Below are 56064 nucleotides of genomic sequence, written 5' to 3' on the forward strand. Positions count from 1 at the left end.
CGACGTGGACGACACCACGCTGATGGAGCTGGACCCGGTGCACGCCACCCCGGTCGCCTGAGCGCCGCCACCCGGGCCTCACCTCTCAGGTGGGGCCCGCGGTGGCGAGCTGGGCGGTGAGCAGCGCCGGCGCCTCGGCCAGCGAGGGGCCGTACCAGGTGAGGTGCCGGCCGGAGACCAGCGCCGCGGGTACGCCGGGGAACGCCTCCGGCCCGTCGTCGGCGGTGAACCGGTACGGCTCGTCGGGCAGCACCACCAGCTCCGGCGCGCGGGCGCGCAGCTCGTCCAGGCCGGGCCGGGGATAGCGTTCCGGGTCGCCGGCCCAGCCGTTGCGTACGCCGAGCCGGGCCAGCACGTCCCCGGCGAACGTGTCCCGGCCCAGCACCACCCACGGGCGCCGCCACACCGGCACCACGGCGGTGCGCACGCGTTCGGGCGCCGGCAGCGCGGCCCAGGCGTGGCGGGCGTCCCGCAGCCACCGCGGCTCGGCCGGCACGCCGAGCGCGACGACCAGCTCGCCGAGCTGGTCGAGGGCCTCCGGGACGGTACGCGGGAAGGTGACCCGGACCGGCACCCCGGCCGCGCGCAGCGCCTCGGCGTCGGCGAGCCGGTTCTCCTCCTCGTTGAGCAGCACCAGATCCGGCTCCAGCGCGAGCACCCGGTCCAGGTCCGGGTACTTCGTCCCACCGACCCGGGCGACGTCCAGCCCGGCCGGATGGGTGCACCAGTCGGTCGCACCGACCAGCACCTCCGGGCGGGTGGCCGCGACCGCCTCGGTCAGCGACGGCACCAGCGACACCACCCGCACCGCGTCTCCTTCCCCCGGGACCGGACCGGCCGTCAGCGGGCCGGGGCGGCCACGGCGCCGGCGTTCTCCGGCGGCAGGCCCGCGACCGGCAGGCCCTTGCGTACCGCCCAGTCGACAGCGGCACGCAGGTCCGCGGTGGGCAGCGGCCGCCGGGTCGTCACCCCGACCGCCGCGTGCACGATGTACGCCATGAACGGGTACGACCGGGCCAGCGCGCCGATCGCGTCGTGCAGCCGGCGTACCACCTCCAGCGCGGCCGGTTCGTCGAGTCCCGGCAGGACGAGCTGGAACTCGTTCTCGGTGACGCGCACCGCGCGGTCGACCGGCCGCAGCGCCGCCGTGATCGCGGTGAGCACGGCGTGCCCCTCCCGGGCGACGCCGCGGCGGCCGAAGCGTTCCGGCGAGCCGGGCGGTGCGTCCACCCGGATTCCGACCAGCGCCACGGGCAGCGTGCCGGAGGCGGTGACGCCGTCCGCGCCGGACCACCGGGCCAGGCCGGGCTCGTCCAGCATCGTCTCGGCCGGCTGCGCCGGCAGGTGGGTCCGGTCGCCGCGGCGGGCCAGCATCCGCAGCGCCGCCTCGGCGCGCGGTTCACCCGGCCCGGCCGGGATGTCCCGCACCCGGGCGATCGCCTCGTCCAGCGCGGTGCGTGCCGCGGCGGGCAGCCGCTCGGCGAGCTGCTCGCGCAGCCGGATCGTCTCGTGCAGCGCCTCGTCGCGCCGGAAACCCCAGCGTCCCTCGAACAGCCGGCCGGCTTCGAGCGTCGGGGCGGGCGCCACCTCGGCCCGGTCGTGTGCGACGAGAGTGGCGCCGAACCGCGGGCTCAGCGCCACCACCGTCCACTCCCGGGCCAGCGCCTCCGTCTCGTCCAGCGTCACCCCGTAGATCCCCTCGGGCAGGTCCGGCGGCGGCCCGCCGACCATCGCCACCACCGTCACGGCGGCGCGGCCGGCGATGCGCCGGTAGACCTCGCGCTCGCGGGCGAAGTACGGCAGGCGCTGGAACAGCGCGAGCACGACGAGTGGGCCGTCCTCGGCCTCGGCGAGCGCGGCGCGTTCGATGGCGTGGGAGACGGCGACGAGACTGCGTTTGGTGAACTGTTCCGGGGTCCGTCCGCTGGGCACGGGCAGAGCCTAGAGGGACAGGCGCGGTTGCGCACCGGCCGGCCGGGGGGTGCGTGCCGCACCGCCTACACTCGGGCGTCGACCGGACGAGGGGGGATCGGGGCGAGATGACGAGCACAGGCAGCGCGACCGCGTCCTGGCTGCGGCCGATCCCGCCCGGCGCCGCGCCGTGTCTGACCCGCGCGGGCCACCTCGGTCACGCCGGCCGGCGGCTCGGCGACCTGGTGCAGGGCCGCCCGCCGGGTGTCACGGGCAGTCAGTGGAGCACCGCCGGACGGGCGTCGCTCGACCTGGTGGTCTGCGCCGCCGACACCGGGCTGCCGCGCTTCGCGGTGCGGTTCACCGCGCCCGCCGGCGACGGATCGCCCGCCCGGCGGGCCGAACGGCTGACCGACGCCGTCTGCGCCGCCGTGGGCCTGCCGCTGCTGCGTGTCGAGTCGCCGACGCTGGGCGGCGCGGAACAGGTCCGCCGGTTCGTCGAGTACGTGCTGGACGCGCGGGCCTACGCCGACGGCACCGACCCGGACGCCGGTGACGCGGTCGGCTTCCGGGACATCATCGGCCGGCTGCCGGACGGCCGTCGCGGGCCGGTGAACGACCTCGGCGCGCTGGCCCGGGTCGAGGCGGTCGAGGCGTACGTGGCGGGCCGGATCGTCGACCCGATCGTGCGCGGGCTGCACGTGCGCTGGACCGGCGGCCCGGCGGAGGGCTGGGCCTGGGCCGAGGTGCGGCCCGGCCGCTGCCTGCTGGAGCGGGTACGGCTGACCTCGCGCGGCTTCTCCTGCGGCGTCGACCCGGGGCGGCTCGCCGAGGATCTGGCCGTGGCGGCGCTGGGGGAGCGGCTGCGTGACCTCGACGCCGCCGCACCGTCCGAGGTGGACCGGGACGAGATTCTCCGGCGGGTACGCGCGCTCGCCGCGCAGCGGGATTCCTTCAACGGCGGGTTCGCCTTCGAGCACCTCTGCGCCGACTGAGCCGTCCTCGTCCGAGGACGGCGACTTTTCGATTTTTTTCCGATCTCCGGTTGAACCTTCGCCGACGGCGCTCCGTACCTCATCGGGAATGGACGCAGATCTTCCCCGCCGCGCCCGGACGGCGCGGAGACGGTGCGGAAAGGGCACCGTCGGCCATTGACGCGCGACTGAGCGTCGCAGTGATCTCACACCCCGAATTCGTCGGTCCGCCGGGATCACCAGTCAACTACCGGATCGAGAAGGAGAGCAATTCGATGCGCAGGTCCACACGGGCGCGCCGGTCATCCGGTAACGCGCGGAGCAAGCGGTTGCTGGCAGTGGTCGGCACGCTCGCGGTCTTCGGCGGCATCGTCGCCGTCACCCAGATCTCGTCCGCCCAGGACCGGCGGACGACCACCCGCGCCGCGTCGGCGTCCTGCGTGCCCGCGAGCTCGGGGGCGACCGCCCCGGACGGTCAGGGCAGCACCACCCGTACCTGGCAGAACGGCCGGTGGGTCCGCAACCACTGGGGCGACGGCCAGATGTCGCCGGCCGAGTGCCAGCAGACCAACGCGGGCGGCGCCGGCGCCGGCACCCCGACCGTGGCCTGCCCGGACGTCCGCAGCCGGCTGCCGCAGGTGCCCGACCGGGCCCGCGCCGAGGTGGACCGCACCCTGGCGTTGCTGCAGTCCCAGATCGCGGATGCGAACCGGCGGCTCGCGGCGGAGGGCCGCAACGGCGGTGACTTCATCAACAACGCGATCCTGCGTCCGCTCGCGGACAAGCGGACCGCGGCGCTCAACCGGATCGCCACCGCCATCGGCCGGGTCGCCCAGCGCCCGCAGGGCCTGAACCAGCTCGCCCAGTGCGCGCTGACCGACGCCCCCGGCACCGGTGGCGGCCAGAACGGCGGCAACAACAACGGCGGTCAGAACGGCGGCAACAACAACGGCGGCCAGAACGGCGGAAACACCGGCGGCAACAACGGTGGCGGGAACAACAACGGCGGTGGCCAGAACAACGGCGGCGGCAACGGCCTGAACGTGCTCGCCAAGGACTGCTCCGGCAGCCAGCTCCAGGCGCACGACGGTTTCCAGAACGGCAACCGGTGCGTGAGCACCGCGTTCGGTGAGGTCGGCGCCGCGGCGAACAACCCGTCGCTGCTGATCACGCAGTTCCCGAACCAGGTGCGGCGCAACCAGCCGTTCACGCTGCGGGTCACCACCAAGAACCTGGTGCGGGACCGCTTCCTCGCCGCCGGCCAGGGTGGCTACTACCTGGAGAGTTCGCTGCTCAACGGCGAGGGCCTGGTGCGCGGTCACTTCCACACCGCCTGCCGGATGCTCGGCAGCACCCGGCAGCCTCCGAACCCGCAGGACGTGCCGGCCTTCTTCGTCGCCACCGAGGACGGCCGGGGCGGCAACCAGCCGGACGACGTGCTGATCCAGATCCCGGGCCTGGCCCAGTCGGGCGTGGCGCAGTGCGCGGTCTGGGCCGGTGACGGCTCGCACCGCATCCCGATGATGGAGCGGGCGAACCAGACCCCCGCCATCGACGTGGTGCGCATCCGGGTCAACTGACACTGACGAACGGCCGCGGCCGTCCGGGGGACTCCTCCGGGCGGCCGCGGCCGTTTGCGCGGACCGAAACGGCGGGACGTGGTCCCGGAGGAAATTTCATGCCGGCGGTATCCGGTCGGATGAAAGTACCGACCGTAGAAAGCCGATCGGGGCCGCGCCGATTTCTCAGCGTGACCCCGGGACGCCCGACGGTGAACCGGCGGTGATCAGCGGTTCTTGTACGCCTCGACCACCGACACCGGGATGCGCCCGCGCTCGGAAATCTCGAACCCGTTCTTGGCGGCCCATTCCCGGATGGCGCGGTTCTGCTCGCGGTCCATTCCCGAGGTGCTCGGCCGGGTGGTGCGGCGGGCGCCGCGAGGAGCTTCGGTCGTTCCCCGACCGATTCGCCTGCCAGCGCTGATGTACGGATCCAGGGCCTTGCGCAGGACGCCCGCGTTCTCGTCGGAGACGTCGATCGTGTACGCCGCGCCGTCCAGGCTGAACTCGACGGTCCGATCGGCCTTTCCGCCGTCGAGGTCGTCGGTCAGAACGGTGATTACTTTCCTTGCCATCGCCATTACTCCCTGTGTCGGGCGGGGTGTGGCTAAGAGTTTGACCTACCGCACGGTAATTCCGCAACAATAGCCGACTCTTCCCATTCGGCGGGTCGCGGTAAAGGATGCCGCCATTGGGCACGGAGCGTGGGAGCGCGACGTTGAGGAGTGGCGTGGGTCACAACCCGGAACAAGGGACACGTTTTGTTACTTGAGCCAGACACGCTCAACCAACGTGATGGCAGGTGTTCGATGGCAACTCTTCCGGTACTTCCTCTGACCGACGCCGTCCTGCTGCCCGGGATGGTCATCCCGGTGACCCTCGACCCGACCACCCAGGCCGCCGTCGACGCGGCCCGCGCCACCGGCGACAAGGAACTCCTGGCCGTACCCCGCATCGACGGCGAGTACGGCTCCGTCGGCGTCGTCGCGACGATCGAGAAGGTGGGCCGGCTGCCCAGCGGCGAACCGGCGGCGGTCGTCCGCGGTCTCGCCCGTGCCCGCATCGGCTCCGGCGTGCCCGGTCCCGGCGCCGCGCTCTGGGTCGAGGCGACCACACTCGACGAACCCGCCCCGGCCGGGCGCGCCCGGGAACTCGCCCGCGAGTACCGCGCGCTCATGACCTCGGTCCTGCAGCAGCGCGGCGCCTGGCAGGTGATCGACGCGATGGAGCGGATGACCGACCTGTCCGAGCTGGCCGACTCGGCCGGTTACGCGCCCTGGCTCAGCCTGACGCAGAAGACCGAACTGCTCGCCGCGCCGGACGTCACCGCCCGGCTGGACCTGCTCGTCGGCTGGGTCAAGGAACACCTGGCCGAGCAGGAGGTCACCGAGCAGATCAACAGCGACGTCCGCGAGGGGCTGGAGAAGTCCCAGCGCGAGTTCCTGCTGCGCCAGCAGCTCGCCGCGATCCGCAAGGAACTCGGCGAGGACGAGCCGGACGGCTCCGCCGACTACCGCTCCCGGGTGGAGTCCGCCGACCTGCCGGAGAAGGTACGCGAGGCGGCGCTGCGCGAGGTCGGCAAGCTCGAGCGGGCCAGTGACGCCTCACCCGAGGCGGGCTGGATCCGTACCTGGCTGGACACCGTCCTGGAAATGCCGTGGAACACGCGTACCCAGGACAACACCGACCTGGCCGCGGCCCGTGCCGTGCTCGACGCCGACCACGCCGGCCTGGCCGACGTGAAGGACCGCATCCTGGAGTACCTCGCGGTGCGCAACCGGCGCGCGGAGCGCAACCTCGGCGTGGTCGGCGGACGCGGCTCCGGCGCCGTGCTGGGCCTCGCCGGCCCGCCCGGTGTCGGCAAGACCAGCCTCGGCGAGTCGGTCGCCCGGGCGCTGGGCCGCACCTTCGTCCGCGTCTCCCTCGGCGGTGTCCGGGACGAGGCGGAGATCCGCGGCCACCGGCGCACCTACGTCGGCGCGCTGCCCGGCCGGATCGTGCGGGCGCTGCGCGAGGCCGGCTCGATGAACCCGGTCGTGCTGCTCGACGAGGTCGACAAGCTGGCCGCCGGTTACGCCGGCGACCCGGCCGCCGCCCTGCTGGAGGTGCTCGACCCGGCGCAGAACCACACGTTCCGCGACCACTACCTGGAGGTCGACCTCGACCTGTCCGACGTGCTGTTCCTCGCCACCGCGAACGTCGTGGAGGCGATCCCCGGCCCGCTGCTGGACCGGATGGAGCTGGTCGCGCTGGACGGCTACACCGAGGACGAGAAGGTCGCCATCGCCCGCGACCACCTGCTGCCCCGGCAGCGGGAACGGGCCGGGCTGACCGCCGAGGAGGTCACCGTCGCCGACGAGGCGCTGGCCCTGATCGCGGGCGAGTACACCCGCGAGGCGGGCGTCCGGCAGCTCGAACGGTCCCTCGCCAAGATCCTGCGCAAGGTGACAGTCGCGCTGGCCGGCGACCCCGTGCCGGTGCACGTGGACGCCGGCAACCTGGCCCGCTACCTGGGCCGGCCGAAGTTCACCCCGGAGTCGGCCGAACGCACCGCCGTGCCCGGCGTGGCGACCGGCCTGGCCGTCACCGGCGCCGGTGGGGACGTGCTGTTCATCGAGGCCACCACGATGGAGGGTGAGCCGGGGTTGACGCTCACCGGCCAGCTCGGCGACGTGATGAAGGAGTCCGCGCACATCGCGTGGTCGTACCTGCGGTCGAACGGACGGCGCTACGGGCTGGACCCGAACGCCCTGGCCGGGCGGCGGATCCACCTGCACGTTCCGGCGGGAGCGGTACCGAAGGACGGCCCGAGCGCCGGCATCACCATGGTGACCGCGCTGGCGTCCCTGGTGACCGGACGACCGGTACGACCCGAGTTCGGGATGACCGGCGAGGTGACGCTCTCCGGCCGGGTGCTGCCGATCGGCGGGGTGAAGCAGAAGCTGCTCGCCGCGCACCGGGCCGGTCTCACCGAGGTGATCATCCCGAAGCGCAACGAGCCGGACCTGGACGACCTGCCGGCGCAGGTGCGGGAGGCGTTGACCGTGCACACGCTGTCCGACGTGGCGGACGTGCTCGCGCTGGCGCTTCGCCCGGCCGAGATCGGCACCCAGGCGCTGGACGGCCCGGCGCTCGCCGCGGCCTGACGACAGTCGCCCCGGCCACCGTACCCACGGTGGCCGGGGCGCCGTCGTACCCGGCTGCCGGTCGCGCCGGGCTCAGCGGCGGTCGCGCCGCTCGTAGCCGCGGTCGCGGCGCTCGCCCGGGCCGTCGCCGTCCCGGTCCCGGCGCACCGTCGCCTTGCGCCCCTTGATGGTGGTGCCGCGCAGCGCGGCGATCACCTCGTCGGCCACCCCCTGCGGCACCTCGACCAGCGAGAACCGGTCGGCGATCTCGATCGAGCCGATGTCCCGGCCGCTGACCCGGGTCTCCCCGGTGATCGCGCCGACCAGGTCCTGCGGACGCACCCCGGCCCGGCGGCCCAGCCCGATGAAGACCTGCGTCGCCCCGCCGGTACGCGGACGGCCCGGGCCCCGGCGGTCGCCCCGCCCGCCGGTCTCCGGCCGGCCCTCGCGCGGGCCCCGGACCGGGACCTGCGGGATCTCCTCCTCGTCGTCCGAGCCCGGCGACGTCGCCTCGTGCGCCAGCTTCACCGCCGCCAGCGCCACCTCGACCAGGTCGAACTCGTCGGTGAGCGACTCCACGATCGCCCGGTACGGGTCGAGGTCGTCCTCCAGCAGGCTCTCCCGCAGCGCGCCCTGGGTCAGCTCCAGCCGCCGGGTCCGCATGTCCGCAACCGTGGGGATCTTGTCGATGGCGATCCGCTGGCCGGTGACCCGCTCGATGGTCTTGAGCATCCGGTGCTCACGCGGCTCGGCGAGCGTGATCGCCACGCCCTCCCGCCCGGCCCGGCCGACCCGCCCGATTCGGTGCACGTACGACTCGGGGGCCGACGGCACGTCGTAGTTGACCACGTGGGTGAGCTGCTCGACGTCCAGCCCTCGGGCGGCCACGTCGGTGGCGACCAGCAGGTCCGCCGTGCCGGCGCGCAGCCGGCCCATCACCCGGTCCCGCTGCTCCTGGCTCATCCCGCCGTGCAGCGCCTCGGCCCGGTAGCCCCGGCCGTTCATCGTCTCGGTGAGCCGGTCCACCTCCTCGCGGCTGCGGCAGAACACGATCGCCGCGGTGGGCGACTCCACGTCCAGCACCCGGCCCAGCGCGGCCGGCTTGTGCCCCCGGGCCACGATGTACGCGCTCTGCCGCACCCGGGGCGCCTCGCCGGCGACCGGCCGCTCCCGCTCGATCCGGATGCGCACCGGGTCGGTCAGGTGCTGCCGGGCCAGCCCGTCGATGCGGGCCGGCATGGTGGCCGAGAACAGCACCGTCTGCCGGCCGGCCGGGGCGTGCTCCAGGATCGCCTCGATGTCCTCGGCGAAGCCCATGTCGAGCATCTCGTCCGCCTCGTCCAGCACGACGGTGGTCAGCGCGCCGAGCCGCAGCGTGCCCCGGGCGATGTGGTCCAGCGCCCGGCCCGGCGTCGCCACCACCACGTCCACCCCGTGGTCGAGCGCGCGCAGCTGCCGGCCGATCGGCTGCCCGCCGTAGATCGGCAGCACCCGGGCGCCCAGGTCCTTGCCGTAGCGGTGGAACGCCTCGGAGACCTGCACGGCCAGCTCCCGGGTGGGCACCAGGACCAGCGACACCGGGTCGCCCTCGGCCCGGCCGACCGGCATCCGCTGCAGCAGCGGCAGCGCGAACGCGGCGGTCTTGCCCGTACCGGTGGCCGCCTGGCCCAGCAGATCCTGCCCGGCCAGCAACGGGGGGATGGCCTCCCGCTGGATCGGCGTCGGTTCCTCGTACCCGAGCGCGGACAGCGCGCCCAGCAGCTCGGTGCGGAGCCCGAGATCGGCGAAGGCGAAGGCGTCCTCGGCGTCGTCGGGCACGGCGGGGTCGGTCGGGGTCGGTGCGGCGGTCATGCGACAAGTTTTTCATCACCGCCGAGCGGCGGTCGCGGCGACCGGGGCAAACGTTCGCCGCGCCACCCGTGTGCCGTCCCCTCCGGGTGATCCGGCGCGGCCCCGTGCCCCCGCCGGATCACCGGGACAGGACGGCGGATCACCGGGACAGGACGGCGGATCACCGGGACAGGACGGCCAGGAGCGTGGTGAGGCCCACACCGACGTCGAACACCGCGCACCACAGCGCGTACCCGCGCGGCACCACCGTGCCGGTGCGGTGGTACCAGGCGTCCCAGGCGGCGTGGACGAGCCAGCCCACCCCGACGATCACCCCGGCGAGGTCGGCGGACGCGATCATCGCCACGACCGCCAGGCCGCCCCACACGGCCGCCCCGGCGAGCTGCGCCGCCAGCGCGCGCCGGTCACCCCACTGCCGCCGCCAGGTGCCGATCAGCAGGTAACCGGCCGGCAGGACCAGCAGCGTCCACGGCGCGAAGACCGTGGGCGCGAACCACATGTCCACGGTCAGCAGCAGCGCCAGCCCGGCGGGCCACCCGCGCGCCACTGCGGCCGCGACCGGGTGCCGGCGCGGCCGGGCGACGGCGGTGTGCCGGTGCCGCAGGGCCACCAGCAGCATCGCCGGCACCATCAGCAGGTGGCCGCCGAGCAGCAGCGTCCCGTCTCCGACCCACCCGGCCCACCAGGGCGGGAGCAGCAGCAGGAACGGCACGTACATGGCCGCCGACATCTCCGCGGTGGCGGCCCGGCCGTCCCCCCGGTACCACATCCAGGCGGCCATGCCCGCCGCCATGTTCGTCGCCATCACCAGCGCGGCCACGTCCGGCCGCGCCAGCACCGCCGCGCCGCCCAGCAGGTTCCCGCCCACCCGCCACAGCGGCCCGAGCAGCACCATCCCGGCCACCATCGCCACCACCATCCCGGCCAGGTGCCGGGTCCGCGCCCACCCGGCCCACCGCCGGGGTACGACCACAGTCATCTCCGTCATGCCCCGACCCTGCCGCCGCCCGGCGCACCGGAGAAGGCGCATCTGTCATCGGGAAACCGTGCGGATCGCACGGTCCGGCCGTGACGTTTCCCAGGGGTGGGCGAGCCGGTCCACGCCCTAGGATCAGCGGGCATGAGCGTCGATCCGGCGGACCACCGGCTGCGCCGGGCCCGGCGGGTCACGCTGCTGTCGCTGGCCACGAACGTGTGGACCACGGTGCTGCTGCCCGCCGTCGGCCTGGCCCGCGAACCCGACCCGGTACGCGTCGCGTTCGGCGCCGCCGGGCTGCTCGCGTTCACCGTCGCCCAGATCGGGGTGCTGCACGCCGCCGTCACGCCGTGGCTGCCCGTACCGGCCCGTCGCCGCCGGCACGCCGCGCTCACCGTGGCGGCGCTGCTCAGCCTGCCGCTGCTCGGCCCGGTCGCGGCCGGCTCCTGGCCGACCTGGGCGTGGCTGGGCGCGTCCCTGGTGGGCATGACGCCGCTGCTGTTCCGGCCCGTCGTCGCGGCGGTGGCGGCGGCCGGCGTCCTCGCGGTGTCCGCCGTCGTCACCGGGGCGACGGGTGGGCCGGTGCCCACGGCACTGCTGGTCACCGGCACGGTGGGCGCCGGCATCGCCGCGCTCACCTGGGTGCAGGTCTGGTTCTGGGACCTGCTCGTCGAGGCCCGGCAGGGCCAGGCCGCCCAGGCGCGGTTAGCCGCCGCCGAGGAACGGCTGCGCTTCGCCCGGGACGTCCACGATCTGCTCGGCCACGACCTGACGGTGATCGCGCTCAAGGCCGAGCTGGCGGAGCGGCTGGCGCCGCGCGACGCCGCGAGGGCCGCCCGGGAGGCGGCGGAGGCCCGGCGGCTGGCCGGGTCGGCGCTGACCCGGGTACGGGCGGCGGTGCACGGCTACCGCGCCGTCGACCTGGCCGAGCAGGCCGCCGCGGTGGGGGAGGTGCTGCGCTCCAGCGGCGTCCGCACGACGGTGCTCCCGCCCGCCGGTGAGGTGCCCGAGGCGGTCGCCGCCGACCTGGCCGCCGTGCTGCGCGAGGCCGGGACGAACGTGCTGCGGCACAGCCGGGCCGACTGGTGCCGGATCGAGATCACCCGGGAGGACGGCGTGGTGACAGTGACCGTCAGCAACGACGGCGTCGGTGCCGGCACCGGACCGGACCAGCTCAGCGGCGGCCTGCGCGGCCTCGCCGACCGGCTCGCCCCGGCCGGCGGACGGGTCCGGGCCGAGGCCGCCGACGGCGTGTTCAGCCTGGTGGCGACGGTACCGGTGACGCCGTGATCCGGGTGCTGCTGGCCGACGACGAGGAGCTGATCCGGCTCGCGCTGGCCGCGCTGCTCGACCTGGAACCGGACATCGAGGTGGTCGCGCACGCCCGCGACGGACGCGCCGCCCTGGACGCGGCGCTGGCCCACCGCCCCGATGTCGCCGTGCTCGACCTGGAGATGCCGCCGCCCGGTGGCGTCGAGGTCGCCGCCGAGCTGACCCGGGCGCTGCCCGGCTGCGCGCCGGTGATCCTCACCGGACACGGCCGGCCCGCCCAGCTCCGGCCGGCGCTCACCGCCGGCGTACGCGGGTTCCTCGCCAAGGGCGCTCCGGGCGGTGCGCTGGCCGACGTGATCCGCCGGGTGCACTCCGGCGCGCGTTACGTCGATCCGGCGCTCGCGGCCGACGCGCTCACCCTGCCGGAGTGCCCGCTCACGCCGCGTGAGCTGGAGACGCTGCGGCTGGCCGAGCTGGGCACCCCGGTAGCGGTGATCGCCCGGCGTACCCACCTCGCCGCCGGCACGGTCCGCAACCACCTGAGCGCCTGCGTGCAGAAGCTCGGCGCCGCCGACCGGGCCGAGGCGGTACGGCGGGCGCGGGAGGCCGGCTGGCTCTGACGTACGGGGCGTCGCGGGCGGTCGCCGGCGACTAGCCTGATCACGTGCGGACGGTCGAACTGCTCTGCTCTCCCGAACTGGAAGCGGCGGTTCGCGCTGCCTGGGACCGGCTCGCCGCCGCCGGGCTGCCCAGCCTGGCCCGCAACACGCACCCGACGAACCGGCCGCACCTCACGCTCGCCTCGGTGGAGGAGTTCCCGCCCGGCGCCGAGCAGCGCCTTGCCGACCTCTGCGACGCGGCGCTGCCGCTGCCGGTGCGGCTGGGCCGCGTGACGGTGCTCGACGGCAGCGCGCCGCTGGTGTGGCTGGTCCGGCCGACACCGCAGCTCGTCGCGCTGCACGGCGCGGTGTGGGACGTGCTCGCCGAGGCGCCCGGCGGGCACTCGTGGCACCAGCCCGGCCGGTGGGTGCCGCACCTCAGCCTCGCGCTGCGGTTCGGCGCGGCGGACCGGCGCCGCGCCCGGGCGGTCGCCGGGGCGCACCCGCCGTCCGGGGCGTTCGTGGCGGCGCGCAGCTACGACGGCGACACCCGCACGGTCAGCGAGCTGACCACCGCCTGCCCGCGTTCCGGCCGCTGAGCCGCCAGGCCCTTGCCCTTCGCCGGAAACAGCCCTACTTGCATCGATGACCATCAGCGAGGGGGTTCGCCCGGACCCGCAGATCGCCAGCCTCGGCGATCTGCGGCCCGAGGATCTCGGTGGCATCGCCTACCTGCGGGGACTGTCGAGGCGAGGCTTCCTCACCGGGGCCGCGTTGGCGGCGTCCGGGGTGTCTGCCGCCTTCGCGCTGCTGCCCGGCTCCGCCCGGGCCGCCGGCACCTATCAGCGGCCGTGCGGAAACGTGCGCATCTCGAGTTCGTGGCAGGACCACCGGAGCCGGACGCCGCCCTCGGCCGAGCCGGGCACCGACTACGCGGTCGGCACCGGAACCCCGGTCGTGGCCGCCGCGAACGGCACGATCCGTCTCGTGAAGACCGACACCTCCACCGCGACCGGGCGCGTCGTGGGGATGGCCCACGACGACGGCAACTACACCCGGCACCTGCACCTGTCGAGGATCATCGTCACCGTCGGTCAGCGTGTGTCGCGCGGCCAGACGATCGCGTACTCCGGCGCCTCGGCGAACGGCAGCGACGCCGGTGTCGGGCCGCACGTGCACACGAGCCTCTGGCTGAACACCGGCAGCCCGACGGACTTCCGCGCGACGGCGGATTTCGAGAACCATGTCGGGGACGTCGCCAACCCGAACCCGCCCGACCAGGAGGCAGACGACGTGTTCATCGCGAACGTGAAGGGCAACTGGTATCTCGTGGTGCCGCAGGGGACCGGTAGGCCGCGGGCGGTGGTCCTCGGCGGCGACAGCAATGCCGCCGCGTCCGGCATCCCCGTCCTGAACTTCAGCTGGGACCCGTCGATCAATGCGCTGAGGGCCGCTGTCGACGGCATCGGCTGAGGCGGCCAGGCGCGCCACGACCGCCCCTGCCTGCGACGAGGCAGGGGCAGTCGTGGCCGGCACCGGCGGGCGTCAGCGGTGGAAGCGCAGGTAGTCGAATTCGGCGGTCACCGCGGGCGTCGCGCCGCCGTGCGCCACCAGCCCGATCCGGGGCGTCGTGCCCGCCGGGAACGTCCACACCGCGCCCCACGTCCAGTGCTTCCCGTCGCGGCTGGACCCGGCCCGGAACTCGTGCTCGCCGTTCACCGGGTCGACCCGGTGGGCCAGTCGCAGCCAGGTGGTGGTGCCCGGGGTGCCGACGATGCTGCCGCCGTACACGGGTTGCCCGGCGAATGGGAGCTCGTAGCCGTACTCGACCTGACGGGTGTTCCAGATCGCCACCTGGGTCAGCCGGGCGAAGCGGTCGTCGTCGACGTACGCGACCAGGCCCGCCTGCTGGTAGTTGCGCACGCTGTCCTCGCCCAGGTCGAGCGTCACCTTCGTCTCGGCGACGTAGTTTCCGGCCGGCGCGTCGCGCAGCAGCACCCCGGCGGTGTTGCCGGTGCCGGACAGGTCGGCGTCCTGCACCGGCCAGCGCAGCGCCCCGCCGCTCACGGTGGCAGCCGGGTCCTGGCGTACCCACTGCCAGGCCGGGCCGAGCCCGCCGGTGAACTCGTCGGAGTAGCCGCGCAGCACCGGGCCGACGCGCGGGTCGCCGACGGTGTGCCGGGCGGGATGGTACAGCCGGGCGACGCTGACGTTGTCGAACTCGGCCGGGCCGCCGTCCGCGCGCACGGACAGCTCACCGGGTGCCGGGCGGGGAAGCCGGACCGTCACCCGGGCCACCGGGTCGCCGAGGCGGGACGGGCTGAGCGTGGCGACGAGTTGCCGCCCGCGTACCTCGATCGCGAGATTGTGCCGGTCGCGCAGGTCGAGGCCGGCGGGCAGCGCGGTGGACGCGGCGCCCGCCGTGAGCCGGCCGCGCCCGACGCGGACGTCCACGCCGTGCAGCCGCAGCCCGGCGGTGGTCGCGCCGGTCAGCCGCAGGTCGGCCTCCGCGCGCAGGTCACCGCCGATGCGGGTACGCGAGGTGAGCGTGCCGCTGCCGGTCAGCACCCCGCCGGTAGCCTGCCACCGGCCGCGCTCGGTCCGCCAGCCGCGCAGGTCGGCGGTGGCAAAGCGGGCGTCGACCGGGCCGGTGGTGACCGGCGCGGGCCGGATGCTGTCGGAGGGACCGGCGCCCGCGTTCGCTGTGGGCCACCCGTCGATCCAGTCGAGGCGGTCCAGGAGCATCGGCCGCTCGTTGACGCCGAACGGCTCGTCCAGGTACGGGTCGGCGCGGTCGATCGCGTGGTAGGCGATCCAGTCCTGCCCGGACAGGTCGGTGAGGACCGCGTTGTGCCCGGTGCCGATCCAGCGGTTGCCGTTCTGGGTGAGCACCGGTGTGCCGCCGGCCCGGGACACGTCGAGGCGCTGCCCGTCGCGGTCGGTGAACGGGCCGCGCGGGTCTCGGGACCGGCCGACCTGGACGGAATAGCCGGTGGCCGGGCCGGCGCAGCAGTTCGCGGTGGACGCGAACAGGTAGTACCAGCCGTCGCGGCGCAGCACGTACGCGCCCTCGAACTTGTTGTCGATCGCGACCGGCGTCGGCGTGCCGACCGCGCGCAGCCCGTCCGGGGACAGTTCGGTGACCGAGATGCCGCCGTAGTAGCTGCCGTAGTAGAGCCAGTGGCGACCGTCCGCGCCGGTGAGCTGGCTCGGGTCGATCGTCCACAGGTAACCGCCGCCCGCCCCCGGACGCGGCGCGACCACCGGTGTGTCGGCGAACGTCCACGGGCCGGCCGGGCTCGGCGCGGTGGCCACGCCGACGGCGGTGTCGAACGTGTCGTCGGAGACGGTGGTGTCGGTGACCGTCATGTACATGACCCAGCGCCCGTCGACACGCCGCACGTCCGGCGCCCAGAACGCCGAGCCGGGCGCGGCGTAGGCGGGCCGCTGGTCCGGGGCGAACGCGTCGGCGACGTAGGTCCAGTCGACCAGGTCGGCGGAGCGGGCGATCGGCACCCGGTGGACCTGGCCTTCGCCCTCGCGTAGCGGGTCGGAGGTGCCGAAGGCGTACCAGAGTCCGTCGTCGCCGCGCACCACGACCGGGTCGGCGAAGGTGTCGGCGAACCCGGCGGAGACCGGGTTGCGGTAGCGGTCGGGCCCGGCGGCGGACGCGGGGGCCGCGCCGGCGAGCAGAAGCGTGAGTACGGCGGCGAGCGCGCCACCGCGGCGGAGGTGTCCCATCGGGCCTGCCCTCGGGATAGACGGAGGTGCGGTGCCACCGTTCTACAACGTTGGAGAGACCGCTGTAAAGAACCCCGGCACCGTTCGGCGCGGCCCGAACCGTGCCCGTGTCAGCATGGGCCGATGACCACTGGCGCCGACGGGCGCGGACTCGCCGGGTTCGCCGCGCTGCTCGCCGACCCCACCCGGGCCGGTTTCTGCCTCGCCCTGCTCGACGGCCGCGCCTGGACCGCCGGGGAACTGGCCCGCGCCGCCGGGGTGGCCGCGTCCACCGCCAGCGACCACCTCACCCGGCTGGTCGCCGGCGGCCTGCTCGTCGAGGAGCGGCAGGGCCGCCACCGGTACGTCCGCCTCGCCGACCCGGGCGTCGCCCAGCTCGTCGAGGACCTGGCCGCGCGGGCGCCCGCCCCGGACACCCCGCCCCGCACGTTGCGCGCCGCGTCGGCCGGGGCCGCCCTCGCGTACGCCCGCACCTGCTACGACCACCTGGCCGGGCGGCTCGGCGTGCTGCTGCACGACGCCCTGCTCGACCGTGGCGTGCTCGACCGCACCGGCGGCCTGGCGCTGACCGGGGACGGCATGAGCTGGCTGGACCGCCTCGGCGTACCCGTCGAACCGCTGCGCGCCACCCGGCGACCGCTCGTCCGCGACTGCCTGGACTGGACCGAACGGCGTCCACACCTGGCCGGCGCGGTCGGGGCGGCGCTGTGCGGGCGCTTCCTCGACCTCGGCTGGACCGTGCGCGGGACCGGCCGGGCGGTACGCCTCACCCCGGCCGGGCGGGACGCGCTGGCCGACGCGCTCGCGCTCGACCCGGCGCTGCTGGCCCCGCCCGCCGGCCGAGACAGCGGCCCGGCCCGCGCCTGACCCGGTTCGCGCCCGCGCGGATCGTTCGGCCGGCACCGAACCGTTCCCGCCCTACGGTCGGGCGATGCGACTACCGACGATCACCGCTGCTCCGGGCACACCGCCCTGCGGGCCGCCGACCCTCGGCGACGACGGCTGGGTGGTCACCCGGCACGCCGACGTCCTCGCCGCCCTGACCGACAGCCGCTGCGTGGTGCCGTCCGTCCCGGACGGGCCGGTGGGCACGCTCGCCTGGCTGCGGGCCTCGGTGAGCCGGTTCAGCCCGCCGGACCGGCATGCCGCGCGGCGAGCCGTCGGCGTGGCAGCACTCGACGCACTCGACCCGGAGGAACTGCGCCGTCACGCCGTACGACTGACCGAGCGGATCCTCGACCTGCCGGGCGAGGAGGACGTGACGCCGGCTCGGCGCGTACCCCTGCTCGTGCTGGCCGAGCGGCTCGGCCTGGCCAACCCGGCGGCCGCCACGGAGGTGGTGGCGGTGGCCGCCGCCTACCACCCGGGCGCCGACGCGGCGGCCGAGCGGCGGGCGGACCGGGCGGTCGCCGCGCTGCTGGTGATGTCGCCACCGGCCGCGGCCGAGGTGACCGCGAACCGGCTCGGTCTGCTCGTGCAGGCCGCCGACGCCACCGCCGGGCTGATCGACGCCGCCGTCCGGCACGGACGCGCCGCGCCGGACGGGCTCGCCACCGCCACGCTGCTCGCCGAGGTGCTGCGGCTGGACCCACCGGTACGGGCCACCCGCCGGGTCGCCGCCGACGCGCTGAGCCTGGGCGGCCAGAGCGTGCGGGCGGGGGACCGGCTGCTGCTGCGGTTCGACGCGGCAAACCGTGATCCGGCCGTCTTCGACGAGCCCGACCGGTTCCGGGCCCAGCCGGCCGGCGGGGTGCTGACCTTCGGCGCCGGCCATCGGGGTTGTCCGGGGGAGCGGCACGCGCTCGCCCTGGCGACAGGCGTCGTCGACGTCCTGCGCCACGCCTCCGGCCGGCTGACCGAGGGGAGCCGGCGATGACCGACAGGTACCGCGCGTTCCGGGAGCTGCACCGGCCCGGCGACCCGCTGCTGCTGCCGAACGCCTGGGACCACGCCTCCGCCGCGGCGCTCGCCGAGCGGGGATTTCCGGCGATCGGCACGACCAGCCTGGGCGTGGCGGCGGCCGCGGGCCGGCCGGACGCGGTCCGCGCGACCCGCGCCGAGACGCTGGAGCTGGCGTACCGGCTCCGAGGGCTGCCGGTGCTGCTCACCGTCGACATCGAAGACGGCTTCCACGACGACCCGGCGGAGGTGGCGCGCTTCGTCGGCGAGCTGGCCGCGCTCGGCGTGGTCGGCGTCAACCTGGAGGACGGCCGCCCGGACGGGCGCCTGGCCCCGGCCGAGCACGTCGCCGCCACGATCGCGGCCGTCCGCGCCACCGTGCCGCGGATGGTCGTCAACGCCCGCACCGACGCCTGGTGGCTGGGCGTGCCGGCGCCGCTGGCCGAGGCGCGGCGGCGGGCGGCGGCGTTCCGGGCCGCCGGTGCCGACTGCCTGTTCGTGCCGGGCGCGCCCGACGACCTGGTCGGCGTGCTCGCCGCCGAGGCGGGGTTGCCGCTGAACGTGCTGTACCGGCCGGGCGGCCCCGACCCGGCCGCCCTCGGCCGGCTCGGGGTGGCCCGGGTCAGCACCGGCTCGCTGCTGTTCCGGGCCGCGCTCGGTGCGGCCCTGCACCTGGCCGACGCGATCGGCGCCGGGCGCGACGCGGGCCTGCCGGCACCACCCGGGTACGACGAGGTGCAGGCGCTGGCCCTGCGGCACGCCACCTGATCGGGCACATCGGGGGAGATGGGAAGAATCCCGCCTTCTTCGGTCTTTACGGTGTGTGCAAGTCCGATCACGCCGTGTCCTGCCCGAGAGGGGACGGAGACCATGCGAGTGCCCAGCCGCAGCCCCGGTCGCCAGCCCGGTCCCGCCGTCACGTCCACCGCCCCGGCCCGGCGGGTGCCCGGCGGCCGGCGCGTCGGCGCCGAGCCGGAGCTGTCCGCGTACCGGGCGGCGGTGGCGGAACTCCTGGTCGAGGTGGGGGCGCTCGCCGACGCGCCGTCCACCACCGCCCGCCAGGTGCTGCTCGACCAGCGGCTGCGGGAACCGGCCATCGCCGCCGTCCTCGACGCCACCCCGCAGGGGCTGATCGGCGCCCGGGAGACGCTGCTGCTGGAGATGGCCCGCTACCAGCCCAACACGCGCAGCTCGGCGCAGGACCTCACCGCGCTGGTCCGGATCTACCTGCTGTCCCGCGTCGACGTGCTCTGGTGGCGGGACAGCCCGACGTTCCTCACCGACGACCAGGTCCGCCTCAGCACCGAACTGGTCGACCTGGAATGGCTGCGCCGCCGTGGCCTGCTGGAGTTCCGCTACCAGGAACAGCCCGCCACCGTGGTGGGACGCGGGCTGCGGGCGGTCCGGCGGCGGCTGCGCCCGGACGCCACCCCGCGCACCGCCGGGCTGCTGTTCCGGCGGGCCCGCCGCGAGATGATCGCGTTCCTCAACGACCTGGCCCGCGAGTTCACGGCCGTCGCCCCGGACGGCACGCCGCCGCTCTGGGTGACCAGCCTGGCCCGCAGCGCCGAGCACCAGTACCGGCTGCGCCGCCTCGGGTACGCCGCGATGGTGCCCAGCGGGCACTGCCTCGGCTGGGCCGCCGACATCGAACTGGAGTGGTACGACCGCTTCGGCGCCCGCCCGGTGCTCGCCGGGCTGCTGCTGGCCCGCCAGGACGCCGGCGAGGTGAACGTGGTCGACGAGGGACAGGCCTGGCACGTGTGCCTCGCCCCGGCGGTGCGCCGCCGGTACCGGCGGGCGTACGAGGCCGAGATGGGGGTGTGACCCGTTGTGCGGCATCGCGCTGAGCATCGGCCCCGAGGCGGACCCGGCGACGTTCCGGCGGATGCTCGCCGCGCTCGCGCCACGTGGTGAGGTCACCGAGACCCGGCAGGAACACGGCCTGCTCGCAGGCGTACGGCGGCTGAAGATCGTGGACCGGGAACGATCCGTGCAGCCGTGGATGTCGCCGGACGAGCGGCACCTGCTCTGCTTCAACGGCGAGATCTTCAACCACCACGAGCTGCGCGCCGAGCTGACCCGGCTCGGGCACCGGTTCCGCACCACGGGCGACACCGAGGTGGTGCTCACCGCGTTCCTCCAGTGGGGTGGGAACGGGGTCCGCCGGCTGCGCGGTGAGTACGCGTTCGTGGTCGTCGAGCGGGACTCCGGCCGGGCCTACCTGGCCCGCGACCCGCTCGGCGTCAAGCCGCTCTACTGGTCCCGCCAGCCCGGCTGCCTGCACCTCGCCTCCGAGGTCAAGGCGCTCGTCGGGCACGGCGCGCCGATCGGCGAGGTGGCGCCCGGGCACCACGGCTGGGTCGAGCCCGGCGCCCCGGTCCGGCTGGGCCCGCACGTCGACCTGCTGACCCTCGGCGACGGCCTGCCGGTGATCGACGACCCGGACGAGGCGGCGCTGCTGGTCCGCGTCGCGCTCACCGACGCGATGCGCGCCCGGCTGGACACCGACCTCACCGTCGGCGTGGTGCTCTCCGGCGGCCTGGACAGCTCGCTGGCCCTGCTGCACGCCCGGGAACTGCACCCGGACTGCGTGGCGGTCACCATCGGGGTGCCGGAGAGCCCGGACGTCGCGTACGCCCGGCGCCTCGCCGCCGACCTCGGCGTACCGCACGAGGTGATCGAGCTGCGCCCGCGCGACATCCGGCTGGCCGACGTCCGCGAGGCGATCCGGGTCTCCGAGCTGACCGAGTACGGCGACATCATCAACGCCGTCGTCTCGGTGCCGATCTTCCGGCGGCTGCGCGAGCTGGGCGTGCGGGTGGTGCTCACCGGCGACGGCTCCGACGAGCTGTTCGGCGGGTACCCGATGTACCACCGTGTCGGGCCGGAGCGGTCCCGCCGGCTGTTCCTGCACAAGATCCGCAACCTGTGCCGGACCGAGCTGCAGCGGGTGGACCGGGCCAGCATGGCGCACGGCGTGGAGGCCCGGGTGCCGTTCCTCGACCTCAGCGTCGTCGAGCTGGCCATGCGGCTGCCGCTGGACCTCAAGCTGCGCGACGGGCAGGAGAAGTGGATCGTCCGGCGGGCCTTCGCGGACCTGCTGCCCGGCTACGTCCGGCAACGGCCGAAGAACTCGATGTCGTACTCGTCGGGGCTGCACGAGCGGGCCCGCCTCTACAAGCCGCTGTTCGCCCGGCTGCACCGGTCCTTCGGCTACGACCTGCTGGAACCGGTCCGCCGGGACTTCGACAGCGTGCTCACCCGGTGCGGCAACGACCTCGACCGGGCCATCGCCGAGGGCATCGCCCGGCCCGACTACACGGTGCTGGAACACGCCCGGGACCTGGTCGGCGCGGCCCGGTGGAACGCCGCCCCGATGGTCCGCCGGCTGGTCAACCCGCGCCGCACCCGCGGCGACGAGGCGCCCCTGCCCGGGTGAGCCCGCGCGGCCCCGGTGGCGGGCCGCCGCGCGGCGACCGGTGGGTCAGCGTCGCAGGTCCACGTCGGCGGCCACCCCGGAGACCGGGTCCATGCAGTGCACGGTCGGGCCCGGACGCAACCGGGCGTCCGAGGCGTACCGCCGGGTCAGCTCCCGCCCGGCGGCGGCGTCGCCGCGGTCGGCGGCCACCAGCAGCGCGGCGACCTCGTCGACGAGGGTGAGGTCGGCGCCGGTCAGGTCCTCGGTCATCGCCCCGAACCCGTCCCAGAGCAGCACCTCGTCCTTGTGCCGGTGGGCCAGCTCGAGCAGCACGTAGTCGTGGATGAGCCAGTCGCCCCGGATCGGCAGCGACGGGTCGACGCCGTAGGTGTCCGGGTCGATCCGGCCCGCCCGGTACGCCAGCCACACCCGGGCCGCCGACTCGAAGTGCCCCGCCTCCGGGTCGATGTCGTAGCCGTCGAACGGCCGGTCGGCGGCCGGGTCGAGCTCCGGGTCGGACCAGACCCAGCGCTCTCCGTTCCACCACTCCGCCAGCACGTGGTCGTGGTGCCAGTCCGGGGCGAAGTAGCTCACGAACCCGACCCGGCTGCGCGCCGGGATCCCGTGCCCGCGCAGCGCCGCGACGGTGAACAGTGTGTGGTCCCGGCAGCAGCCGGCGACCCGCTCGGCGGCCGGGCGCTCGGCGGTCAGCGGCAGCGGGAACCGGGACTGGTCGGTGTCGAGGATGCGGTCCAGCCAGCGCAGGTTCACCTCGGCCCGGCGGACGTCCGGCAGCTCCACACCACCGGCGCGGTAGTGGACGATCACGTTGCGGGCGGTCGCCGCGACGGTGGGCAGGTCGGCCGGAACGGCGCCGAGCAGCGCCGCGTGGTGGCGGGGATCGCTGTACGGGGAGTGGGTCCGGTAGTCGTCGACGTCCATCCGGTCATTGTCGGCGCCGGACGCGGCCGGCGGGTGCCCGCTCGGCGGACAATGTCGCGTACCCGAACGCCAGGTCCGATCACCGCCAGCGCCGCGGTGCGGACCGCGCCAGGCTGGAACCGTGACGACCACCCGTACCGCGTACCGGATCCGCCCGCTGCCCGCCGGGACGCTCGCCGAGCTGCGCCGCACCGGCCGCGATGCCACCGGGCAGCCACCCGAGCACCGGCGCGCCACCGGCGGCGAGCCGCTGCGCTGCTGCCTGCGCGACGCCCGGCCGGACGAGGCGCTGCTGCTGTTCGGGTACGCCCCGCCGCTGCCGCCGGGTCCGTACCGCGAGGTGGGGCCGGTGTTCGCGCACGCCGCCGCCTGCGCCGGGCCGGACGACGTGACGGCGTACCCGTCGCCGTGGCGCGGACGGGAGCAGGTGCTGCGCGCGTACGACAGCCGGGGCCGCATCGTGGGCGGACGGCGACACGACGGCGGCGACCCGGAGGCGGTGATCGCGGAGCTGTTCGCCGACCCGGCGGTGGAGCTGCTGCACAGCCGCAACGTGGTGTACGGCTGCTGGATGTTCGCCGTCGTGCGGAGCTGACCGGGTCCCGGATGGACATCGGCGGACGCCTCTTCTAGCGTCGCTGTCATGCGGAGGACCCTCATCGCCGGCGGGCTCGCGCTGCTCCTGCTCGGCACGGCCTGCGGGGAGAACCGCCGATCCGACCCGCCGGCCGCGGCCGGCTCGCCGACCGCCTCGCGGCAGGACCCGGGGCAGGTCGAACGGACGCTGGCCAGCCTCCGCAAGATCGACGATCTGCCGATGTACGAGATGACGTACGACGGCGACTACGACCCGACCGCCGGGCTGGCCGGGTCGACGCCGCCGAGTCCGTTCGGCTGCTCGCTGTTCGCCGCGCTCGGCGACCGGGACCGGCCGGTGTTCGCCCGCAACTTCGACTGGGAGCCGAACCCCGCGCTGGTGCTGCGCACCGACCCGCCGGACGGGTACGCCTCGATCTCCCTGGTCGACATCTCCTACCTGGGCGTGGCCGCCGACCCGACGGGGGACCGGCGGCTGCTGGACGCGCCGCTGCTGCCGTTCGACGGCATGAACGAGCGGGGTCTCGCGGTCGGGCTGGCCGCCGACGACGGGGCGCGCGCCGAGCCGGTGCCCGGCCTGCCGACTGTGGGTTCGGTGCGCATCCTGCGCCTGGTGCTCGACTCGGCCGCCACCGTGGACGAGGCGGTCGCCGTGTTCAAGCGCTACAACCTCGACTTCGACGGCGGGCCGCCGCTGCACTACCTGCTGGCCGACGCGACCGGCGCGTCAGCGGTGGTGGAGTTCGTCGACGGCAAGCTGACAGTGGACCGGCGCAGCGGCCCGTGGCAGGCGCTCACGAACGTGCCGGCGGCGGGCGTGCCGGACCGGGAACTGCGCCAGGACCGCCGGTACGGGGTGCTGGCGAAGGAACTGGACCGCACCGGTGGGGTGGTCGACACGGCCGGGGCGCTGCGGCTGCTGAACGCGGTACGCCAGTCGCACACCCGCTGGTCGGTGACGTACGGGCTGCGCAGCGGCGAGGTGCGGGTGGTCACGGCCGGCGGCGGCACCCGCGACTACCGGCTGCCGATGACCTGATCCGGCCGCTCCGGCCCAGGTCGTCGCCGCTGATCACGAGGCAGCCCAGCAGGTCGGCGAGCACGGTCCGCTGCACCGGTGTCAGGGTGTTCACGAAGACGGCGGCGTCGACGCCGGCCTCCCGGCACGCCTCGGCGATCTCACGGAGCCTGCCGTGCGTCAGCAGCGTCCGGCGGGAGAACGGCTGGGACATCCGGGCGGCTCCGCCGGGACGCGCGTGCCACCGGTCGGAGACGCCTCGGCGTTGCACGAACCGGCCCACCACCCGGGCGCCGCGTTCCTCGGCCACGACGGCCAGCCGGTCGAGGCGGGCCTCGTAGTCCTTGTCCTTGGCCGGAAAGAGCCCGACGAGCACGACGTCGGCGCCGTCGAGCGGGTCGCGCGCGTACCGCTTCACGCGGACAGGATGGCCCGTGGCGGCCGGTGCGGCCAGGGATTTCCGGGCCCCCGCACGCGCCGGGCCCGGCGTCCCCGCGAGGGGAGCGCCGGGCCCGGGACGGGTCAGCGGGTCACCAGCTCAGGTAGCCCGCCTGGGTCTGCACGTTCAGCTCGGGCACCAGCAGGAACTGCGCCAGCCAGGTACGCGGGTCACGCAGCTCCAGCACGTCCAGTCCCTTCTGGATGTCGCTGGAGTAGATGTGGCCGTTGTACCAGTAGGCCGACCAGGACCCGCCGGTACGCAGCTGCGAGGCGTCCAGCGGCCCGCGCTCCCAGTAGGCGATCTCCTTGGGCTTGCGCGAGTCGGTGAAGTCCCACACCGAGATGCCGCCCTGGTACCAGGCCTGGACCATGATGTCGCGGCCGGGCACCGGGATCAGCGAGCCGTTGTGGGCCACGCAGTTCTCCGTGTCCGCGTTCGCCCGGGGGATCTTGTAGTAGCTGCGGAACTCCAGCTTGCGGGCGTCGCCGCGGCCGGTGATGTCGTAGATGGCGTCGGCGCCGCGGTTCGGGCCGACCGCCTCGTTGCAGGTGGCCGCGCCGCCGCCGCCCAGCTCGTCGGTGAAGACGACCTTGGTGCCGGCGTTGTTGAACGTGGCCGAGTGCCAGAACGCGAAGTTCTCCGCGTCGGTGACCCGCTCGATCACCCGGGGGGCCTCGCGGTTCTTGATGTCCAGCAGGATGCCGTCACCCATGCAGGCGCCCGCCGCCAGGTCCTTCGACGGGTACGCGGTGATGTCGTGGCAGCCGGTGGTGGCCGACGACTGGCCCGGTACGCCCGGGTAGCCGCCGTCCGGGAAGAGGTTCGGCGTGGCGACCACGGAGGCCGTGGTGGGGTTCTTCACCGGCACCTTGACGATGGAGATGGAGTCGTGGGGCGGCTGGCAGTCCGGGAACTCGGCACGCGGGCTGTACGAGGAGACGTACAGGTAGACGTTCCGCTTGTCCTTGCCGGGCACCAGGGTGTGGGTGTGCGAACCGCACGCCGTCTCCACCGACTTGATGTAGCGCGGGTTGCGCTTGTCCCGGATGTCGAAGATCTTGATGCCCTCCCAGGACTCCTTCACCGACGCCGGCTGGGCGGTGCTGGCGCAGGAGTCGTCGTTGCGGGAGGAGTCGGTCGACAGGAACAGCAGGTTCCCGTGGACGGAGATGTCGTTCTGCGAGCCGGGGCAGAGCACCTGGGACACGATCGTCGGGCGGTCGGGGCGGGAGACGTCGTAGACCACGAACCCGTCGTAGTTGCCGACGAACGCGTACCGCCCCTGGAAGGCGATGTCGGTGCCGAAGGCGGCCGAGGTGTCGAACGGCGCCTGCTTCGGCAGGTTCGCCACCTGACGCAGGTTGGGGCTGCTGGAGATCTCGTCGACACCGGGGACGGCGCTGTCCACGGTGGCGGGCGCGGTCTGGGCGCGCGGGATCTCCTGGGCGCTGCTCGGCGGCGCGGCGACCACGCCGGCGAGCAGCAGGCCGGCGGCGGCGAGGCTGATGATGCGGGTGCGGGACGTGCGGATGCTGATCACCGGCAACACCCTTCGAAAGGGGATGATGATTCGCCAAACCTTACCTATTGGAGACCGTCATCAATGTGACCTGGGTCACACTTGGGAACTTTCGTCTATGGATAGGATCGCTGTCACCTTGACCGGAGGAGGCGTCGTATGACCAGCCGGCAGGCACGCGTGTGGGTCGGCGTCACAGCGCTCGCGACGCTCCTGGTGATCGGCGGGCTGGCGCTCGCCGGGCGCGACGACACCCGGACCGAGGCGGCGGGCGACGCCGCGACCGGCGCGCCGAGCCCGAGCGCCACCACCTCGGCGCCGCCGCTGCTGGTCCCGGGCCGCCCGGGGGAGCCGGCCGCGACCGGTGCGCCCGATCAGGTGCGGGGAGCGTCGGCGCCCCGGTTCAACAGCCTCGACGTCTGGTACGTCCGGATGATGATCCCGCACCACGAGCAGGCCCTGGAGATGGCGACGCTCGCCCCCGACCGGGCCGCCGACCCCCGCATCCGCGCCGTGGCCGAGCGGATCCGCGCCGCCCAGGGGCCGGAGGTCGGCCTGCTGCGCGCCTGGCTCAGCACCCGCGACCTGCCCGCCGACGTGCCGGGGCACGACCACGGCAGCATGCGCGGGATGCAGTCCGCCGAGGCGATGCGGCAGCTCGCGGACGCGAAGGGCGTGGCGTTCGACCGGATGTTCGTGCGGATGATGACAGACCACCACCAGGGCGCGATCGTGATGTCCACCGACCTGCTGAAGGTCGGCGCCGACCAGGCCATGCAGGAGTTCGCCACCGGGGTGGCAGTGGAACAGTCCACCGAGATCACCCGCATGCGTGCCCTCCTGCCCTCCTGACCCAACCCGCCCCCCTCGGGCGATCATGAGGTTGGCGGGGACAAATCGGACGGCGACGCCCGTCAACCTCATGATCACCGCGCGCTGCTCGGCCTGGCGTGGTGGCCCGCATCGGCGGCGACTTCACGCTGGTGCTGCCGTGGGCGCGGATCGGGCTGATCGTCGCGGTGGCGGTGGTGGCGGCGCTGCTCGCCTCGGTCCTGCCGGCCCGCCGCGCGCTGTCCCGGCCGGTGGTGGCGTCGCTCGGCGCGGACTGAGCACGCCCGGACACAGCCGAGCCGGCTCCGCCGTGGGCGGGGCCGGCTCGCGCGTGCCGTGGATCAGGGCTGGGTGGCCGGCTGCCCGCCGGTGTCACCGCCGCCGGTGCCGGTGCCGGGGTCGGCGGTGGTCGGGTCCGGCGCCGGCGCCGTGGTGGGCGCCGTCGTCGTCGGCGCGCTGGACGGCGTGCTGCTCGGCTCGTCCGTCGGGGCCGGCGCGTCCGACACGCTCGGCTGGGCCGACGGGGTCGGTGAGGTGCTCGGCGTCACCGAGGGCGTCGCCGACGGCCGCTCGCCCGGACCGACCGGACGGTAGGTGTACTCGTCGCTTGCCGACGGCTCCTCGACGACCGGCTCCGCAGCCGGGTCGCTCGGCGCCACCGCGGGCGCCGTCGAGTCGATCTTCGTGGCCGGTTCGGCCGTGTCGTTCGCGGCGGCCACCAGCGCGCCCAGCGCACCCATCGCCACCAGCACCGCGCCCAGCGCCCCGACCAGCGTGCCGCGCCGGCCCCGCCGCCGCGACGTCGCCACCGCGGCGCCCGGCCGCACCGCCGGCTGGTCGTCCCGGGACCGCGCCGAACCCGCCGCGCCGCGCAGCGCCGCCGTCGCGGTTGGGGAGTCGGCCCGCGCGGCCCGCGCCGCGTCGGCCATCGCCGCGGCGCTCGGGTAGCGGTCGGCCGGGTCCTTGGCCAGCGCGCGCGACACCAGCTCCCGCACCGACGCCGGGATCTCCGCCGGCAGCTCCGGCGGCTCGTCGTCGAGATGGCGTACGGCCACCTGCAGCGGGTTGTCGCCGGTGAACGGCGGGCTGCCGGTGAGGCAGCAGTACGCGACGGCGCCGAGCGCGTACACGTCGGTGGCACCCGAGACGGGCCGGCCGGCGGCCTGCTCCGGCGCCATGTAGAGGGCGGTGCCGGGCACCGCGTTCGTGCTGGTGATGCTCGTGACGTTCGTCGACCGGGCCACCCCGAAGTCGACCAGGACCACGGTGCCGTCGTCCTGCACGAGGAGGTTGCTCGGCTTCACGTCGCGGTGCACGATGCCGCGGCCGTGCGCCGCGTGCAGCGCCTGCGCCACCTGGGCCACGATCGACATGGTCTCGGCGACCTCGAGCTGCCCGGCGGTCTCGATCCGCCGCGACAGCGGCTCACCGGCGACGAACTCCATCACCAGGTAGTCGGCCCGGCCGCCGCTGGGCAGGTCGTCCTCACCGCAGTCGAAGACCTGGACCACGCCGGGGTGGCGCAGGGAGGCCATGATCCGGGCCTCGGAACGGAACCGGGCGATGAAGTCGGGGTCGGACACCAGGGCGGGAAGCAGCACCTTCACCGCGACCGGGCGACCGAGGACAAGGTCTGTGGCACGCCAGACGTCGCCCATGCCGCCGGTGGCGACACGGTCATCAAGGCGGTACCGACCGCTGAGTACGACGTCTGAGGACAGCACCCCCATACCGTACCCACAGCAGGCGCGAAGTATTTCCCGCGATATCGGCGGCCGGCTCGGCCGGGCCGTTCGGCCGGGTGTCCGGCAGCCGGGACGCCGATCGGCTGATCGTGATCGACCCGGTACGATCGGCCAGAAACCGACGCGCTCCCGCGCTCGCGGCCCGCCGCGCCGACGGGGACCCGATCCGGGGCAGCGTCGCGCGGTCCGTGGGCGTTACCCCGACACGCCGGTGACTCAGCTAGACATTTCTCTCTGTTTTTCCGCCCCTCGGTGACTTGCCGCCCGCACCCGGCCCGTCCGGCGTCGGCCCGACTCCCGGCCGCACCCGGACGCCGGTACGGTATGTCCCGCCGACGCCCGTGCCGCGCGGCGACGTCCAAGGCGCACCGCACCCTCGTGCGCGTGCCTGATCAGCTCACCGGGAGGCCGAGTGCGGATGGCGGTGTGGCCACTGGCACCCGTTGACGCCCGGCGCCGGGCGGTCATCCGGGTGGGGCGGCGCGCGTGACGGCCGAACTCAACGAGGCGGTCATCGCGGCGCAGGCGGGGGACGAGGAGGCGTTCCGGTTCCTCTACCGCAGCCTGCAACCCGCGCTGCTGCGCTACCTGACCGCCCTCGTCGGCGCCGACGCCGAGGATGTGGCCTCGGAGGCGTGGCTCCAGATCTCCCGCGACCTGCCGTCGTTCACCGGCGGCGAGTTCCGTGCCTGGGCGGTCACCATCGCCCGCAACCGGGCCATGGACCACCTGCGCCGGCAGCGTCGGCGTCCCTCCGTGCCGGTGCCCGTGCAGGCCCTCAACGACCTGGCCGCCGACGTCGACACCGCCGACCGGGCCGGTGAGGCCATCGCCACCGAGAGCGCGCTGGCGCTGATCCGGACGCTGCCGCCGGCCGAGGCCGAGGCGGTGATGCTGCGGGCCGTCATCGGCCTGGACGCGGAGACCGCCGGGCGGGTGCTGGGCCGGCGGGCCGGCGCGGTGCGCACCGCCGCGCACCGGGGCCTGCGCCGGCTCGCCGCGATGCTCGAGCGTTCGGCGGCGCAGGCCGCGTCGGACGACACCCGGGACGCCGTGGCGCCCCGTCCCCGTACCGACCGCCAGGTGCCGCACGCGCCCGAGGCCGAGCCGGCGGAGGGCTGACGTGAGGGGAGACGACGGCATGCACGCTCGCCGGTCCGGCGGGCCCGCCGACCGGGCGGAATCCGACCGCCTGCTCGACGCCGCGCGCGCCGGTACGCCGCCGGGGGCCGACGCTGATCCGCTGACCCGGCTGCTCTCGGCCGCCGCCGGGCCGGCCGCCCCGGGCGAGGTCGCCGGGGAGGAACGTGCGCTCGCCGCGTTCCGGGCGGCCCACGCGGCGCGAGGAACGCAGCCGGTGCCCGCGGCGGTGGCCGCACCGCGCTCGCGGCGGCGCCTGCGCATCGCCGCCGCGTTGTCCGGGCTCGCCGCCACCGCTGTCGCCGGGGTGGCGTTCGCGGCGGTGCACCTGGACCGCGAGCCGGAGCCGGTGGGCCCGCCCGGGACGACGGCCGGGCCCAGCGGCACCGGCCCGACCGGCACGGGCCCGGCCGTCACCGGGCCGTCGCGGGCGGCGCCGAGCACCCCGGCCGGTGACGCGTCCGGTGCGGCGTCGCCACCGGCTCCGTCGCCGACGCCGGTGCCGTCCGGAACGCCGAGCGCCGCGGACCGGAAACCCGCGCCCTCGCCCGGCGGGCCGCAGGTGGCCGGCCACTGCCGTGCCTACCTGGCCAAGTCGGAGCGGCAGCGGGAGAAGGCGCTCACCAAGCCGGGCTACGCCGACCTGGTGGCTGCCGCCGGCGGCCCCGAGCAGGTGGAGAGCTATTGCCGGAACCTCCTGGGCGCGCCGGCGGACGACCCGGCCGAGACGCCGGAGCCCGCGCACCCGGGTCCGGCAGCGGACGACTGAGCCGCCGCGGCGCAATCAGATTCCGGACAAAAATTCATCTCTCCGGGCAAGCGGATCTCGTCTGCTAGACAGAGGATGGTGGGACGGCGCCCCGTGCCGTCCCGGCCGGGCGTCGCGACGACGTTGTCGCCCATCGCCGAGGAGGAGCCGTCCCATGGTGATGTCGCCGGACCTGGACCGGGCAGTCGTCCTGGGGGACGAGGAGGCGGCCCGGGGCCACCTCGCCCGGATCTGCTTCAAGACCGGGCCACCCGCACTCGTCGGCGTCGAACTGGAATGGACCGTGCACGACGCCGCGGACCCGGCCCGGCCGGTCGACCGCGAGCGACTACGCGAGGCGCTGGGGCGGCACAGCCCGGTGACCCTCGACCCCACCAGCCCGGCCGACGAGCTCCGGCACGGCGGCGCCGTGACCGTGGAGCCCGGCGGGCAGGTGGAGATCTCCGCGATGCCGCGATCGACTGTCGGCGCGCTCATCCTGGCCACCGAGGCCGACGTCGCCGAGCTGCGGGCCCGGCTGGACGCCGCCGGCCTGGTGCTCGGCCGCAGCGGGATGGACCCCTGGCGTCTGCCCCGGCCCGTCGTGGAGACTCCCCGCTACCGGGCCATGCGCTGCGCCTTCGACCGGCGTGGCCCGGCCGGACGGGCGATGATGTACAGCACCGCCGGTCTTCAGGTCTGCCTGGACGCGGGCGAGCCGGAGCACCTGACCCAGCGCTGGGCGGCCGCGCACGCCGTCGGCCCGCCGCTGCTCGCCGCCTTCGCCACCGCCGACCGGCACGCCGGCCGCCGGACCGGCTGGGCCTCCGCCCGGATGGCCACCTGGCTCGCCATCGACCCGGCCCGTACCGGTCCGGTCTGGTCGCCCGAGCGGGCCGACGAGGATCCGGTGACGGCCTGGACCGGGTACGCCCTGGCCGCGCCGCTGCTGTGCGTCCGCGGCGACGGCCCGGACTGGACCGCGCCGCCCGGTGTCACGTTCGCCGACTGGCTGGCCGGGGCACTGCCCCGCCCGCCCACCACCGACGACCTGGAGTACCACCTCAGCACGCTGTTCCCGCCGGTACGCCCACGCGGCTACCTGGAGCTGCGCTACCTGGACACCCAGCCCGGCCCGGAGTGGACGGTGCCGCTGGCGGTGCTGGCGGCGCTGTTCGCCGACCCGGCCACCACCCGGGACGCGCTGGCGGCGGCCGCCCCGGTCGCCGACGGATGGCGCGCGGCGGCCCGGTGCGGGCTGGCCGAGCGTCCGCTGGCGACCGCCGCGGCGGCGCTGTTCGACCTGGCGCTGACCGCCCTGCCCCGGCTCGACCTGCCGGCCGGCATCCACGACGAGACCCACCGAGCGATCCGGCGGCACCGCGCCGCCGCGGAGAGGGGACACCGGTGACCACCACCGAGCGACTACGCGACCGGATCGCCGCGGAGCTGGAACGGACCCGGGCCCGTACCGTGCTGCTGACCGACGCGGTGGACGACGACGACCTGGTCCGGCAGCACTCCACGCTGATGTCGCCGCTGGTCTGGGACCTGGCGCACGTCGGCAACCAGGAGGAGCTGTGGCTGGTCCGCGACGTCGGCGGCCGTGACCCGGTGCGCCACGACATCGACGACCTCTACGACGCGTTCAAGCAGCCCCGCAAGGACCGCCCGGCGCTGCCGCTGCTGCCGCCGGCGGAGGCCCGCGCCTACGTGCGCACGGTGCGGGACAAGGTGTTCGACCTGCTCGACGGCATCCGCTTCACCGATCGTCCGCTCGTCGCCGACGGGTTCGCGTTCGGCATGATCGTGCAGCACGAGCAGCAGCACGACGAGACCATGCTCGCCACCCACCAGCTGCGCGCCGGCGCCCCGGTGCTCGACGCGCCGCCCCCGCCGGAGCCCCGGGCCCGGGCTGGCGGGGAGGTACGCGTGCCCGCCGGGCCGTTCACCATGGGCACCTCCACCGACCCGTGGGCGCTGGACAACGAGCGCCCGGCCCACACCGTCGACCTGCCCGCGTACGTCATCGACGCCGCGCCGGTGACGAACGGTCAGTACCGGGCGTTCATCGCCGACGGCGGGTACGACGAGCCGCGCTGGTGGAGCGAGGCGGGCTGGCGGCACCGCGTCGAGGCGGACCTGAGCGCGCCGATGCACTGGCGGCGCGACGGGGACGGCTGGGCGTACCGCCGGTTCGGCCGCTGGTCGGCGGTCCGCGACGACGAGCCGGTGGTGCACGTCTGCTGGTACGAGGCGCAGGCGTACGCGGCGTGGGCCGGCAAGCGGCTGCCCACCGAGGCGGAGTGGGAGAAGGCGGCCCGCTGGGATCCGGCGACCGGCCGGTCCCGCCGTTACCCGTGGGGCGACGAGGACCCGACCGGCGAGCACGCCAACCTGGGTCAGCGGCACCTGTGGCCGGCGCCGGTGGGCGCGTACCCGGCCGGCGCCTCGCCGCTGGGCGTCCACCAGCTCGTCGGCGACGTGTGGGAGTGGACCTCCTCGCCGTTCCGGGGGCACCCGGGCTTCACCGCGTTCCCGTACCGGGAGTACTCGGAGGTCTTCTTCGGCGACGACTACCGGGTGCTGCGGGGCGGCTCGTTCGGCACCGACCGGTCGGCCTGCCGGGGCACGTTCCGCAACTGGGACTACCCGATCCGGCGGCAGATCTTCAGCGGCTTCCGCTGCGCCCGCGACGCCGGACCGGAGGAGTGAGCCGGCTCGATGTGCCGTCACCTCGCGTACCTCGGTCCACCCGTGCTGCTGTCCAGCCTGCTCTCCGACCCGCCGTACGGGCTGCTGCGCCAGTCGTGGGCGCCGCGTGACATGCGCGGCGGCGGCACGATAAACGCCGACGGCTTCGGCGTCGCCTGGTATCCCGGCGACGGCGATCCGGTCCGCTACCGGCGGGCCCAGCCGATGTGGAGCGACACCACGCTGCCGGAGCTGGCCGCCGTCACGCGGGTGCGGGCGGTCCTGGCCGCGGTCCGCTCCGCCACCGTCGGCATGCCGCTGCACGAGACGGCGGCGGCGCCCTTCGCCGAGGGGCGATGGCTGTTCAGCCACAACGGCGTGGTCCGGGGCTGGCCGGACAGCCTCGTCCCGCTCGCCGCCGGCCTGCCCGTGCGCGACCTGATCACGCTCGACGTGCCGACCGACTCGGCGCTGCTGTGGGCGCTGGTCCGGCACCGGCTGCGCGAGGGCGCGCCGCCGGCGCAGGCGGTGGCGGACACCGTCGCGGCGGTCGCCGCCGCCGCTCCCGGCTCGCGGCTGAACCTGCTGCTCACCGACGGTACGACGGTGGTGGCGAGCACGGCCGGGCACGCGCTGTCGGTGCGCCGCGGCCCGGACTCGGTGCTGCTGGCCTCCGAACCGTTCGACGACGACCCGGCCTGGCGGGCCGTGCCGGACGGCCGGCTCGTGGTGGCGACCACGGGCGGGCTCGAGGTGCGGGAGACGACCGCCGCCTGACGATGCGTACCCACCGCAAGAGAGGACACTCGATGAGCGCGGAGCCGCTGGAGATCCACCTGGAGCAGCAGGACCTCGACCGTGGGTTGCGGGAGGACGTACGGGCCGGGCTGGCCGCGACGCCGAAGTGGCTGCCGCCGAAGTGGTTCTACGACGCCCGGGGCAGCGAGCTGTTCGAGGAGATCACCCGTCTGCCGGAGTACTACCCGACCCGGGCCGAGCGGGCCGTGCTCGCCGCGCACGCCGACGACGTGGCCACCATGACCGGCGCGAAGACGCTGATCGAGCTGGGTTCGGGCTCGTCGGAGAAGACCCGGCTGCTGCTCGACGCGTTCACCCGCCACGGCGACCTGGGCACGTTCGTGCCGCTGGACGTCTCGGTGAGCGCGTTGCGGTCGTCCACCGAGCAGATCGCCGCCGCGTACCCGGGGCTGCGGGTGCGGGGGATCGTCGGTGACTTCACCCGCCACCTGGACCGGTTGCCCACCGGCGGCCGGCGCCTGGTGGCGTTCCTCGGCGGCACGATCGGCAACCTGCTGCCGGCGGAGCGGGCCGAGTTCCTCACCGCGATGCGCGCGGCGCTGGAGACCGGCGACTGGCTGCTGGTCGGGACCGACCTGGTCAAGGATCCGGACGTGATCGTGCCCGCCTACGACGACGCGGCGGGCGTGACCGCCGAGTTCAACCGCAACGTGCTCCGGGTGATCAACCGCGAGCTGGGTGCGGACTTCGACGTCGACGCGTTCCGGCACGTGGCGGTCTGGGATCCCGAGCGGGAGTGGATCGAGATGCGGTTGCGCGCCGAGCACCCGGCCCGGGTGCGGGTCCTGGACACCGACGTGGTGTTCGCCGCCGGCGAGGAGCTGCGCACCGAGGTGTCGGCCAAGTTCCGGCCGGAGGGGATCGCCGCCGAGCTGACCGCCGCCGGGTTCGACAGGCGGGCGTTCTGGACCGACCCGGACGGGCTGTTCGGGGTGAGCCTGGCCCGGGCCGACTGAGGCCCGTCGTGGCCCCGGCCACACCCGGGGACCGGGCCGGCCGGTGATCGGCTAGGCTGGCGGCGCGAAGGGGAGTAGCCCCCAATGTCGTGGTCGACACACTGGTGCGTTCCGCACCCGGCCACGCGGCCCCGGTCTCCGGGGCGGGCGAGACCTTCGACTCAGGCTGTCGCAGCCGGGTCGAGGGCGCCCCCGTTCCTCCTCCCGGCTTGATCGGGAAGGTTCACATGGAGGGTTTCCTCGTCGCGCTGGTGGTCAGCTTCGGCGTCATCTTCGTCGCCGAACTGGGCGACAAGTCCCAACTGATGGCACTGACGTTCGCCACGCGGTTCAAGCCGGTGCCGGTGCTCATCGGCATCACGATCGCCACCGCGATCGTCCACCTGGCCTCGGTGGCCATCGGGTACGGCTTGAACGCCGCCCTGCCCACCGACTGGATCTCGCTCATCGCCGGTGTGGCGTTCCTCGGCTTCGGCGCCTGGACGCTGCGCGGCGACAGGCTGACCGAGGAGGAGAAGCGCAAGGCCGAGCGCGGCGGCCGGTCCGCCGTCATCGCCGTCGGTGTGGCGTTCTTCCTGGCCGAGCTGGGGGACAAGACCATGCTCGCCACCATCACGCTGGCCACCAAGTACGGCTGGTTCGGCACCTGGCTCGGCTCGACGCTCGGCATGGTCGCCGCGGACGCGCTGGCGATCCTGGTGGGCCGGATGCTCGGCCGGCACCTGCCGGAGCGGACCATCCGCTACGGCGCCGCGGTGCTGTTCGCCATCTGCGGCCTCTGGCTGATCTTCGAGGCGGTCGCCGAGCTGACCTGAGCCGAGGGCCGGGGTGCGGCGGGTGGGACCGGCCGGTCCCACCCGCCGCGCCGGCTCAGGCCGGGCCCTCCTGGTAGACGTCGGGGATGCCGTCACCGTCGGCGTCCCGGCTCTCCCGTTCGCTGATCCGCCGGTAGGCCCGGTTGCGGCGGACCAGCACCACCGAGGCGAGCAGGGCGGAGATCAACGAGCCGAGCAGCACGGCCACCTTGACGCCGTCCTCCTCCGGGCTGCCGGCGCCGAACGCCAGCTCGCCGATGAGCAGCGACACGGTGAAGCCGATGCCGGCCAGCAGCGCCAGCCCGAGCAGGTCGGCCCAGGTGATCTCCTCGTCCAGCTCGGCCCGGGTGAACCGGGCGAGCAGGTACGTCGACCCGAACACGCCGATCACCTTGCCGAGCACCAGCCCGGCGGCCACCGCGATCACCACCGGATTGGTCAGCACGCCGCCCACATCCACGCCGACCAGCGTCACCCCGGCGGCGAAGAAGGCGAACACCGGCACGGCCAGGCCGGCGGAGACGGGCCGCCAGCGGTGCTCGAGGCGCTCGGCCAGGCCGGGCGCGCCGTCGCGCCCGCGCAGCACCGGCACGGTGAAGCCGAGCAGTACGCCCGCCACGGTGGCGTGCACACCGGAGGCGTGCACCAGCGTCCAGGCGGCCACCGCCAGCGGGATCAGCGCCCACCACCAGGTCCGCCGGCGCTGCACGAGCAGCCCGAACACGGCGATCGGCAGCAGCGCGCCGAGCAGCGGCAGCGGCTGGAACCCGTCGGTGTAGAACACCGCGATGATGGTGATCGCGAACAGGTCGTCGACCACGGCGAGGGTGAGCAGGAACGCGCGCAGCCCCTGCGGCAGGTGGGAGCTGATCACGGCGAGCACGGCGAGCGCGAAGGCGATGTCGGTGGCGGTGGGGATGGCCCATCCGCGCAGGCCGGCACCGCCGGCGCCGATCGTCACCGCCAGGTAGATCAGCGCGGGGGCGATCATGCCGCCGAGCGCGGCGATCACGGGCAGCGCGGCCCGCCGGGGGTCGCGCAGGTCACCGGCGACGAACTCGCGCTTGAGTTCCAGCCCGACCACGAAGAAGAAGATCGCCAGCAGCCCGTCGGCGGCCCAGGTGCGCAGGTCGAGGTCGAGGTGCAGGCCCGCGCCGCCGGGCCAGGGCACCCAGTGGCTCAGTTCGGCGTACGCGGCGCGCCACGGCGAGTTGGCCCAGATCAGGGCGAGCACCGCGCCGAGCAGCAGCAGGCCGCCACCGACGGTCTCGGTGCGCAGCACGTCGGCCAGGAAGCGGGCCTCCGGCCAGGAGCGGCGGGACAGCAGGCGGGACCGGTGCGGGGTGTGCTGGGGCATGCGGGGTCCGTTCGGGAGCTGGGGTCGGCGGAACCATCGCCGACCAGGCTTCCCGGCACACCTGTGACAACCTTATCGGCCGCCGCGCCCGGCGGCGAACCCAGCCGGCCGACGGGACGCCCTGTCACCTGGGCGGGGCGTCCCGTCGGCCGGTGGGTCAGCGCTGTCCGGGCAGAGCCGGCTGGGACACCCCGGCCGGGTCGCAGAACGCGGCCATCCGCTTGATCAGCTCGTCCGGGTCGGCGTACGGGTCGAGACCGCGGACCTCGTCCGGGTCCAGCTCCGGCACCGGGACATGGGAGATCAGCGGGTGCAGCGGCCGGGTGTCCACCTCGTCGGCGCCGAACAGGTGCTCGTGCAGCTTCTCGCCGGGGCGCAGACCGGTGAAGACGATCTCCACCGGGCGGTCCGCCTCGGCGGCGAGCCGGCGTGCCACGTCGGCGATCCGGACCGGCTCGCCCATGTCGAGCACCAGCGCCTCGCCGCCCCGGCCGATCGTCGCGGCCTGGAGCACCAGGTGCACCGCCTCCTGGACGGTCATGAAGTAGCGGGTCACGTCGGGGTGGGTGACGGTGATCGGCACCCCGGCGCGGATCTGCGCCTGGAACGCGGTGAGCACCGAGCCGCGGCTGCTGAGCACGTTGCCGAACCGGACGCTGAGGTAACGGCCGGCGAGCCGCTGCGCGTGGTACGCGGTGAGCCGCTCGGTGATCCGCTTGGAGTAGCCGAGAACGCTCGCCGGGTTGGCCGCCTTGTCGGTGGAGATGTTGACGAACTCGGCGACGTCGCGGCACGCCTCCAGCGCGTTGAGCGTACCCAGGATGTTGGTCTTGAGCGCCTCTCCGGGGTGGCGCTGGAGCAGCGGGAGGTGCTTGAGCGCCGCGGCGTGGAACACCACGTCGGGCTGCCGGTCGGCGATCACCCGGGCGATGCCCTCGGCGTCGCGGATGTCGGCCAGGATCAGCTCCGGCCCGTCCAGCAGCGCGCGCCCGTGCAGGGACATCTGCAGCGCGTGCAGCGCGGACTCGTCCCGGTCGAGCATCATCAGCTCGTCCGGCTCGCAGCGGGCGATCTGCCGGCACAGTTCCGAGCCGATCGATCCACCGGCGCCGGTGACCAGCACCCGTCGCCCGGCCAGCCCGCCGCGCTCCACGCTCAGCTCGGCGACCCGGTGCGCGCGGCCCAGCAGGTCGGTGAGCTGGAGGTCGCGGACGTCGGTGGCGGCCACCGGGCGGTCGAGCACCTCGCGCACCGGCGGCAGGACCTTGAACGCCGCCCCGGCCTCCAGCACGCGGGTGCGGACGTCGCGCAGCAGCTGCGGGTCGGAGCCGCTCATCGAGAAGATGACGGTGCTGGCCCGGGTGGCCCGGACGGCGGCGCCGATCTGCTCCCGGCCGCCGAGCACGCGCAGCCCTTCCAGCCGCAGGCCCCGGCTGTCCGGGGCGTCGTCGAGCAGACCCACCGGGTGGTAGCTGCTCTCCGGGTCCTGGAGCAGCACCCGGACGAGCCGTTCGCTCGCCGCGTCCACCCCGTAGACCAGGCACCGCTCGGCGTGGCCGGCAGCCGGCGGCCGGCGGTCGGCGTGGGCGCGCCAGAGGCCGCGGGCGGTCGCCATCACCACGAGTGCCACCGCGCCGCCGACCAGCGGGGTGCTGGCCGGGACCGGGTGCTGCGTCCACGGCAGGACGACGACGAAGCCGAGGGCCGCGACGAGCGCGACGGTGACGGCCAGCCCCTGCGCGTCACCGGCGCTGCCGATCGGGTACCGGCCGTAGAGCCGGGACCGCAGAAGCGTGAGCGTGGCGTAGAGCGCGGCGCAGGCCAGCGCCAGGCCGAGCGTCGCGGCGCTGGCGGAGGCGGTGAGGTCGAACTCGTACCGCGTCCAGGCCGCGCCGAGAAATCCTCCGCACCACGCGGCCGTGTCCAGCGTTAACAGGGAGGGGGTCGCGGCTCGGTAGGTGATCCGGCCGGGGGTTGGTACGGCTGCGATGGCTTCACGATCCATGGGCTGCCCTCTGTGTCCTATCCGTATTGAAAGGATTAGACCGTCTGTGCCTGTTCGGTCGTTTACTGTCGTCCAGTCACGTAACGTCGTGAATAGGCGATTCGATCCTGGCACGGCGACTGGTGTTTTTAGGGGGCTTTCGTGCAGTTTCATCGGCAGACCGGCGTGTCGCGAGGGGGAGCGTGATGGACGTTCTCGGCTACCTGCGCCTGGTCCGACGCCACTGGTGGATCGTGCTGGTGACGGTGATGCTCGGCCTGGGCACCGCCGCGCTGGTGACGGTCCGGACGGCGCCTCGGTACGAGGCGTCGGTGACGTTCTTCGTCACCACGCCCAGCCAGGGGGTCACCGACGCCTACCAGGGCAGCCTCTTCCTCCAGCAGCGGGTGAAGTCCTACGGTGACCTGCTCACCAGCGACCGGCTGGCGCAGAGCGTGGTCGCCGACGCGCCGCTCGGCCTCACCGCCGACCAGGTGCGCAGCCGGATCCGCACCACCGCCACGACCGGCACGGTCCTGCTCAAGGCGACGATCACCGACACCGACCAGACCCGGGCGCTGAAGACCACCGAGACGCTCGCGGCGAAGTTCACCGAGCTGGTCCGCAAGGTCGAGACGCCGCCGGACGGCAAGGCCCCGCCGATCAAGATCGAGGTGGTCAGCGGCCCCCGTGTCACCTCCAACCCGGTCTCGCCGCAGCCCACCCGCAACCTGGTCCTGGGCGGTCTGCTCGGCCTGCTGCTCGGCGCCGGCCTCGCGGTGCTGCGCGGGGTGGCCGACGTCCGGATGCGCGACGGCGCCGGGCTGCAACGGGTGACCGGCAGCCCGCTGCTCGGCGAGATCCCGTACGAGACCGGCGCGCGTTCGGCGCCGCTGATCGTCGGCGACGCGGCCACCTCGGCCCGCGCGGAGGCGGTCCGCAAGCTGCGTACCAACCTGCGCTTCGTGGACGTGCACGAACCGGCCCGGGTCATCGCGGTCACCAGCGCGTTGCAGGGCGAGGGCAAGACCACGATGGCCTGCAACACCGCCATCGCGCTGGCCGAGGCGGGCTGGCGGGTGCTGCTGATCGACGCCGACCTGCGCCGCCCCAAGGTCGCCGACTACCTCGGGCTCGACGGCGGCGTCGGCCTCACCGACGTGCTCGTCGGCGACGTCCAGGTCGGCGACGTGGTGCAGCGCTGGGGCGAGAAGTCCCTACTGGTGCTGCCCAGCGGCGCCACCCCGCCCAACCCGAGCGAGCTGCTCGGCTCCAAGTCCATGGCGGACCTGCTGGTCGCACTGCGGGACTCGGCGGACATCGTGGTCATCGACACCGCGCCGCTGCTGGCGGTCACCGACGGCGTGGTCGTGGCCGTGCAGGCCGACGGCGCGCTCCTGGTCACCCAGCAGGGGCGTACCTCCCGCAGCCAGGTCGCGGCGGCGGCACACGCGCTCAGCTCGGTCTCGGTGCGCCTGCTCGGCTGCGTGCTCAACATGGCCAAGGTGGCCAAGGCGGACGCCTACCAGTACGAGGCGTACAAGGTGGTCGTGCCGCCCGCGGCGCCCTCCGTGCCGGCCGACCGGGCCGGTGCCCGGCGGGGCGCGAAGAAGGCCGTGGGCGACCGGACGCAGGAACTCACCCGGCTTTCGCGATGAGCGCGAGCACGGGCCGGATCGACCGCTCGATCTCCTCGGCGCAGCGCCGGAAGTCGGCCGGCGAACCCCCGATCGGGTCGCGCAGGTCGTCCGCGTCGGGGGCGGCGGGTTGCAGCCGCCCCCGGGCGCGGACGGCGGCCGACATCGCCGCCCGCAACGGTGTGCCCGCGTCCGCCTCCGCCTCGGCGGGGCGGGCCTCCGCGGCCAGCCGGGCGAACTGCCGCAGCGTGAACGTCCGGGTCAGCGCGGCCGGCGCCAGCGAGGTGCAGGCCGAGCGTTGCCGGCGGGTCGCGGTCAGCACCAGCGCCGCACCGGTCAGGTGCTCCGGGCGCAGCCGGCGGGTGCGGAAGGCCGCCGGGTCCGCGCCGGTGGCCGCGGTCACCTCGACCGCGTACGGGTGCATGACCGCACCGTCGATCGCGTCGGTGCCCGCGCTGGCCACCGCCAGCGGCAGGCCGGCCAGCATCCGGCGGGCGATGAACTCCGCCATCGGTGACCGGCACATGTTCGCGTGGCAGACGAAGAGCACCTCGTCGACCATCTGCACCCCTCTCGTCGGCACGGTCGCGACGAAAGGTGCCGCGACGGCTTTTCTCCGGCGGTCGCGGCCGGACGCAGAGGGGATGCGGAAATGGTACGCGGTGCGGCGCCCGGCCGTCCGGAAAGCCGCGCCGGGAGCGCGGCCATGAGGGTCGGCATCCTGACCTACCACTTCCCGCCGGAGCCGGCGTTCGTGCCGGGAAGCCTGGCCGAGGAACTGGTGGCCCGGGGCCACGAGGTACGGGTCCTCACCGGATTCCCGGACTACCCGGGCGGGCACGTGTACCCCGGCTGGCGGCAGCGCTGGCGGCACCAGACGCACAGTGAGCGGCTGACCGTGCGCCGGGTGCCCCGGTACGCCGCGGGCGACGGTTCGGCCCGGGCCCGCGTCGCGAGCTGGCTCTCCTTCGCCGGCAGCGCCGCGCTCGCCGGCCGGGGGCTGCTGCGTGACGTCGACGTGCTCTACGTCCACGGTCACCCGGCGGTCACGTTCGCGGCGACCGGGCTGCTGCGGCTGCTCGGCCGTACGCCGACCGTCCTGCACGTGCAGGACGTGTGGACGGAGCGGCCCGCGGCGCGGGACGGCGGGCGGCCGGGGCGGCTGGAGGCCGCGACGCGCCGCCTCTACCGGGAGGCGGCAGTGGTGGCTGTCGGTTCGCCGTCGATGGCGGATTTGGTCCGGGCCGGTGGGGCCGCCCCGGACCGGGTCCGCACGGTGCCGAACTGGACCGACGAACGCATCTTCCGTCCCACCCAGGCCGGTCCGGCGGTGCGGCGGCTGGTCCGCCGGGACGACCGCTGCGTGGTGATGCACGCCGGGACGATCGGCGCGCGTCAGGATCTGGAGACGGCGGTCCGTGCGGCGGCGGCGCTCGGCGACCGGATGGACCTGGTCCTCGTGGGCTCGGGCCCGGCGGAGCAGCGGGTGCGGGGGCTCGCCGCCGATCTCGGCGCGGACAACGTCCGGTTCCTGGAACGACGGTCCGCGGTGGACATGCCGCAGCTCTACGCCGCCGCCGACTACCAGCTCGTCGCGCAGCGCGACCTGCCGGAGCTGCGGGGCCGGGTGCCCGGCAAGCTCCAGGCCGCGCTGTCCTGCGCCGCGCCGGTGGTCGCCTCGGCCGCCGGGGAGACGGCCGAGGTGGTGGAGCGCGCCCGCGCCGGGCTGTCCTGCCCGCCGGAGGACTGGGCGGCGCTGGCCGACCGCTTCTGGCTGGCCGCGGCCATCCCGCCGGCCGCCCGGATCGACATGGGCAGGCGCGGCCGTGACGCCTACCTGCGGGACATGTCGATGCGGGCCGGTGTGGACCGGATCGATGTTCTGCTGCGCGAGGTGGCCGCGCAGGCGTCGAACGGAACAAAGCTCGCGCACAGCCGTTAAATCTTCAGAGTATCCGATAACCGCTCGAACGGGCAGTTTCCCGTGCTAAAAAGCACTCGATCGCGAATTGTGTCCGATTCGACCGACACCGTAGGGGGAGATCCGTGACCGGACCTGGTGCCACGCCCGGCCGGCGGCGCCGTTCGCGACGGCGCCGCCGCGCCCGGGTCCGTCGGATCCTGCTGACCGGGCTGGTCGTCGTGTCGGTGCTGCTCAGCACCGGCGGCTGGGTCGCGTTCCGCGGCTGGCAGGCCCGCGCCCACCTGGTGAACGCCGCCGGGCTGGCCCGGGAGCTCAGCGCCCAGGTGCTCGACGGCGACGTGGCCCGGGCCCAGCGCACGCTGGCCGCGTTGCAGGAGCAGGCCGCCGCCGCGCGCGGCGCCACCGGCGATCCGGTGTGGTGGGCCGGCCAGCAGACGCCGTACGCGGGGGACAACCTGACCGCGGTCCGGCAGATCTCGGTGGCGGTGGACGATCTGGCCCGGCTCGCGTTCCCCACGCTGCTGCGGGTCGACCTCGCCTCGCTGGTGCCGAAGCAGGGCAAGCTGGATCTGGCTCGCCTGCGCGCCGTCTCGGGCGAGGTCGCCGCCGCCGACCAGGCGGTGCGTGCGACCGCCGAGCGGTTGCGGCAGGTGCCCACCGAGGACCTCGTGACGCAGGTCCGCGACGCGGTCACCGCGCTGCGCGCCGAACTGGACCAGCTCGGCGATCTGACGTCGGCCGCCGAGCGCGGCGCCCGGCTGCTGCCGCCACTGCTCGGCGCGGACGGTCCGCGCAGCTATCTGCTGGTCTCCCAGAACCCGGCTGAGCTGCGCGCCACCGGCGGCATGTTCGGCGCGTACGCCGTGCTGCGCGCCGAGGCCGGACGGATCCGCCTGGTGAAACAGGGCACCTCGGCCGACCTGCGGTTCTTCGACCCGCCACTCAAGGTCGACGCGGAGGCGAAGCGGCTCTGGGGGGACCTGCCGGGCATCTATCCGGCGGACGTGAACCTCAACCCGGACTTCCCGTCCGCCGCCGCGCTCTACCGGGACATGGTGCGCCGCCGGACCGGCACCACGGTGGACGGCGTGCTGGCGGTGGACCCGGTGGTCCTGTCGTACCTGCTCGGTGTCGTGGGTCCGGTCGACGTGCCGGAGGGGCCGTCGCTGGCCGCCGCCACCGCCGTACGGACGCTCCTCAGTGACTCCTACCGGGATCTGGACACGAAGGACCAGGACAAGTTCTTCACCAAGGCGGCCTCGGGCGTGTTCGACACCCTGTTCACCAAGACGGTCGACCCGCGTGCGCTTTTGACCGTTTTTAGCCGTTCAATCAATGAACGTCGGATATTGTTCTGGAGTGTCCGATCTGAGGAGCAACGCGCACTGGCCGGCAGCCGGCTGGCCGGTCAACTCCCGGAGAAGGACGCCGTGCCGACAGTCGGCGTCTTCCTCAACGACGGCAGCGGCGCGAAGCTCGGTTACTACCTCAGGTTCTCGGCCACCGTGACGGTCGGCGAATGCCACCCGGACGGGCGTCGCGAGCTGCGGCTGCGGGTCACGGTGCACTCCACCGCCCCGAAGTCGGGCCTGAGCAAGTCGGTGACCGGGCTGGCCCTGTCCGGCGACAAGTACACCGCACGCACCTTCGTCTCCGTGCACACGCCCACCGGCGGCGCCGTCCTCACCGGGCGGCTCGACGGCCGGGACGCCGCGATGGGCAGCGGCACCGACGGCCGCCGCCAGGTGGCGGTGGCGAAGGTCGAGACCGGCCCCGGGCAGACCCGGACGCTCGACGTCACGGTGCTCACCGGCAAGACCGGTGCCGGGACGGCCGAACTGGTGCACACACCCACCGTCACCCCATGGACCACCCAAGTAGTCAACGCACCAAGCTGTGAACAGTAGGAGGGAAACCATCATGCGGCTATCCCGCATCATCATGGCGCTCACGGTGGGCCTGGCCGTAGCGGCCGTGCCGACCGCGGCCGGGGCGGCGCAGCCGCAGCCCCCGGTCTACCCGCCCAACAGCGCGTCGCTGACCGTCTCACCGACCACCATCCGGCTCGGCGAGACGTTCACCCTGCGGGGTTCGGGCTTCGCGCCGAACGAGTCGGTCCGCATCGACGTGGCGATCTCGGGTCTGCCCCAGGCCGCCCCGGCGGAGGGGACCGCGCGGCGCAGCGACGGCAGCACGGTGGCGATGGCGCCGGTCGCCTACACGCCCAACCGGGCCCAGCCGCAGCCCGCGCCGACCACGTTCACCGTGACGGCCGACGCCAACGGGAACTTCACCGTTCCCTACCGGCCGACCCGGCCGGGCCGGTACACGTTCACCGCCACCGGTCTCACGTCGGGCCTGGTCGCCAGCGCGACCGGCACCGTCCTGCCGCCGCGGCCGACCAAGTCGCCGCGCCACGGGCTGCCGGTCACCGGTGACAGCATCGGCACGCCGCTGAAGCTCGGTGGGGGCCTCGCCGCCGCTGGTGCGGTGCTGCTGCTGGCCTCCATGGCCTGGCGCCGCCGCCGCCTCGGCTGATCCGAGGCGCGCCGGGGACGACCCGGCTCGATCGTGAGTGCCCGCCGGACCGAGTCCGGCGGGCACTCACGTGTCCCGGCACCGCGACACAATGAGCCGATGGACGCGACACCGTGGACCGACCGGACCGGCCTGCTCACGCTGCCCGGGGGCGCCACGGTACGCGGTCGCCGGGTCGCCGATCCCGCCTCGCCCGCCGACTTCGCCCTGCTGCTGGCGCCCGGCCCCGAGCCGGAGTGGCCGTCCCGGCGGGTCCGCTGGCCCGACTTCTGGATCCCGTCCGACCGCGCCGACGCCCTGGACGCGCTGCGGGAGGCGCGGCGGCGCGCGTATGCCGGGGAGCGGGTCGAGGTGGCCTGTCACGGCGGCGTCGGGCGCACCGGCACCGCGCTGGCCGCGCTCGCCGTGCTGGACGGGCTGCCGCCCGCGCGGGCGGTGGCCTGGGTCCGGTCCCACTACCACCGGCGCGCGGTGGAGACGCCGTGGCAGCGGTGGTGGCTGCGCGGCGTGCGCTGACACCCCGCCCGGTCACCGACCGGGACCGCCCGGTCGGCACGGTGTCACGACACGGGTGAGCTGTCCGGCCCGTGATCATCGGGCTCGGTAGGGTGCCTTCTCATGAGTGCCCGGGTCCTGGCCGCCGCCACCGCCGTCACCCTGCTCGCCACCGGTGTGCCCGCTCCGGCCACCGCCGCCCCGGTCACCACAGCCCCAGCCCCAGCCGCCGCCCCGGCCGCCGCACCCGTGCCCTGCCCGCGCCTGCCCGCCCCGAAGGTCAGCCGGCCGCCCCGCCCGACACCGCCGGCCACGACGCCGGAACAGGCGGCGGTGGGCGGCGAGGCGCTGGCCGGCACCGGCCTCGTCACGCCACCCGGCAGCCCGGCGCCCCCGGCGGTCACCGCCACCACCTGGCTCGTGGCGGACCTGGACACCGGCGCGGTCCTCGGCGCGTGCGGACCGCACGTCCCCGGGACCCCGGCCAGCACCCAGAAACTGCTGCTGGCCGCCACCATGCTGAGCCGGCTGAACCCCAGGCAGGTGGCGGTCGCCACCCGCGCCGACCTGGACATCGAACCGGGCAGCTCGGCCGTCGGCCTGCTCGTCGGCGGCCGCTACACGGTCGAGACGCTGTGGCTGGGCCTGCTGCTCCAGTCCGGCAACGACGCCGCGAACATGCTGGCCCGCCTCGGCGCCGGCAGCGCGCAGGCCGGCGTCGCCGAGATGAACGCGCAGGCCCGCCGCCTCGGCGCCGGGCAGACGCACGCGGTCACCCCGTCCGGCCTGGACGGTCCCGGCCAGTTCACCAGCGCGTACGACCTGGCGCTCATCGCGCGGGCCTGCTTCGCCGACGCCGCGTTCCGCCGGTACGCGCTCACCGAGCGCACGCAGATCCCGGCCCAGCCCGCGCTGAAGAAGGGCGGATTCCAGATCCAGAACGAGAACCAGCTCATCTACCGCTATCCCGGCGCGCTCGGCGGCAAGACCGGCTTCACCGAGCTGGCCCGGCACAGCTACGTGGGCGCCGCGCAGCGGGACGGACGCCGTCTCGTCGTGACGCTGCTCGGTGCCGAGGCCCGCCCGGTACGCGGGTGGCAGCAGGGCGCCCAACTGCTGGACTGGGGCTTCCGGCAGCCCCGGGACGCCTCGGTCGGCCGGCTGGTCGAGCCGGGCGAGCGGGACGCCCAGGCGGCGGAGCCCCGGCCGGCGGCGGCCGCCCAGCCGAGCCGTACCGCCTCCCCGCCGTGGCGGGGCCCGGCCGGGACCGCGCTGCAGCGCATCGGCGACGGGGACTGGCGGGTGATCGTGCCGACCGCCGGTCTGCTGGCGCTCACCGTCGGCGGGGTGGTGGCGGTGCTCGCCGCCCGGAAGGGCCGGTCCCGCCGAAGGGGGCGCCGCCGCGCCTGAGCGCCGGCGGCACCCTACCGCCCGGTCCGGGCGGCGGAACGCGAATCCCGGAGCCGGTGACCCGTTCGGGTCGGCGTGGCTAGCGTGCGGGTCATGAGGACCTGGGGATCCTTCGTGGCGCTGGCCGCCGCCCTGCTGGTGCCGGTGTCGGCGACGCCCGCTGTGGCGGGTGTCCGCGCGCCCGTACGCCGGCTGCCGGCCGCACCGCCCTGCCCGAACGTGCCGCCCCCGGCGACCCGGCCGCCGCAGCCGCCGCCCGCGCCCGACCCGGCCGCGCGGGCCGTCGGCGGCGCCGCGCTCGACACCGCGGGCCTGGTCGTCCCGCCCGCGTCGACGGTGCCACCGGCGGTGACCGCCACCTCGTGGGTGGTCGCCGACCTGGACAGCGGCGCGGTGCTCGGCGGCTGCGGCCCGCACGAGTACGGCGTGCCCGCGAGCGTCCAGAAACTGCTGCTCGCCGCCACCATGCTGCCCCGGCTGGACCCGAACCGGGAGGTCACCGTGACCGCCGGGGACCTGGCGGTGGAACCGGGCAGCTCGGCGGTGGGGCTGGTCGAGGGCGGGCGCTACCGGATCGAGACGATCTGGCTGGGACTGCTGCTGCGCTCCGGCAACGAGGCGGCCAACGCGCTCGCCCGCCTCGGCGGCGGCCCGGACGGACTGGCCGGCGGGGTACGGGCGATGAACGAGGAGGCGCACCGGCTCGGCGCCCGGCAGACGCACGCGGTGACCCCGTCCGGGCTGGACGGGCCGGGGCAGTTCACCAGCGCGTACGACCTGGCGCTCATCGCGCGGGCATGCTTCGCCGACCCGGCGTTCCGCCGGTACGCCGCGACCCGGTCCGCGCAGATCCCGGCCCAGCCGGCGCGGCGGGCGAAGGGCTTCGCCATCGCCAACGACAACATGCTGCTGGACCGGTACCCGGGCGCGATCGGCGGCAAGACCGGCTTCACCGACCTGGCCCGGCACACGTACGTCGGGGCGGCCGAGCGCGGCGGGCGGCGGCTCGTGGTCACGCTGCTGGGCGCCGAGGTGACCACGCAGCGCGGCTGGCAGCAGGGCGCGGCGCTGCTGGACTGGGGGTTCGCGCAGCCCCGCGACGCCTCGGTCGGCCGGCTGGTCGAGCCGGGGGAGCTGGACCGGTCCGCGCCACCGGCGGGCGGGGCGGCCTCGGCCCTGGCCGGGCACGCCGGTCTGCGCGGCGGCGCGGCGGCACCCGGACCGCGGCCCGGCACGGGGGTGACGGTGGCGGTGGGCGCGGTGCTGACGGCCGGGGGAGCGCTGCTGCTGGCGCGGCGTCGCCGTCACGCCGCCGCCATGTCGACCGGGTCGGCCCTGCGGGAGCCGGAAATTCCGGAACAGGACTGAAAAGAGCGGTCCGGGTCAGGGGCAGGCGGGCCCGGCGGTGCTGTCCCGAACCACGAGTTCGGTGGCCAGTTCGACCCGGGGTGAGTCGATCTCCTCGCCCTGGGCCAGCCGCAGGACGGTACGCGCGGCGAGCCGGCCCATCTCCACGAGCGGCTGGCGCACCGTGGTCAGCGGCGGGGAGGCCCACCGCGCCTCGGGCAGGTCGTCGAAGCCCACCACGCTCACGTCGTCGCAGACCCGCAGCCCGCGGCGGCGGACCGCCTCGTACACCCCGAAGGCCATCTGGTCGCTGGCGGCGAAGATGGCTGTCGGCGGGTCGTCCAGGTCGAGCAGCGCGCCACCGGCGGTGAATCCGGAGGCGTGGTAGAAGTCGCCGGGCTGCACCAGCCGGTCGTCGGCGGCGACCCCGGCGGCGGCCAGGGCGGCCCGGTAGCCGTCCAGCCGGGCGCGGCTGCACAGCAGGTGCGGCGGGCCGGCCACGAAACCGATCCGCCGGTGGCCGAGCTTGAGCAGGTGCTCGGTGGCGGCCAGGCCGCCGGTCCAGTTGGTGGCGCCGATCGCCGGCACGTCCGTGGCGGCCACACCGGCGGCCGGGTCGACCACCACCACCGGCACGTTGAGGCGCCGCAGCTGGGCCTGCACGGCCGGGCTCAGGTGCGAGGTCACCACGATCACGCCGTCGGACGCGCGGGCGCGCAGGTTGTGCAGCCACTGCCGGGTGGAGCTGGACTCGCGGTGGATCGCCGAGACGACGGTGCCCACACCGGCGGCGTGGCTGACGTCCTCGACCCCGCGGATGATCTCCACGGCCCACGGGCTGTCCAGGTCGTTGAAGACCAGGTCGACCAGGTCCGCGCGGCGCACCGTACGGCTGCCCCGGCGCCGGTAGCCGTGGTGGCGCAGCAGTTCCTCGACGCGCTCCCGGGTGTCCGGCGCGACGTCGGAACGCCCGTTGAGCACGCGCGACACGGTCGGGACCGAGACGCCGGCCTCCCGTGCGATCGCGGTGATGGTCACCCTGCGCTCGTCGTCCGCGCTCACCCGTGTTTCCCTTCGCCGGCTGCCGGAACCGACCGGTAGACCGTCCCGCCCCACGCACATCTTGCCGTACGGCGAGGGCTTGACGACAGGCCGGACCGGCCCTAGCGTTCGCCGGAGTTGCGGAAACGTTCCGGAAATGCACCCGTCATCTCCCGACGGCTCGCCGTCCACCCCCGACGAACGACGAGGAAAACCGAGGCGTGTTCACCGACCTGACCGAGGCCGAACTCCGTACCCACCGCAGCGACCTGCACGAACCGCCGGACTTCGACGCCTTCTGGGCTGACACTCTCGCACAGGCGCGCTCCTGCGGCGACCCCGTGTCCGCGACCCCGCTGTCCACGCCGCTGACCGGTGTCGACGTCTTCGACGTGACCTTCCCGGGCTTCGCCGGCCAGCCGATCCGCGCCTGGCTGCGGGTGCCGCGCGGCGCGACGGAGCCGCTGCCCACGATCGTGCAGTACGTCGGATACGGCGGCGGGCGCGGCCACGCGCTGGAGAACCTGCTCTGGTCCGCCGCCGGCTTCGCCCACCTCCAGATGGACACGCGCGGTCAGGGCTCGGGGTGGAGCCGGGGCGACACGCCCGACATCGCCGCCGCCGGACCGCAGGCGCCGGGCATGGCCACCCGCGGCATCGAGGACCCGAACCGGTACTACTACCGGCGCTTCCTCACCGACGCGGTCCGCGCCGTGGACGCCGCGTGCGAGCTGCCGGGCGTCGACCCGGACCGGATCGCCGTACTCGGGCACAGCCAGGGCGGCGCCGCCGCGCTCGCCGCCGCCGCCCTGGCGCCGAAGGTGCGGGCGGCGGTGGCGCTGGTGCCGTTCCTCTGCGACATCCCGCGCGCGATCACGATCACCGACACCACGCCGTTCCGGGAGATCCGCGACTACCTCGCCGTGCACCGCGACCGCGAGGAGCAGGTGCTGCGCACGCTCGGCTACGTCGACGGCGTCGCGTTCGCCCGCCGCGCCACGGTGCCGGCCCGCTTCTCCGTGGCGCTGATGGACGACATCGTGCCGCCGTCGACGGTCTACGCCGCCTACCACGACTACCGGGGCGACAAGGACCTGACGGTGTGGCGGTTCAACGGCCACGAGGCGGGCGGCATCGACGACGACGCCGCCGCCGTCGACTTCCTCCGTACCGTCCTGGGCGGCTGAGGACCGGTTCCGCCGATGCCGGCCCGCGAGGGCTGGTAGACACGGCGGATGGGCACCGGCATGCGCGCGACGGCGGTCCTGGCCGTCGCGGCCGCGCTGCTCGCCGCCGCCTGCCAGCGGCCCGCGCCGTCGCCGTCACCGTCCGCGCCGCCCTCACACACGCCGACCGGCCCCCGGGCCCCGGCGGACATCGTGGACCTCGCCGCCGTCGACCCCACCGTCCGCACCGACATCCGGTACGCGGGTCCGCACAACTTCGTCGGCCGCCCGATCGACGGGTACGCCGAGCCGCGCTGCCTGCTCACCCGGCCGGCCGCGCAGGCGCTGCACCGGGTGCAGACCGCCGCGCTCGCCGGTGGGCACAGCCTCAAGGTGTACGACTGCTACCGCCCGCAGCGCGCGGCGGACGACTTCGTCGGCTGGGCGAAGGTCCCCGGCGAGCAGCGGATGAAGGGGGAGTTCTACCCGGAGGTGCCGAAGGACCGCCTGTTCGCCGACGGCTACATCGGCGCGCCCACCGCGCACAGCCGGGGCAGCACCGTCGACCTGACCCTGGTGCCGGTCTCCGCCGCCGCACAGCCCGCGTACACGCCCGGTGAGCCGCTCGTGCCGTGCACCGCACCGGCCGGCCGCCGCTTCGCCGACGACTCGATCGACATGGGCACCGGATTCGACTGCTTCGACCCGCGCGCCCACACCGCCGACGCGCGGATCACCGACACCGCCCGGAACAACAGGGACCTGCTGCGACGGCTGATGTCCGCGCAGGGCTTCGAGAACTATCCGCTGGAGTGGTGGCACTACCGGTACGTCGACGAGCCGTACCCGGACACCTGGTTCGACTTCCCGGTGGCCGGTTCGTCACTGCGGTGACGCGGTCGTCCCACCATGATCGATCGCGGCTAGGCTGGGCGCTCATGGAGACCGAACGGATCGGGCCGCCGCTGCTCGCCGACGAGCGGGAGTCGCTGCGCGCCTTCCTCGACTTCCACCGGGCCACGCTGGCCCTCAAGTGCGAGGGGCTGACCGACGAGCAGTTGCGCCGGGCGGCGTCGCCGCCGTCCACGCTGTCCCTGCTCGGCCTGGTCCGGCATATGGCCGAGGTGGAGCGCACCTGGTTCCGCCGGGTCATCGACGCGCAGGACGTACCGCTGGTGTGGTCGGACAGCGGCGACTTCCAGCGGGCGTACGACGCCGCCGACGCCGACGCGGCGGAGGCGTTCGAGGCGTGGCAGCGGGAGATCGAGCACGCCCGGCGCATCGAGCGGGAGGCCGAGTCCCTCGACGTGACAGGTCACCAGGCCCGCTGGGGCGAGGACGTCTCGCTGCGCCTGGTCATGCTGCACATGCTGCACGAGTACGCCCGCCACAACGGGCACGCCGACCTGATCCGCGAGGCGATCGACGGCACCGTCGGCGTCTGAGCCGGCCCGCTGCGCGCCCGCGCGTCGGTCAGCGCGTGCGCAGCGGCAGCCAGGCCAGCACGTCCTGAATCCGCGCGTCCCAGTACGCCCAGTCGTGGTCGCCCGGACCGAAGTCGACGGTGACCGGCACGTCGCGTTTCCGGGCCACGTCGAGGAACCGCAGGTTGTCCTCGTACAGGAAGTCCTCGGTACCGCAGGCGACGTAGAGCGCCGGGAGGTCGTCGCCGGCACGCTACAGCAGCCCCACCGTGTCGTCGTCGGCGGGCACCGGGCCGTCACCCCAGACCGTGTGCCACACCGCCGGGTCGACCGGGTGGGTCGGGTGGTGACGGCGGCGGGTCACGTCCAGCGCGCCGGACAGGCTCGCCGCCGCCGCGAACCGCTCCGGCCGGCGCAGCGCCCACTTCACCGCGCCGTAGCCACCCATCGACAGACCCGCGACGAACGTGTCCTCCCGCCGGTCGGACAGCCGGAAGAACGACCGGCACACCTCGGGCAGTTCTTCACTGAGGAACGTCCAGTACCGGTTGCCGTGCGCCTCGTCGCAGTAGAAGCTCCGCTGCACCTGCGGCATCACCACGGCCAGCCCCAGCGGCGCCACGTACCGCTCGATCGAGGTGCGCCGCGTCCACACCGTGTCGTCGTCGGTCAGGCCGTGCAACAGGTAGAGCACCGGCGGGTCGCCGTCGGCGGCGGCGCCCGGCACACCGATCCCGGCGGCGCCCCGGTCCGGCAGCAGTACCGTCATCGACGTGCCCATGCCGAGCGCCTCGGAGAAGAAGTCACAGCGGATCAGCGCCATGAGGCGGCAGCGTACCTCGCAGGGGTTCGATGAGGGCGTTCCTATTGCCCCGGGACGGTCGTACGGGACAGGATGGCCGTGCGTGCCGGTAACACCCGTAACCTGCGCGCTGCTGGTCTCTGTCACAAGGAAGTGGGAGTCAGGCATGAGCGACGTGTCCGCCGCACTGGGTGTGCGCCTCTACCCGGATCTGGTCGAGCCCGGCGGTCTCGCCCCCGCACTCGTGGCGACCGCCGCCGCACACCAGCTCGACGTCGGCGAGGTGACCGCGCCCGAGCAGGGACGCAGCCGGTTCACCTGCGCCGAGATGACCTCTCCTCGGGGCGTCGTCTGCGTCAGCCTCGGCTCCCAGGCCCGCTACTTCATGATCGACCTGCGGGTGGACGGCGACGTCCAGGCCCGCGGCGACGCCACCGACCTGCTCCAGGTCGCGCAGGTCGCCGCCGCGTGGCGGGCCGGCATCACGATCGCCGAGCTGACCGCGCGCTACCCGTTCATGGAGGAGATGCGCCGCCACCCGGTGGCCCACGCCGGCTAGCCGACAGGCACTCGTCACGTCGCGCCCTTCGCCGCCCACGCGCGTGAAGCAATATCGCGTTGCCGCCCTTGCGCGGCGGCCGTACCGTGAACGGGCAACGTCGATCCGATCCACCAGGGAGCCTGCCGTGTCGCAGCAGAACCGCACCCGCGCCGAGCGGCAAGCGTCGCGCGCCGGTGTCCTGCGGCCCGAACCGGGCACGGGCCGGCGACGGCAGTGGCAACCAGGGTGGTGGCGCGTCTAGCGCCGGCGCGACGATCCGCGCGAACCGCCCGCCCCGACACCGGAGCCGGGCGGTTCTCCGTGTCCGGGGTACCTATCTCAGACGGACATGAGCGAGGAGACGACGATGGGTTTCACCCCGCTGGCCGGTACCCGGGCACCGGTCCGGGTCTGGACCGACCCGTACGCGATCGAGGCGCAGGCGGCCCGGCAGCTGCGCAACATCGGCGCGCTGCCGTGGGTGCAGGGCGTCGCGGTGATGCCGGACGTGCACTTCGGCAAGGGTGCCACCGTCGGCTCGGTGATCGCGATGCGGCAGGCCGTGTCGCCGGCCGCGGTCGGCGTGGACATCGGCTGCGGCATGTCCGCGGTACGGACCTCGCTGACCGCCGCCGACCTGCCCGACGACCTCGCGCCGCTGCGTTCGGCGATCGAGGCGGCGATCCCGGTCGGCTTCGCGATGCGTGACGACGCTGTCGATCCGCGCCGGGTCCGGGGTCTGGAGCAGGCGGGCTGGGACGACTTCTGGCGGCGGTTCGGCACGCTGGACCGGAAGGTCGCCCAGCTCGAGACGCGGGCGCAGCGGCAGCTCGGCACGCTCGGCGGCGGCAACCACTTCATCGAGGTGTGCCTGGAGCAGGGCGGCCCGGACGACGGCCGCGTCTGGCTGATGCTGCACTCCGGTTCCCGCAACATCGGCAAGGAACTCGCCGAGCGGCACATGGCGGTGGCGCGCAGTCTGCCGCACAACGTCGACCTGCCGGACCGGGACCTCGCGGTGTTCCTCGCCGGCACGCCCGAGATGGAGGCGTATCGGCGGGACCTGTGGTGGGCGCAGGAGTACGCCCGCCGCAACCGGGCGGTCATGCTCGCGCTGCTGAGCCAGGTGGTCCGGGACGCGTTCCCGCACGTCGGCTACGACGAGCCGATCTCCTGCCACCACAACTACGTGGCGGAGGAGACCTACGACGGGGTGGACGTGCTGGTGACCCGCAAGGGCGCGATCCGGGCCGGCACGGGGGACCTCGGCATCATCCCCGGCTCGATGGGCACCGGGTCGTACATCGTGCGCGGCAAGGGCAACGTCGACGCGTACTGCTCGGCGTCGCACGGGGCCGGGCGGCGGATGTCGCGGGGGCAGGCGAAGCGGACGTACAGCACGGCGGATCTGGCCGCGCAGACCGCCGGGGTGGAGTGCCGCAAGGACGCCGGGGTGGTCGACGAGATCCCCGGGGCGTACAAGGACATCACCGAGGTGATGGCCCAGCAGGACGACCTGGTCGAGGTGGTCGCCCACCTCAAGCAGGTCGTCTGCGTGAAGGGTTGAGCGGTAGGGCCGGCGTCGAGGGGGCGCCGGCCCTACCGGGTACGCCGGGCGACGCGGACGCCGATGGCGACCGCGCCGATGACGAGCAGCGCGGACAGGAGCTGGAGGCCGGGGGAGTCGTCGGCCTCGCCGTACACGAAGCCGGCGACGCCGAGCACGACGGCGAGCAGGGCGACGGCGGCGGCCAGGTATCTCATCGCTCCTCCTCGTCGGGGACCCATTCGAGCAGGTCGCCGGGCTGGCAGTCGAGCACCCGGCACATGGCCTCCAGGGTGCTGAACCGGACGGCCTTGGCGCGGCCGTTCTTGAGTACGGCGACGTTCGCAGGGGTGAGCCCGACGCGCTCGGCGAACTCGCCGACGCTCATCTTGCGCTTGGCCAGCTCCACGTCGATGCGCACGACGATCGGCATCAGATCACCGCTTCCATGTCGGTGCGCAGCGTGGTGGCCTGCCGCAGCAGCGCGCGCAGGACGACCATCAGCAGCCCCAGCACGCTGACGCCGGTGACCAGCAGGAACAGCAGCAGCGGCAGCCCGGGGTCGTCGGCGTTGAAGCCGACGTAGAGAAACACGCCGACGAGCACCACCCAGGCGGCGGCGACCGCCCAGACGATTCCGTCGACCCAGCGCAGGGACGCCTCGGTGAAGATGCGGTCGCGCTTGACCAGGGTGAGCAGCTGCCAGGTGCAGACGATCACCACCTGCACGCAGAGCACCCAGAAGACCGTGACCGCGGTGGCGGGCCAGCGCAGGTACGCCATGTCCGGGTCTTCCCGGGCCATGTGGGCGAACTGGCCGGGCAGCGACATGGTCTGGAACAGCACCAGGATCGCGAACAGCAGGACCAGGAAGGCGCGGAGTGGTGTGACCGCGCGTTGAGCGGTAAGCATGCATCGACTATCGCGCGGAACCTATCGAAAGTCAATCGGTATCGCCCGTGTGGCGGCCGACGGCGTAGCGGACGTGGACGGCGTACCGCGAGTGGTGCACCGCGCGGATCTCCAGGTCGACGTCCCGGTCGAAGCCCTCGAAGAGCCGCTTCCCACCGCCGAGGACCACCGGAGCCGTGGACAGGCCCAGCTCGTCGACCACGCCGGCCGCGAGCGCCTGCCGGATGACGTCGGCGCCCCCGCCGATGACCACCGCGCCGTCCCCCGCCGTACGCCGGGCCGCCGCCAGCGCCGCGTCGAACCCGTCGACCATGAGGAAACCGGCGTCCGGATCGGGCTGGTCGGT

The 56064-nt window shown here is 74.6% G+C and carries 54 protein-coding genes and 1 pseudogene (2 of these 55 running past the window's edge); 36 read left to right on the plus strand and 19 right to left on the minus strand.

Features of this window, described 5'->3' with window-relative positions; genetic code table 11:
- On the plus strand, nt 1–61 hold the end of the coding sequence (locus tag O7604_RS22560) for a CBS domain-containing protein (protein WP_269705751.1). It extends 638 nt beyond the left edge of the window; 61 of the gene's 699 nt are visible here — the last part of the coding sequence; its start codon lies off the left edge, out of view; its stop codon occupies nt 59–61.
- Between the two features lie 24 nt (nt 62–85).
- On the opposite strand, the gene O7604_RS22565 is transcribed toward O7604_RS22560, so the two are convergent.
- Complete coding sequence (locus O7604_RS22565; RefSeq protein WP_281577682.1) at nt 86–808, minus strand: helical backbone metal receptor; 723 nt, start codon at nt 806–808, stop codon at nt 86–88.
- Between the two features lie 32 nt (nt 809–840).
- On the minus strand, nt 841–1932 hold the full coding sequence (locus O7604_RS22570; RefSeq protein ID WP_281577683.1) for a DICT sensory domain-containing protein: 1092 nt from the start codon (nt 1930–1932) through the stop codon (nt 841–843).
- A 107-nt stretch (nt 1933–2039) separates the two neighbouring features.
- Here O7604_RS22570 and O7604_RS22575 point away from each other — a divergent pair, with 107 nt between their 5' ends.
- Nucleotides 2040–2906 (plus strand): DUF2726 domain-containing protein, encoded by an 867-nt coding sequence (locus tag O7604_RS22575; protein ID WP_281577684.1) that lies wholly within the window; start codon nt 2040–2042, stop codon nt 2904–2906.
- A gap of 254 nt (nt 2907–3160) precedes the next feature.
- Entirely contained in the window at nt 3161–4465 is a 1305-nt protein-coding gene (locus O7604_RS22580; RefSeq protein ID WP_281577685.1) for a hypothetical protein, read from the plus strand.
- 206 nt (nt 4466–4671) lie between these two features.
- On the opposite strand, the gene O7604_RS22585 is transcribed toward O7604_RS22580, so the two are convergent.
- Nucleotides 4672–5019, minus strand: coding sequence for an Lsr2 family protein (locus tag O7604_RS22585; RefSeq protein ID WP_269707080.1), 348 nt, complete (start codon nt 5017–5019; stop codon nt 4672–4674).
- 234 nt (nt 5020–5253) lie between these two features.
- Between O7604_RS22585 and lon the strand changes: the two genes are divergently transcribed.
- A complete protein-coding gene (lon, locus tag O7604_RS22590; protein ID WP_281577686.1) occupies nt 5254–7590 on the plus strand; it encodes an endopeptidase La in 2337 nt (778 codons plus the stop codon).
- A 72-nt stretch (nt 7591–7662) separates the two neighbouring features.
- Here the strand turns inward: lon and O7604_RS22595 are convergent, their stop codons facing one another.
- Both O7604_RS22595 and O7604_RS22600 read right to left on the minus strand, forming a co-directional pair.
- Entirely contained in the window at nt 7663–9420 is a 1758-nt protein-coding gene (locus O7604_RS22595) for a DEAD/DEAH box helicase (protein WP_269705757.1), read from the minus strand.
- Between the two features lie 160 nt (nt 9421–9580).
- A complete protein-coding gene (locus O7604_RS22600; protein WP_269705758.1) occupies nt 9581–10408 on the minus strand; it encodes a hypothetical protein in 828 nt (275 codons plus the stop codon).
- A 132-nt stretch (nt 10409–10540) separates the two neighbouring features.
- On the opposite strand from O7604_RS22600, the gene O7604_RS22605 reads away from it, so the two are divergent.
- Genes O7604_RS22605 through O7604_RS22620 form a run of 4 tightly spaced genes read left to right on the plus strand, consistent with a single transcriptional unit; the run spans nt 10541 to nt 13740 of the window.
- A complete protein-coding gene (locus tag O7604_RS22605; protein ID WP_281577687.1) occupies nt 10541–11686 on the plus strand; it encodes a histidine kinase in 1146 nt (381 codons plus the stop codon).
- On the plus strand, nt 11683–12288 hold the full coding sequence (locus O7604_RS22610; protein ID WP_269705760.1) for a response regulator transcription factor: 606 nt from the start codon (nt 11683–11685) through the stop codon (nt 12286–12288). Before O7604_RS22605 ends, O7604_RS22610 begins: the two co-directional genes overlap by 4 nt.
- Before the next feature lie 44 nt (nt 12289–12332).
- Complete coding sequence (locus O7604_RS22615) at nt 12333–12866, plus strand: 2'-5' RNA ligase family protein (protein WP_269705762.1); 534 nt, start codon at nt 12333–12335, stop codon at nt 12864–12866.
- A 46-nt stretch (nt 12867–12912) separates the two neighbouring features.
- Entirely contained in the window at nt 12913–13740 is an 828-nt protein-coding gene (locus O7604_RS22620) for a peptidoglycan DD-metalloendopeptidase family protein (RefSeq protein WP_281577688.1), read from the plus strand.
- Nucleotides 13741–13812: 72 nt separating this feature from the next.
- Here O7604_RS22620 and O7604_RS22625 read toward each other — a convergent pair whose 3' ends face one another.
- The gene (locus O7604_RS22625; protein WP_281577689.1) at nt 13813–16008 is read right to left on the minus strand and encodes a family 43 glycosylhydrolase; all 2196 of its coding nucleotides are present in this window, start codon (nt 16006–16008) and stop codon (nt 13813–13815) included.
- A gap of 123 nt (nt 16009–16131) precedes the next feature.
- Here O7604_RS22625 and O7604_RS22630 point away from each other — a divergent pair, with 123 nt between their 5' ends.
- From O7604_RS22630 to O7604_RS22650, 5 genes are all read left to right on the plus strand, one after another.
- The gene (locus tag O7604_RS22630; RefSeq protein ID WP_269705765.1) at nt 16132–16875 is read left to right on the plus strand and encodes a winged helix-turn-helix domain-containing protein; all 744 of its coding nucleotides are present in this window, start codon (nt 16132–16134) and stop codon (nt 16873–16875) included.
- A 64-nt stretch (nt 16876–16939) separates the two neighbouring features.
- Nucleotides 16940–17884, plus strand: coding sequence for a cytochrome P450 (locus O7604_RS22635; protein ID WP_269705766.1), 945 nt, complete (start codon nt 16940–16942; stop codon nt 17882–17884).
- Entirely contained in the window at nt 17881–18675 is a 795-nt protein-coding gene (locus O7604_RS22640; protein ID WP_269705767.1) for an isocitrate lyase/phosphoenolpyruvate mutase family protein, read from the plus strand. Before O7604_RS22635 ends, O7604_RS22640 begins: the two co-directional genes overlap by 4 nt.
- Nucleotides 18676–18777: 102 nt before the next feature.
- Complete coding sequence (locus O7604_RS22645; RefSeq protein WP_269705768.1) at nt 18778–19734, plus strand: hypothetical protein; 957 nt, start codon at nt 18778–18780, stop codon at nt 19732–19734.
- 4 nt (nt 19735–19738) lie between these two features.
- Nucleotides 19739–21349 carry an asparagine synthase-related protein gene (locus O7604_RS22650; RefSeq protein ID WP_281577690.1) on the plus strand — a complete coding sequence of 537 codons (1611 nt, stop codon included), beginning with the start codon at nt 19739–19741 and terminating at the stop codon, nt 21347–21349.
- Between the two features lie 45 nt (nt 21350–21394).
- Here the strand turns inward: O7604_RS22650 and O7604_RS22655 are convergent, their stop codons facing one another.
- Entirely contained in the window at nt 21395–22270 is an 876-nt protein-coding gene (locus O7604_RS22655) for a transglutaminase domain-containing protein (RefSeq protein WP_269705770.1), read from the minus strand.
- 121 nt (nt 22271–22391) lie between these two features.
- On the opposite strand from O7604_RS22655, the gene O7604_RS22660 reads away from it, so the two are divergent.
- Nucleotides 22392–22865, plus strand: coding sequence for a DUF1203 domain-containing protein (locus O7604_RS22660; RefSeq protein WP_281577691.1), 474 nt, complete (start codon nt 22392–22394; stop codon nt 22863–22865).
- 48 nt (nt 22866–22913) lie between these two features.
- Entirely contained in the window at nt 22914–23906 is a 993-nt protein-coding gene (locus O7604_RS22665) for a carcinine hydrolase/isopenicillin-N N-acyltransferase family protein (RefSeq protein ID WP_281577692.1), read from the plus strand.
- On the opposite strand, the gene O7604_RS22670 is transcribed toward O7604_RS22665, so the two are convergent.
- Entirely contained in the window at nt 23860–24303 is a 444-nt protein-coding gene (locus O7604_RS22670; protein WP_281577693.1) for a hypothetical protein, read from the minus strand. The two genes, O7604_RS22665 and O7604_RS22670, sit on opposite strands and share 47 nt — an antisense overlap.
- A 112-nt stretch (nt 24304–24415) precedes the next feature.
- Nucleotides 24416–25867, minus strand: a complete 1452-nt coding sequence (locus O7604_RS22675) for a hypothetical protein (RefSeq protein ID WP_269705773.1) — start codon at nt 25865–25867, stop codon at nt 24416–24418.
- Between the two features lie 138 nt (nt 25868–26005).
- On the opposite strand from O7604_RS22675, the gene O7604_RS22680 reads away from it, so the two are divergent.
- Entirely contained in the window at nt 26006–26698 is a 693-nt protein-coding gene (locus O7604_RS22680; RefSeq protein ID WP_281577694.1) for a DUF305 domain-containing protein, read from the plus strand.
- A gap of 101 nt (nt 26699–26799) precedes the next feature.
- Nucleotides 26800–26955: a hypothetical protein gene (locus tag O7604_RS22685; protein WP_281577695.1), complete on the plus strand. Its 156-nt coding sequence runs from the start codon at nt 26800–26802 to the stop codon at nt 26953–26955.
- A 63-nt stretch (nt 26956–27018) separates the two neighbouring features.
- On the opposite strand, the gene O7604_RS22690 is transcribed toward O7604_RS22685, so the two are convergent.
- Nucleotides 27019–28401: a serine/threonine-protein kinase gene (locus tag O7604_RS22690; protein WP_281577696.1), complete on the minus strand. Its 1383-nt coding sequence runs from the start codon at nt 28399–28401 to the stop codon at nt 27019–27021.
- A 507-nt stretch (nt 28402–28908) separates the two neighbouring features.
- Between O7604_RS22690 and O7604_RS22695 the strand changes: the two genes are divergently transcribed.
- From O7604_RS22695 to O7604_RS22725, 7 genes are all read left to right on the plus strand, one after another.
- Nucleotides 28909–29544 (plus strand): RNA polymerase sigma factor, encoded by a 636-nt coding sequence (locus tag O7604_RS22695; RefSeq protein ID WP_281577697.1) that lies wholly within the window; start codon nt 28909–28911, stop codon nt 29542–29544.
- 1 nt (nt 29545) lies between these two features.
- Nucleotides 29546–30331: a hypothetical protein gene (locus tag O7604_RS22700; RefSeq protein ID WP_281577698.1), complete on the plus strand. Its 786-nt coding sequence runs from the start codon at nt 29546–29548 to the stop codon at nt 30329–30331.
- 154 nt (nt 30332–30485) lie between these two features.
- On the plus strand, nt 30486–31721 hold the full coding sequence (gene egtA / locus O7604_RS22705; protein ID WP_269705781.1) for an ergothioneine biosynthesis glutamate--cysteine ligase EgtA: 1236 nt from the start codon (nt 30486–30488) through the stop codon (nt 31719–31721).
- Nucleotides 31718–33025 (plus strand): ergothioneine biosynthesis protein EgtB, encoded by a 1308-nt coding sequence (gene egtB, locus O7604_RS22710; protein WP_281577699.1) that lies wholly within the window; start codon nt 31718–31720, stop codon nt 33023–33025. The genes egtA and egtB overlap by 4 nt, the downstream gene beginning before the upstream one ends.
- 9 nt (nt 33026–33034) lie before the next feature.
- Nucleotides 33035–33781, plus strand: a complete 747-nt coding sequence (gene egtC, locus O7604_RS22715; protein WP_269705785.1) for an ergothioneine biosynthesis protein EgtC — start codon at nt 33035–33037, stop codon at nt 33779–33781.
- A 32-nt stretch (nt 33782–33813) separates the two neighbouring features.
- A complete protein-coding gene (egtD, locus tag O7604_RS22720) occupies nt 33814–34779 on the plus strand; it encodes an L-histidine N(alpha)-methyltransferase (protein WP_281577700.1) in 966 nt (321 codons plus the stop codon).
- Nucleotides 34780–35006: 227 nt separating this feature from the next.
- Nucleotides 35007–35594: a TMEM165/GDT1 family protein gene (locus O7604_RS22725; protein WP_269705788.1), complete on the plus strand. Its 588-nt coding sequence runs from the start codon at nt 35007–35009 to the stop codon at nt 35592–35594.
- Nucleotides 35595–35649: 55 nt separating this feature from the next.
- Here O7604_RS22725 and nhaA read toward each other — a convergent pair whose 3' ends face one another.
- The gene (gene nhaA / locus O7604_RS22730; RefSeq protein ID WP_281577701.1) at nt 35650–36951 is read right to left on the minus strand and encodes a Na+/H+ antiporter NhaA; all 1302 of its coding nucleotides are present in this window, start codon (nt 36949–36951) and stop codon (nt 35650–35652) included.
- A gap of 157 nt (nt 36952–37108) precedes the next feature.
- Entirely contained in the window at nt 37109–38956 is a 1848-nt protein-coding gene (locus O7604_RS22735) for a nucleoside-diphosphate sugar epimerase/dehydratase (RefSeq protein ID WP_281577702.1), read from the minus strand.
- A gap of 185 nt (nt 38957–39141) precedes the next feature.
- Here O7604_RS22735 and O7604_RS22740 point away from each other — a divergent pair, with 185 nt between their 5' ends.
- Nucleotides 39142–40593 carry a polysaccharide biosynthesis tyrosine autokinase gene (locus O7604_RS22740; RefSeq protein ID WP_269705792.1) on the plus strand — a complete coding sequence of 484 codons (1452 nt, stop codon included), beginning with the start codon at nt 39142–39144 and terminating at the stop codon, nt 40591–40593.
- Here O7604_RS22740 and O7604_RS22745 read toward each other — a convergent pair.
- Complete coding sequence (locus O7604_RS22745; protein WP_281577703.1) at nt 40574–41155, minus strand: low molecular weight phosphatase family protein; 582 nt, start codon at nt 41153–41155, stop codon at nt 40574–40576. The genes O7604_RS22740 and O7604_RS22745 overlap by 20 nt on opposite strands.
- Before the next feature lie 123 nt (nt 41156–41278).
- On the opposite strand from O7604_RS22745, the gene O7604_RS22750 reads away from it, so the two are divergent.
- From O7604_RS22750 to O7604_RS22775, 6 genes are all read left to right on the plus strand, one after another.
- Nucleotides 41279–42514, plus strand: a complete 1236-nt coding sequence (locus tag O7604_RS22750) for a glycosyltransferase family 4 protein (RefSeq protein ID WP_281577704.1) — start codon at nt 41279–41281, stop codon at nt 42512–42514.
- A gap of 104 nt (nt 42515–42618) precedes the next feature.
- Nucleotides 42619–44403 (plus strand): DUF4012 domain-containing protein, encoded by a 1785-nt coding sequence (locus tag O7604_RS22755; RefSeq protein ID WP_281577705.1) that lies wholly within the window; start codon nt 42619–42621, stop codon nt 44401–44403.
- 13 nt (nt 44404–44416) lie between these two features.
- Nucleotides 44417–45034: a hypothetical protein gene (locus tag O7604_RS22760; RefSeq protein ID WP_281577706.1), complete on the plus strand. Its 618-nt coding sequence runs from the start codon at nt 44417–44419 to the stop codon at nt 45032–45034.
- 99 nt (nt 45035–45133) lie between these two features.
- Nucleotides 45134–45550, plus strand: a complete 417-nt coding sequence (locus O7604_RS22765) for a protein-tyrosine phosphatase family protein (protein WP_281577707.1) — start codon at nt 45134–45136, stop codon at nt 45548–45550.
- Between the two features lie 102 nt (nt 45551–45652).
- The gene (locus O7604_RS22770; RefSeq protein WP_269705800.1) at nt 45653–46939 is read left to right on the plus strand and encodes a serine hydrolase; all 1287 of its coding nucleotides are present in this window, start codon (nt 45653–45655) and stop codon (nt 46937–46939) included.
- 93 nt (nt 46940–47032) lie between these two features.
- Nucleotides 47033–48307 carry a serine hydrolase gene (locus O7604_RS22775; protein WP_269705802.1) on the plus strand — a complete coding sequence of 425 codons (1275 nt, stop codon included), beginning with the start codon at nt 47033–47035 and terminating at the stop codon, nt 48305–48307.
- 15 nt (nt 48308–48322) lie between these two features.
- On the opposite strand, the gene O7604_RS22780 is transcribed toward O7604_RS22775, so the two are convergent.
- Complete coding sequence (locus O7604_RS22780) at nt 48323–49348, minus strand: substrate-binding domain-containing protein (RefSeq protein WP_269705803.1); 1026 nt, start codon at nt 49346–49348, stop codon at nt 48323–48325.
- 200 nt (nt 49349–49548) lie between these two features.
- Here O7604_RS22780 and O7604_RS22785 point away from each other — a divergent pair, with 200 nt between their 5' ends.
- From O7604_RS22785 to O7604_RS22795, 3 genes are read left to right on the plus strand one after another with little or no spacing between them, the layout of a single operon-like run.
- On the plus strand, nt 49549–50514 hold the full coding sequence (locus tag O7604_RS22785; protein ID WP_281577708.1) for an acetylxylan esterase: 966 nt from the start codon (nt 49549–49551) through the stop codon (nt 50512–50514).
- Between the two features lie 60 nt (nt 50515–50574).
- Entirely contained in the window at nt 50575–51387 is an 813-nt protein-coding gene (locus O7604_RS22790; RefSeq protein ID WP_281579995.1) for a M15 family metallopeptidase, read from the plus strand.
- Nucleotides 51388–51431: 44 nt separating this feature from the next.
- Nucleotides 51432–51938, plus strand: coding sequence for a DinB family protein (locus O7604_RS22795; protein WP_269705805.1), 507 nt, complete (start codon nt 51432–51434; stop codon nt 51936–51938).
- A 28-nt stretch (nt 51939–51966) separates the two neighbouring features.
- Here the strand turns inward: O7604_RS22795 and O7604_RS22800 are convergent.
- Nucleotides 51967–52740: pseudogene (locus O7604_RS22800) on the minus strand (alpha/beta hydrolase family protein).
- A gap of 145 nt (nt 52741–52885) precedes the next feature.
- Here O7604_RS22800 and O7604_RS22805 point away from each other — a divergent pair.
- Nucleotides 52886–53278, plus strand: coding sequence for a hypothetical protein (locus O7604_RS22805; RefSeq protein ID WP_281577709.1), 393 nt, complete (start codon nt 52886–52888; stop codon nt 53276–53278).
- 349 nt (nt 53279–53627) lie between these two features.
- Nucleotides 53628–54827, plus strand: coding sequence for an RtcB family protein (locus O7604_RS22810; RefSeq protein ID WP_281577710.1), 1200 nt, complete (start codon nt 53628–53630; stop codon nt 54825–54827).
- Between the two features lie 32 nt (nt 54828–54859).
- On the opposite strand, the gene O7604_RS22815 is transcribed toward O7604_RS22810, so the two are convergent.
- The 4 genes in view from O7604_RS22815 to O7604_RS22830 are tightly spaced (at most 31 nt apart) and all read right to left on the minus strand, a layout consistent with a single transcriptional unit that may run on beyond the window.
- Nucleotides 54860–55024, minus strand: a complete 165-nt coding sequence (locus O7604_RS22815; protein WP_281577711.1) for a hypothetical protein — start codon at nt 55022–55024, stop codon at nt 54860–54862.
- Nucleotides 55021–55239, minus strand: coding sequence for a helix-turn-helix transcriptional regulator (locus O7604_RS22820; protein ID WP_030499989.1), 219 nt, complete (start codon nt 55237–55239; stop codon nt 55021–55023). Before O7604_RS22820 ends, O7604_RS22815 begins: the two co-directional genes overlap by 4 nt.
- Complete coding sequence (locus O7604_RS22825) at nt 55239–55718, minus strand: DUF2975 domain-containing protein (RefSeq protein ID WP_174536835.1); 480 nt, start codon at nt 55716–55718, stop codon at nt 55239–55241. The genes O7604_RS22820 and O7604_RS22825 overlap by 1 nt, the downstream gene beginning before the upstream one ends.
- A 31-nt stretch (nt 55719–55749) precedes the next feature.
- Nucleotides 55750–56064: the final stretch of a dihydrofolate reductase family protein gene (locus tag O7604_RS22830; protein WP_281577712.1), read on the minus strand. The gene runs 327 nt beyond the window's last position; only the last 315 of its 642 coding nucleotides appear in the window; its start codon lies off the right edge, out of view; its stop codon occupies nt 55750–55752.

It is taken from the genome of Micromonospora sp. WMMA1947, assembly GCF_027497355.1.
GTDB lineage: Bacteria > Actinomycetota > Actinomycetes > Mycobacteriales > Micromonosporaceae > Micromonospora.

What these genes read in the sequence shown, in the direction of transcription:
- O7604_RS22575 (WP_281577684.1), top strand. Translation starts at nt 2,040, where the DNA reads ATGACGAGCACAGGCAGCGCGACCGCGTCCTGGCTGCGGCCGATCCCG.
- O7604_RS22580 (WP_281577685.1), top strand. Translation starts at nt 3,161, where the DNA reads ATGCGCAGGTCCACACGGGCGCGCCGGTCATCCGGTAACGCGCGGAGC.
- O7604_RS22585 (WP_269707080.1), bottom strand. Translation starts at nt 5,019, where the DNA reads ATGGCAAGGAAAGTAATCACCGTTCTGACCGACGACCTCGACGGCGGA.
- lon (WP_281577686.1), top strand. Translation starts at nt 5,254, where the DNA reads ATGGCAACTCTTCCGGTACTTCCTCTGACCGACGCCGTCCTGCTGCCC.
- O7604_RS22595 (WP_269705757.1), bottom strand. Translation starts at nt 9,420, where the DNA reads ATGACCGCCGCACCGACCCCGACCGACCCCGCCGTGCCCGACGACGCC.
- O7604_RS22600 (WP_269705758.1), bottom strand. Translation starts at nt 10,408, where the DNA reads ATGACGGAGATGACTGTGGTCGTACCCCGGCGGTGGGCCGGGTGGGCG.
- O7604_RS22605 (WP_281577687.1), top strand. Translation starts at nt 10,541, where the DNA reads ATGAGCGTCGATCCGGCGGACCACCGGCTGCGCCGGGCCCGGCGGGTC.
- O7604_RS22620 (WP_281577688.1), top strand. Translation starts at nt 12,913, where the DNA reads ATGACCATCAGCGAGGGGGTTCGCCCGGACCCGCAGATCGCCAGCCTC.
- O7604_RS22625 (WP_281577689.1), bottom strand. Translation starts at nt 16,008, where the DNA reads ATGGGACACCTCCGCCGCGGTGGCGCGCTCGCCGCCGTACTCACGCTT.
- O7604_RS22630 (WP_269705765.1), top strand. Translation starts at nt 16,132, where the DNA reads ATGACCACTGGCGCCGACGGGCGCGGACTCGCCGGGTTCGCCGCGCTG.
- O7604_RS22635 (WP_269705766.1), top strand. Translation starts at nt 16,940, where the DNA reads ATGCGACTACCGACGATCACCGCTGCTCCGGGCACACCGCCCTGCGGG.
- O7604_RS22640 (WP_269705767.1), top strand. Translation starts at nt 17,881, where the DNA reads ATGACCGACAGGTACCGCGCGTTCCGGGAGCTGCACCGGCCCGGCGAC.
- O7604_RS22645 (WP_269705768.1), top strand. Translation starts at nt 18,778, where the DNA reads ATGCGAGTGCCCAGCCGCAGCCCCGGTCGCCAGCCCGGTCCCGCCGTC.
- O7604_RS22655 (WP_269705770.1), bottom strand. Translation starts at nt 22,270, where the DNA reads ATGGACGTCGACGACTACCGGACCCACTCCCCGTACAGCGATCCCCGC.
- O7604_RS22665 (WP_281577692.1), top strand. Translation starts at nt 22,914, where the DNA reads ATGCGGAGGACCCTCATCGCCGGCGGGCTCGCGCTGCTCCTGCTCGGC.
- O7604_RS22680 (WP_281577694.1), top strand. Translation starts at nt 26,006, where the DNA reads ATGACCAGCCGGCAGGCACGCGTGTGGGTCGGCGTCACAGCGCTCGCG.
- egtA (WP_269705781.1), top strand. Translation starts at nt 30,486, where the DNA reads ATGGTGATGTCGCCGGACCTGGACCGGGCAGTCGTCCTGGGGGACGAG.
- egtC (WP_269705785.1), top strand. Translation starts at nt 33,035, where the DNA reads ATGTGCCGTCACCTCGCGTACCTCGGTCCACCCGTGCTGCTGTCCAGC.
- egtD (WP_281577700.1), top strand. Translation starts at nt 33,814, where the DNA reads ATGAGCGCGGAGCCGCTGGAGATCCACCTGGAGCAGCAGGACCTCGAC.
- O7604_RS22725 (WP_269705788.1), top strand. Translation starts at nt 35,007, where the DNA reads ATGGAGGGTTTCCTCGTCGCGCTGGTGGTCAGCTTCGGCGTCATCTTC.
- nhaA (WP_281577701.1), bottom strand. Translation starts at nt 36,951, where the DNA reads ATGCCCCAGCACACCCCGCACCGGTCCCGCCTGCTGTCCCGCCGCTCC.
- O7604_RS22735 (WP_281577702.1), bottom strand. Translation starts at nt 38,956, where the DNA reads ATGGATCGTGAAGCCATCGCAGCCGTACCAACCCCCGGCCGGATCACC.
- O7604_RS22740 (WP_269705792.1), top strand. Translation starts at nt 39,142, where the DNA reads ATGGACGTTCTCGGCTACCTGCGCCTGGTCCGACGCCACTGGTGGATC.
- O7604_RS22750 (WP_281577704.1), top strand. Translation starts at nt 41,279, where the DNA reads ATGAGGGTCGGCATCCTGACCTACCACTTCCCGCCGGAGCCGGCGTTC.
- O7604_RS22760 (WP_281577706.1), top strand. Translation starts at nt 44,417, where the DNA reads ATGCGGCTATCCCGCATCATCATGGCGCTCACGGTGGGCCTGGCCGTA.
- O7604_RS22765 (WP_281577707.1), top strand. Translation starts at nt 45,134, where the DNA reads ATGGACGCGACACCGTGGACCGACCGGACCGGCCTGCTCACGCTGCCC.
- O7604_RS22770 (WP_269705800.1), top strand. Translation starts at nt 45,653, where the DNA reads ATGAGTGCCCGGGTCCTGGCCGCCGCCACCGCCGTCACCCTGCTCGCC.
- O7604_RS22775 (WP_269705802.1), top strand. Translation starts at nt 47,033, where the DNA reads ATGAGGACCTGGGGATCCTTCGTGGCGCTGGCCGCCGCCCTGCTGGTG.
- O7604_RS22790 (WP_281579995.1), top strand. Translation starts at nt 50,575, where the DNA reads ATGCGCGCGACGGCGGTCCTGGCCGTCGCGGCCGCGCTGCTCGCCGCC.
- O7604_RS22795 (WP_269705805.1), top strand. Translation starts at nt 51,432, where the DNA reads ATGGAGACCGAACGGATCGGGCCGCCGCTGCTCGCCGACGAGCGGGAG.
- O7604_RS22805 (WP_281577709.1), top strand. Translation starts at nt 52,886, where the DNA reads ATGAGCGACGTGTCCGCCGCACTGGGTGTGCGCCTCTACCCGGATCTG.
- O7604_RS22810 (WP_281577710.1), top strand. Translation starts at nt 53,628, where the DNA reads ATGGGTTTCACCCCGCTGGCCGGTACCCGGGCACCGGTCCGGGTCTGG.
- O7604_RS22815 (WP_281577711.1), bottom strand. Translation starts at nt 55,024, where the DNA reads ATGAGATACCTGGCCGCCGCCGTCGCCCTGCTCGCCGTCGTGCTCGGC.
- O7604_RS22820 (WP_030499989.1), bottom strand. Translation starts at nt 55,239, where the DNA reads ATGCCGATCGTCGTGCGCATCGACGTGGAGCTGGCCAAGCGCAAGATG.
- O7604_RS22825 (WP_174536835.1), bottom strand. Translation starts at nt 55,718, where the DNA reads ATGCTTACCGCTCAACGCGCGGTCACACCACTCCGCGCCTTCCTGGTC.